General features: G+C 60.2%; 48 protein-coding genes and 1 tRNA gene (1 of these 49 running past the window's edge). 28 read left to right on the top strand and 21 right to left on the bottom strand.

Translation table 11 applies throughout. The features are described from left to right. The 19 genes from OKB77_RS06860 to hypA form a co-directional block, all read left to right on the top strand. On the top strand, positions 1-222 hold the 3' portion of the coding sequence (locus OKB77_RS06860; RefSeq protein ID WP_270817235.1) for a hypothetical protein. It extends 678 nt beyond the left edge of the window; the window shows 222 of its 900 coding nt (coding positions 679-900); its start codon lies off the left edge, out of view; its stop codon occupies positions 220-222. Positions 223-361: 139 nt separating this feature from the next. Next, positions 362-781, top strand: coding sequence for a GNAT family N-acetyltransferase (locus tag OKB77_RS06855; protein WP_270817234.1), 420 nt, complete (start codon positions 362-364; stop codon positions 779-781). Between the two features lie 537 nt (positions 782-1318). Then, the gene (kup, locus tag OKB77_RS06850; RefSeq protein WP_270817233.1) at positions 1319-3187 is read left to right on the top strand and encodes a low affinity potassium transporter Kup; all 1869 of its coding nucleotides are present in this window, start codon (positions 1319-1321) and stop codon (positions 3185-3187) included. Between the two features lie 489 nt (positions 3188-3676). Further along, positions 3677-4342: a 4Fe-4S dicluster domain-containing protein gene (locus OKB77_RS06845; protein WP_270817232.1), complete on the top strand. Its 666-nt coding sequence runs from the start codon at positions 3677-3679 to the stop codon at positions 4340-4342. Continuing rightward, positions 4342-6213 (top strand): hydrogenase 4 subunit B, encoded by a 1872-nt coding sequence (gene hyfB / locus OKB77_RS06840; RefSeq protein WP_270817231.1) that lies wholly within the window; start codon positions 4342-4344, stop codon positions 6211-6213. The genes OKB77_RS06845 and hyfB overlap by 1 nt, the downstream gene beginning before the upstream one ends. A gap of 1 nt (position 6214) precedes the next feature. Then, positions 6215-7168, top strand: coding sequence for a respiratory chain complex I subunit 1 family protein (locus OKB77_RS06835; RefSeq protein ID WP_270817230.1), 954 nt, complete (start codon positions 6215-6217; stop codon positions 7166-7168). An 80-nt stretch (positions 7169-7248) separates the two neighbouring features. Further along, on the top strand, positions 7249-8967 hold the full coding sequence (locus OKB77_RS06830) for a hydrogenase large subunit (protein WP_270817229.1): 1719 nt from the start codon (positions 7249-7251) through the stop codon (positions 8965-8967). 9 nt (positions 8968-8976) lie between these two features. Next, positions 8977-9522, top strand: coding sequence for a formate hydrogenlyase complex iron-sulfur subunit (locus OKB77_RS06825; protein WP_033115866.1), 546 nt, complete (start codon positions 8977-8979; stop codon positions 9520-9522). Then, positions 9522-10337 (top strand): NADH-quinone oxidoreductase subunit B family protein, encoded by an 816-nt coding sequence (locus OKB77_RS06820; protein ID WP_005333324.1) that lies wholly within the window; start codon positions 9522-9524, stop codon positions 10335-10337. Before OKB77_RS06825 ends, OKB77_RS06820 begins: the two co-directional genes overlap by 1 nt. Then, positions 10330-10743, top strand: coding sequence for a formate hydrogenlyase maturation HycH family protein (locus tag OKB77_RS06815; RefSeq protein ID WP_011706331.1), 414 nt, complete (start codon positions 10330-10332; stop codon positions 10741-10743). The genes OKB77_RS06820 and OKB77_RS06815 overlap by 8 nt, the downstream gene beginning before the upstream one ends. Next, on the top strand, positions 10743-11234 hold the full coding sequence (gene hycI, locus OKB77_RS06810) for a hydrogenase maturation peptidase HycI (protein ID WP_270817228.1): 492 nt from the start codon (positions 10743-10745) through the stop codon (positions 11232-11234). Before OKB77_RS06815 ends, hycI begins: the two co-directional genes overlap by 1 nt. A 213-nt stretch (positions 11235-11447) precedes the next feature. After that, positions 11448-11539, top strand: a tRNA-Sec gene (locus OKB77_RS06805). Positions 11540-11853: 314 nt separating this feature from the next. Further along, a complete protein-coding gene (gene selA / locus OKB77_RS06800) occupies positions 11854-13332 on the top strand; it encodes an L-seryl-tRNA(Sec) selenium transferase (protein WP_270817227.1) in 1479 nt (492 codons plus the stop codon). 4 nt (positions 13333-13336) lie between these two features. Continuing rightward, positions 13337-15232 (top strand): selenocysteine-specific translation elongation factor, encoded by a 1896-nt coding sequence (gene selB, locus OKB77_RS06795; RefSeq protein WP_270817226.1) that lies wholly within the window; start codon positions 13337-13339, stop codon positions 15230-15232. Beyond that, positions 15229-17667 (top strand): carbamoyltransferase HypF, encoded by a 2439-nt coding sequence (gene hypF / locus OKB77_RS06790; RefSeq protein WP_270817225.1) that lies wholly within the window; start codon positions 15229-15231, stop codon positions 17665-17667. The genes selB and hypF overlap by 4 nt, the downstream gene beginning before the upstream one ends. 5 nt (positions 17668-17672) lie before the next feature. After that, positions 17673-17924: a HypC/HybG/HupF family hydrogenase formation chaperone gene (locus OKB77_RS06785; protein ID WP_033115859.1), complete on the top strand. Its 252-nt coding sequence runs from the start codon at positions 17673-17675 to the stop codon at positions 17922-17924. Beyond that, positions 17918-19030: a hydrogenase formation protein HypD gene (hypD, locus tag OKB77_RS06780; RefSeq protein ID WP_270817224.1), complete on the top strand. Its 1113-nt coding sequence runs from the start codon at positions 17918-17920 to the stop codon at positions 19028-19030. Before OKB77_RS06785 ends, hypD begins: the two co-directional genes overlap by 7 nt. After that, positions 19027-20031, top strand: coding sequence for a hydrogenase expression/formation protein HypE (hypE, locus tag OKB77_RS06775; RefSeq protein WP_270817223.1), 1005 nt, complete (start codon positions 19027-19029; stop codon positions 20029-20031). Before hypD ends, hypE begins: the two co-directional genes overlap by 4 nt. 69 nt (positions 20032-20100) lie before the next feature. Continuing rightward, on the top strand, positions 20101-20442 hold the full coding sequence (hypA, locus tag OKB77_RS06770) for a hydrogenase maturation nickel metallochaperone HypA (RefSeq protein ID WP_024944968.1): 342 nt from the start codon (positions 20101-20103) through the stop codon (positions 20440-20442). Here the strand turns inward: hypA and OKB77_RS06765 are convergent. Beyond that, entirely contained in the window at positions 20420-20794 is a 375-nt protein-coding gene (locus OKB77_RS06765; protein WP_270817222.1) for a hypothetical protein, read from the bottom strand. The two genes, hypA and OKB77_RS06765, sit on opposite strands and share 23 nt — an antisense overlap. On the opposite strand from OKB77_RS06765, the gene hypB reads away from it, so the two are divergent. Beyond that, positions 20675-21505, top strand: a complete 831-nt coding sequence (gene hypB / locus OKB77_RS06760; RefSeq protein WP_270817356.1) for a hydrogenase nickel incorporation protein HypB — start codon at positions 20675-20677, stop codon at positions 21503-21505. The two genes, OKB77_RS06765 and hypB, sit on opposite strands and share 120 nt — an antisense overlap. Before the next feature lie 345 nt (positions 21506-21850). Here the strand turns inward: hypB and OKB77_RS06755 are convergent, their stop codons facing one another. The 13 genes from OKB77_RS06755 to OKB77_RS06695 form a co-directional block, all read right to left on the bottom strand. Continuing rightward, complete coding sequence (locus OKB77_RS06755; RefSeq protein WP_270817221.1) at positions 21851-22492, bottom strand: ATP-binding cassette domain-containing protein; 642 nt, start codon at positions 22490-22492, stop codon at positions 21851-21853. Positions 22493-22592: 100 nt separating this feature from the next. Then, on the bottom strand, positions 22593-23384 hold the full coding sequence (locus tag OKB77_RS06750) for an ATP-binding cassette domain-containing protein (RefSeq protein WP_270817220.1): 792 nt from the start codon (positions 23382-23384) through the stop codon (positions 22593-22595). Continuing rightward, positions 23378-24193, bottom strand: coding sequence for an ABC transporter permease (locus tag OKB77_RS06745; RefSeq protein ID WP_139396365.1), 816 nt, complete (start codon positions 24191-24193; stop codon positions 23378-23380). Before OKB77_RS06745 ends, OKB77_RS06750 begins: the two co-directional genes overlap by 7 nt. Next, positions 24183-25193: an ABC transporter permease gene (locus OKB77_RS06740; protein ID WP_270817219.1), complete on the bottom strand. Its 1011-nt coding sequence runs from the start codon at positions 25191-25193 to the stop codon at positions 24183-24185. Before OKB77_RS06740 ends, OKB77_RS06745 begins: the two co-directional genes overlap by 11 nt. Beyond that, complete coding sequence (locus OKB77_RS06735; protein ID WP_270817218.1) at positions 25178-26788, bottom strand: ABC transporter substrate-binding protein; 1611 nt, start codon at positions 26786-26788, stop codon at positions 25178-25180. The genes OKB77_RS06740 and OKB77_RS06735 overlap by 16 nt, the downstream gene beginning before the upstream one ends. A gap of 140 nt (positions 26789-26928) precedes the next feature. Next, on the bottom strand, positions 26929-27459 hold the full coding sequence (hybE, locus tag OKB77_RS06730) for a hydrogenase-2 assembly chaperone (protein WP_247822880.1): 531 nt from the start codon (positions 27457-27459) through the stop codon (positions 26929-26931). After that, entirely contained in the window at positions 27441-27971 is a 531-nt protein-coding gene (locus OKB77_RS06725) for a HyaD/HybD family hydrogenase maturation endopeptidase (protein ID WP_247822881.1), read from the bottom strand. Before OKB77_RS06725 ends, hybE begins: the two co-directional genes overlap by 19 nt. Further along, the gene (hybC, locus tag OKB77_RS06720) at positions 27971-29674 is read right to left on the bottom strand and encodes a hydrogenase 2 large subunit (protein WP_270817217.1); all 1704 of its coding nucleotides are present in this window, start codon (positions 29672-29674) and stop codon (positions 27971-27973) included. The genes OKB77_RS06725 and hybC overlap by 1 nt, the downstream gene beginning before the upstream one ends. Further along, entirely contained in the window at positions 29671-30858 is a 1188-nt protein-coding gene (hybB, locus tag OKB77_RS06715; RefSeq protein ID WP_005351459.1) for a Ni/Fe-hydrogenase cytochrome b subunit, read from the bottom strand. Before hybB ends, hybC begins: the two co-directional genes overlap by 4 nt. Continuing rightward, complete coding sequence (gene hybA / locus OKB77_RS06710; protein ID WP_118853773.1) at positions 30851-31897, bottom strand: hydrogenase 2 operon protein HybA; 1047 nt, start codon at positions 31895-31897, stop codon at positions 30851-30853. The genes hybB and hybA overlap by 8 nt, the downstream gene beginning before the upstream one ends. A gap of 2 nt (positions 31898-31899) precedes the next feature. Next, positions 31900-33033 (bottom strand): hydrogenase 2 small subunit, encoded by a 1134-nt coding sequence (gene hybO / locus OKB77_RS06705; protein ID WP_270817216.1) that lies wholly within the window; start codon positions 33031-33033, stop codon positions 31900-31902. 954 nt (positions 33034-33987) lie between these two features. Then, the gene (locus OKB77_RS06700) at positions 33988-38016 is read right to left on the bottom strand and encodes an ATP-binding protein (protein ID WP_247822883.1); all 4029 of its coding nucleotides are present in this window, start codon (positions 38014-38016) and stop codon (positions 33988-33990) included. After that, positions 38013-38189 (bottom strand): hypothetical protein, encoded by a 177-nt coding sequence (locus tag OKB77_RS06695; RefSeq protein WP_158113075.1) that lies wholly within the window; start codon positions 38187-38189, stop codon positions 38013-38015. Before OKB77_RS06695 ends, OKB77_RS06700 begins: the two co-directional genes overlap by 4 nt. Positions 38190-38563: 374 nt before the next feature. Here OKB77_RS06695 and OKB77_RS06690 point away from each other — a divergent pair, with 374 nt between their 5' ends. The 3 genes from OKB77_RS06690 to OKB77_RS06680 all read left to right on the top strand — a co-directional run bounded on the left by OKB77_RS06690 (position 38564) and on the right by OKB77_RS06680 (position 44680). After that, positions 38564-40180, top strand: coding sequence for a response regulator (locus tag OKB77_RS06690; RefSeq protein WP_270817215.1), 1617 nt, complete (start codon positions 38564-38566; stop codon positions 40178-40180). 238 nt (positions 40181-40418) lie between these two features. Further along, positions 40419-43331: an HD domain-containing phosphohydrolase gene (locus OKB77_RS06685; protein ID WP_270817214.1), complete on the top strand. Its 2913-nt coding sequence runs from the start codon at positions 40419-40421 to the stop codon at positions 43329-43331. Positions 43332-43633: 302 nt separating this feature from the next. Beyond that, positions 43634-44680, top strand: a complete 1047-nt coding sequence (locus OKB77_RS06680; protein ID WP_270817213.1) for a GGDEF domain-containing protein — start codon at positions 43634-43636, stop codon at positions 44678-44680. Between the two features lie 44 nt (positions 44681-44724). Here the strand turns inward: OKB77_RS06680 and OKB77_RS06675 are convergent, their stop codons facing one another. From OKB77_RS06675 to OKB77_RS06655, 5 genes are read right to left on the bottom strand one after another with little or no spacing between them, the layout of a single operon-like run. Then, complete coding sequence (locus OKB77_RS06675; protein ID WP_270817212.1) at positions 44725-45861, bottom strand: glycosyltransferase family 4 protein; 1137 nt, start codon at positions 45859-45861, stop codon at positions 44725-44727. A 12-nt stretch (positions 45862-45873) separates the two neighbouring features. Then, positions 45874-46563 carry a glycosyltransferase gene (locus tag OKB77_RS06670; protein WP_270817211.1) on the bottom strand — a complete coding sequence of 230 codons (690 nt, stop codon included), beginning with the start codon at positions 46561-46563 and terminating at the stop codon, positions 45874-45876. Beyond that, positions 46560-47144 carry a glycosyltransferase family 4 protein gene (locus OKB77_RS06665; RefSeq protein ID WP_270817210.1) on the bottom strand — a complete coding sequence of 195 codons (585 nt, stop codon included), beginning with the start codon at positions 47142-47144 and terminating at the stop codon, positions 46560-46562. Before OKB77_RS06665 ends, OKB77_RS06670 begins: the two co-directional genes overlap by 4 nt. Next, complete coding sequence (locus OKB77_RS06660; RefSeq protein ID WP_270817209.1) at positions 47141-48547, bottom strand: O-antigen ligase family protein; 1407 nt, start codon at positions 48545-48547, stop codon at positions 47141-47143. Before OKB77_RS06660 ends, OKB77_RS06665 begins: the two co-directional genes overlap by 4 nt. Beyond that, the gene (locus OKB77_RS06655) at positions 48535-49854 is read right to left on the bottom strand and encodes a lipopolysaccharide biosynthesis protein (protein WP_247822889.1); all 1320 of its coding nucleotides are present in this window, start codon (positions 49852-49854) and stop codon (positions 48535-48537) included. The genes OKB77_RS06660 and OKB77_RS06655 overlap by 13 nt, the downstream gene beginning before the upstream one ends. A gap of 299 nt (positions 49855-50153) precedes the next feature. Here OKB77_RS06655 and OKB77_RS06650 point away from each other — a divergent pair, with 299 nt between their 5' ends. From OKB77_RS06650 to OKB77_RS06635, 4 genes are read left to right on the top strand one after another with little or no spacing between them, the layout of a single operon-like run. Further along, a complete protein-coding gene (locus tag OKB77_RS06650) occupies positions 50154-50909 on the top strand; it encodes an acyltransferase (RefSeq protein ID WP_247822890.1) in 756 nt (251 codons plus the stop codon). Beyond that, positions 50906-52105 carry a glycosyltransferase gene (locus tag OKB77_RS06645; RefSeq protein ID WP_247822891.1) on the top strand — a complete coding sequence of 400 codons (1200 nt, stop codon included), beginning with the start codon at positions 50906-50908 and terminating at the stop codon, positions 52103-52105. The genes OKB77_RS06650 and OKB77_RS06645 overlap by 4 nt, the downstream gene beginning before the upstream one ends. Beyond that, positions 52102-54642 carry a hypothetical protein gene (locus OKB77_RS06640; RefSeq protein WP_270817208.1) on the top strand — a complete coding sequence of 847 codons (2541 nt, stop codon included), beginning with the start codon at positions 52102-52104 and terminating at the stop codon, positions 54640-54642. Before OKB77_RS06645 ends, OKB77_RS06640 begins: the two co-directional genes overlap by 4 nt. Positions 54643-54653: 11 nt before the next feature. Continuing rightward, the gene (locus tag OKB77_RS06635; RefSeq protein ID WP_270817207.1) at positions 54654-55130 is read left to right on the top strand and encodes a hypothetical protein; all 477 of its coding nucleotides are present in this window, start codon (positions 54654-54656) and stop codon (positions 55128-55130) included. Here OKB77_RS06635 and OKB77_RS06630 read toward each other — a convergent pair. Together OKB77_RS06630 and OKB77_RS06625 are read right to left on the bottom strand one after the other, a co-directional pair. Continuing rightward, positions 55108-55554 carry a hypothetical protein gene (locus OKB77_RS06630; RefSeq protein ID WP_270817206.1) on the bottom strand — a complete coding sequence of 149 codons (447 nt, stop codon included), beginning with the start codon at positions 55552-55554 and terminating at the stop codon, positions 55108-55110. The genes OKB77_RS06635 and OKB77_RS06630 overlap by 23 nt on opposite strands. Next, positions 55541-56308, bottom strand: a complete 768-nt coding sequence (locus OKB77_RS06625) for a hypothetical protein (RefSeq protein ID WP_270817205.1) — start codon at positions 56306-56308, stop codon at positions 55541-55543. Before OKB77_RS06625 ends, OKB77_RS06630 begins: the two co-directional genes overlap by 14 nt. 157 nt (positions 56309-56465) lie before the next feature. Between OKB77_RS06625 and OKB77_RS06620 the strand changes: the two genes are divergently transcribed. Further along, positions 56466-57311: a DUF1194 domain-containing protein gene (locus OKB77_RS06620; protein WP_005360138.1), complete on the top strand. Its 846-nt coding sequence runs from the start codon at positions 56466-56468 to the stop codon at positions 57309-57311. Positions 57312-57671 lie beyond the last annotated feature (360 nt).

Genomic DNA, 57671 nt, shown 5'->3' with positions numbered 1-57671 from the left:
AACAACTCTACTTTAATTAGTGGTTGTCATGCACACAATTGTTATGGGGGACTAATAATCGGTCACCATGAACAACATCTAGGTGGTTTTATGGCTTTGGGCAACCTACCAAGGTATCTAGGTGATCGCACCGAAGCTCTTAAGTTTGAGAGAGAATCAATGGCTAGAATTGAAGACAGGAAAGCAATTGAAGTAGTTGATACCAACACTACTGAAACTTGATCTCTTATTATCACATTTTAAATTAGTGCCGTAGGGTGCAATAAGCGCAGCGCATTGCACCTTTTGCTTCTTTCAATATTTGGTGCAATTCACTTCGTTCATTGCACCCTACGATTATATTTTAATGGAGTAAGATTTGATGAATATAAAAATCCATAATGAACATAAAGATGACATCTTCAATGTACTTGTTGATAACCTTAGACAATTTAACTTTGATAAAATGGGTGAGGAACGCTCCCAACCTTTAATTATTGCCATTCATGATGATAATGACGAAGTTGTCGGTGGCATTGCCGGACGAACTATTTATCATCAACTGTTGATCGAAGTGCTTTGGGTACACAATGACAAGAGAGGACAGGGGCTCGGCATTCAATTAATGGAGATTGCTGAACGTGAGGCACAAAAACGAGGCTGTATTGCAGCTCAAGTCGACACTCTCTCATTTCAGGCACCCAAATTTTATGAAAAAATGGGATTTAAAATAGTCGGTAAAGTGAGCGGCGTAAAAAATAGTCCTGACCGCTACTTTTTATTGAAGCACTATCATGGATAATAATAATTACCGTAGGGTGCAATAAGCGCAGCGCATTGCACCTCTTGCCTCTTTTAATACTTGGTGCAATTCACTTCGTTCATTGCACCCTACATTTTTCTCCTTTAGCAAATAAAGACTCCATTGCTACCCAACGCTCTCCCCTTTGCCATCCTGCCAGCATTTAATTAGTGATTACTTTGTCGTCTATTTATTATCCATTTTGGTAAAAGAGAGTAGCCAAACCACTTCGCTAGATAAAACAAACAGTTGCCTGCATTACCGCGTTATATTTCAATCACCGGATAATTAATTCTCTTACTCAAATTGAACTTTTGATTATTTATAACTGAGCATAGTCCTGCAGAGTGTGTGTCATTATAAGCTTAATGACAGATGAACAGACTGTGTTCCATGACAAGCAGATCACTATTCCGTTAGCGCCCTTTCCCATCGCAATCCATTAATTTTCTCCCGATTAAATATCACGACTCTCTTGGTAGGTCGGGCAGCTGTGCGTTGGCAAACGTGTAAACATCAAACTGACAAGATGAACTCATGAACTGTGATAAACAACAAGCCATGTCCGGCGTTATGCTGGCGGCGATTGGCGTAGTCTATGGCGATATCGGCACCAGCCCGCTCTATACCTTGCGCGAGTGCCTGTCAGGTCAATTCGGGTTCGGCGTCGAGCCGGCCTCCATTCTCGGCTTTCTCTCGCTGATCTTCTGGCTGCTGATCCTGGTGGTGTCGGTCAAGTACCTCTCCTTTGTGATGCGGGCCGACAACGCCGGTGAGGGTGGCATTCTCACCCTGATGTCGCTGGCAACCCGCAACGCCTCCACCCGCTGGACACCGCTGCTGATCATCCTCGGCCTGATTGGCGGCAGCTTCTTCTATGGCGAGGTGGTGATCACTCCGGCGATGTCGGTGATGTCGGCCATCGAGGGTCTGAGCATTCTCACCCCCGCCCTCGACCCCTATATCGTCACTCTCTCGGTGCTGGTGCTGACCCTGCTGTTTGCCATCCAGAAACATGGCACCGCCATGGTGGGCAAGCTGTTTGCCCCCATCATGCTGATCTGGTTTATGACGCTGGCGGTGCTGGGGCTGCGCGGCATCATCCACAACCCCGAGGTGCTGGGGGCGCTCAACCCCATCTGGGCGGTGCGCTTCTTTATCCAGTACCAGACCACCTCCTTCTTTGCCCTCGGCGCCGTGGTGCTGGCCATCACCGGGGTGGAGGCGCTCTACGCGGATATGGGCCACTTTGGCAAAAATCCAATTCGCCTCGCCTGGTTTATCGTGGTGCTGCCCTCGCTGGTGCTCAACTACTTCGGTCAGGGTGCGCTGCTGCTAAGCAACCCCGCCGCCATTGCCAACCCCTTCTTCCTGCTCGCGCCGAAATGGGCGTTGGTGCCGCTGCTGCTGCTGGCAACCATGGCGACGGTGATCGCCTCGCAGGCGGTGATCTCCGGGGTCTTTTCGCTGACCCGTCAGGCGGTGCGGCTCGGTTATCTCTCCCCCATTCGCATCGTTCATACCTCCGAGCAGGAGTCCGGCCAGATCTATATTCCGGTCATCAACTGGATGCTCTATATCTCGGTGGTGATCGTCATCATGAGCTTCGAGCACTCCAGCAATCTGGCGGCGGCCTACGGCATCGCCGTGACCGGCACCATGGTGCTCACCTCCATCCTCTCCTGCTCGGTGGCCAAGAACAGCTGGTACTGGAACAAGTATCTGGTGGCTATCCTGTTTGCCGCGCTGCTCTGTATCGACGTGCCGCTGTTTGCCGCCAACCTCGCCAAGATCTTCTCCGGCGGCTGGCTGCCGCTCACCCTGGGCGCGGTGATGTTCACCGTGATGACCAGCTGGAAGAGCGAGCGTTTCCAGCTTATTCGCCGCCTGAACGAGCACGGCAACTCCCTTGAGCCGATGATCGCCTCGCTGGAGAAATCCCCGCCGACCCGGGTGGCCGGCACTGCGGTCTATATGTCGCGGGTGGTCAATGTGATCCCTCATGCGCTGCTCCATAACCTCAAGCACAACAAGGTGCTGCACGAGCGGATCATCCTGCTCACCCTGCGGGTGGAGGATATGCCCTACGTCCACAATGTGCGCCGGGTCTGCATCGAGCAGCTCTCCCCTACCTTCTGGCGGGTGGTGGCAAGCTACGGTTGGCGCGAGACCCCGAACGTGGAGGAGATCTTCCACCGCTGCAACGCCGAGGGGCTGAGCTGCCGGATGATGGAGACCTCGTTCTTTATGGCCCACGAGTCGCTCATCATGAAAGACCGCCCCTGGTATCTCTATCTGCGCGGCAAGCTCTTTATGCTGCTGCAGCGCAACGCCCTGCGCGCCCCGGATCAGTTCGAGATCCCGCCCAACCGGGTCATCGAACTTGGATCCCAGGTGGATATCTGATGGCGGGTTGATGGCCTCTTGATGGCATAAAAAACGTCAGCAAATAGAGAGGGAGGCATTGGCCTCCCTCTCTTGTTTCCGTTAACCCCCATTACCGGCCCCTCATCCCCAGCCCTTCTCCCGCAAGGGGAGAAGGGAGCAAACCACGGCAAATCGAACCAGCTCATTTCCCCTCACACAACAGCCGTAGGGTGCAACAAGCGCAGCGCCGTGCACCACGAACATATTTTGATAGCGGTGCAATTCACTGCGTTCTTTGCACCCTACTTATGCTGCGTTTTCCAAGGTGACGAACCCTCCCGGCGGCTTCGTCACAAGTGACGAACGTCACAGTTCGACAGCCATACCAGCCCTTTCACTCAACCATGTAAATATTTTTATTTATTTAAAAACAGACACTTAAAATCAATTTTACTGCAAAAACCATTCTGGCCCGTATCTTGCCAACCTGCCCCTACTTTCTCCGTTCGCGACACGACAAGGTAGGCTATGAACCGCTTCGTTATCGCTGACCCCAAGCTTTGTATCGGCTGTGGCACCTGTATGGCGGCCTGCAGCGAGGTACACAAGGCGCAAGGTTTGCAGCAAGCCCCCCGTTTAACCGTTATGCGACACGAGCAGGCGACCATGCCGGTTCAGTGCCGTCACTGTGACGATGCCCCCTGCATCAAGGTGTGCCCGGTCGAGGCCATTCGCCAGACCGGCGATTGCGTGCAACTCAACGAGTCCCTCTGCATCGGCTGCAATCTCTGCGCCGTGGCCTGCCCCTTTGGCGCCATCCAGAGCGGCGGCAGCCGTCCGGTGGCCGTGTCCACCAGTTACGACACCTATATCCCCTGCTCCATCCGATCCAGCAACCCCTCCACCTCCGCCGGCCTGCGCTGCTTTGGCGAGGATCTGCTGAGCTGGGAACCGGGGGTGCGCAGCATCGCCGTCAAGTGCGACCTGTGCGAGTTTCGCACCGATGGCCCGGCCTGTGTCGGTGCCTGCCCCTCCCAGGCGCTGAAGCTGGTCAATGACGGCGACACCGAACGCGCCGCCCGTATCCGTCGCCAGCAAGCGGCCGATACCAACCCGCAAGGGGCCTCTGCCTTCTCGGCGCCAGCCACGGCGCTCCCTGCATCCGATTTATCCACCACTGAGGGAGTTCGCTGATGTTGTCCCCCTTTGTTATGGCCACGCTCCTGCTCTTTTTGCTGGGTGCTGCCGCCGGTTTGCTCCTGCAAAAGCTGCCCGCACTGGCCAACCGCCTCAATAGCGGCTTTGCCCTGTTGGGGTCACTCGCGGGTCTGGTCGCCGCCATCCAGATCTTTGCCCAAGGCGCCCCCATCGACGGCCAGCTCTGGCTGCTGGGCTCGGTGCACCTCGATATGCTCTCCGCGCTGATGCTGCTGGTGATTAGCACCGTCGGCGTCGCCGTCGCCCTCTACTCCTTTGCCTATATCCGCGAGTATCAGGGCAAGGGGGATGTGGCCATCGGCGCGCTGATGAACCTCTTCCTCTTTGCCATGGTGGGCATGGTACTGGCCGACAACGCGCTCGGTTTCTTGCTCTGCTACGAGCTGGTGACCCTCACCACCTACTGGCTGGTCAAGACCAACCCGGATGCTGCCAAACAGAGCCGTCTCTATCTGGTGATGAACCATATCGGCATGGCGCTGGTGCTGATCGCCTTCTGGCTGCTCTGCCGCGAAAGCGGCTCGCTGGAGTTCGCTGCACTGCGCGAGCACCATCTGGCGGGCGCTTTGGCCTCTCTGGTGTTCCTGCTCAGCTTCTGCGGCTTTGGCCTGCGCGCCGGTTTCGTGCCGCTGCACGGCTGGCTGCCGGTGGCCGAGCCCGTTGCGCCGTCCCATATCTCGGCGCTGATGTCCGGCGTGATGGTGAAGCTGGGCCTCTTTGGCATCTTGCGGGTCAGCATCGATTTTCTCGGCGCCAGCCAGCTCTGGTGGGGCTATGTGGTGCTGATCTTCGGCGCCTGCTCGGCAGTGCTCGGGGTACTGTTTGCGCTGGCCGAGCATGACCTCAAGCGGCTGCTCGCCTACCACACGGTGGAGAACATCGGCATCATCCTGATGGGGATGGGGATCGGCATGGTCGGCATCGCCAACCAGCAGCCGGCGCTGGTGTTGCTGGGGCTGCTCGGTGCCCTCTATCACCTGCTCAACCACGCCATCTTCAAGAGCCTGCTCTTTATGGGTACCGGCTCGGTGATGTTCCGTCTGCACACCCGCGATATGGACAAGATGGGGGGGCTCGCCAAGCTGATGCCCTGGACCGCGCTGGCGTTCCTCATCGGCGCCATGGCCATCTCGGCGCTGCCGCCGCTCAACGGCTTTGTCAGCGAGTGGTTTATCTATCAATCCCTGCTCTCCATGACCAAACTCGGCACCTCTGTCGTTGCGCCGCTCGCGGTAGTGATGCTGGCGGTGACCGGCGCCATGGCGGTGATGTGTTTCGTCAAGGTGTACGGCATCTGCTTCTGCGGCGCCCCGCGCAGCGAGAAAGCGAGTCACGCCCGCGAAGTGCCGGGCGCCATGGTGGCAGGCACCCTGCTGCTGGCCGCCGTCTGTCTGGTGCTGGGTCTGGGCGCCCCCTGGATTGCCCCCCATATCGCCAGCTATGGCCAAGCCTTGGTCAGCGGCCAAATGAACGTGGCCACTGGCGCCACCCTGCTGCCGCTGGATAGCAGCCAGGCGATCCTCTCCCCGCCCGTTATCGCCATCACCTTGCTGGGGCTGTTCCTCATTCCGCTGCTGGTACTGGCCATCTTCAAGGGGCCCAAGCTGGGTCGTCGTCACGCCGGCACCCCGTGGGCCTGTGGTTACGCCTACGAGGAGCGCATGAGCCTCACCTCGGGCGGTGTCACCCACACCTTGCGCCAACTCTGCGCGCCGCTCTATCGCAAGCAGCCGCAGCTCGATCTGGCCACCGCCCTGCACGGGGTGAGCGATACCAGCGGAATGACCGGCTGGCTGCTACACGCCATTGTGCTGGCGCTCTTTATCCTGATGGCTGTAGGAGTCTGATATGCCTGTTCTTGAAATGCCGAGCTGGGGCATGGTTGCCCTCGCCCTGACCCAGGCCATCGCCATGCTGGCGCTGGCGCCGCTCGCCACCGGTTTCAACCGGGTGCTGCGGGCCAAGATGCACTCCCGTCAGGGGCCGGGCCTGCTGCAGGATTACCGGGATATCGCCAAGCTCCTGCGCCGTCAGGAGGTGACCCCCGAGCCTGCCGGCATCATCTTCAACCTGATGCCTACGCTGCTCATCGCCGCCCTCTTGCTGGTGGGGATGGCGCTGCCGACCCTGACTCATGAGTCCCCCTTCCCCATCGCCGGGGATCTCATCACCGATATCTATCTGTTCGCCATCTTCCGCTTCTTCTTCTCCCTCTCGGGGCTCGACAGCGGCAGCATGTTTGCAGGTATTGGTGCCCGCCGCGAGCTGACTCTCGGCATTCTGGTGGAGCCCATTCTGGTGCTCGCCTGCTTCATCATGGCGATGATGGTGGGCAGCTCGGATCTGGGCAATATCAGCAACTATGTAGCGACCCAGCCACTGGCCGCTCCCATCGCTACCCTCTTGGCGGGTGCCGCCTGCGCCTTCGCGGTGTTTGTCGAGATGGGCAAGCTGCCCTTTGACTGCGCCGAAGCCGAGCAGGAGCTGCAGGAGGGGCCGCTCACCGAGTACTCCGGTGCGGGGCTGGCCTTGCTCAAGCTCTCCATCGGCCTCAAGCAGCTGGTGGTGGTGCAGCTCTTTCTGGTCATTTTCCTCCCCTTCGGCAAGGCGGCCAACTGGAGTCTGCCTGCGCTCATCGGCGCGGCGCTGATCCTCGCCTGCAAGCTGCTGGTGGCCTTTTTGCTGGCCGGCATCATCGAAAACGCCATGGCCCGTACCCAGTTCGTGCGCACCCACAAGCTCACCCGCTACGGGTTGGGGCTGGCCCTGCTGGCGCTGCTCGCCTATCTGGTCGGGATCTGAATCATGCCCGCCAGCACAGCAACTTTTTCCGATTTCATCATTTGTGAATGCTCATTCCCGAACATTAAAGTGAGAACTGCATGACCATCGCCATTTCGGATCGCATCGGCTGCGACTACATCCAGCAGGTGCGAGCACAACTGCCCCACGCCATCGTCGACGAGGAGTGGCAAACCGCCGATCAGGCCACCATCACCGTCAAGCCCACCAGTCTGGTCGAGACCGCCAGCCTGATCTTCCATCAGCTGGGGGGCTGGCTTCCGCTATCCTTTGCCAATGACGAGCGCAGCCTCAACGGCCACTTCGCCGTCTACCACGTCTTCTCCATGGAGGGCGACACCAAGTGCTGGATCACCGTCAAGGTGCTGGTGGATGCCGATACCCAGGAGTACCCCTCCATCACCCCGACCATTCCGGCGGCGGTGTGGGGCGAGCGGGAGATCCGCGACATGTACGGCCTGCGCGCCATCGGTCTGCCGGACGAACGCCGTCTGGTACTGCCGGATGACTGGCCGGAGGATATCCACCCCCTGCGCAAAGACGCCATGGATTACCGTCAGCGCCCGATGCCCACCACCGACACCGAGACCTACCCCTTCGTCAACGAGCTCGGCAGTGATGCCAACCGCATCGTGCCGGTCGGTCCGCTGCACATCACCTCCGACGAACCGGGCCACTTCCGTCTGTTCGTCGATGGTGAAGACATCATCGATGCCGACTACCGCCTCTTCTATGTCCATCGCGGCATGGAGAAGCTGGCCGAAACCCGCATGGGCTACAACGAAGTGGCCTTCCTGACCGACCGGGTCTGCGGCATCTGCGGTTTTACCCACAGCGTCGCCTACACCACCTCGGTGGAGAACGCCATGGGTATTCCGGTACCCGAGCGGGCCAAGATGATCCGCGCCGTGCTGCTGGAGGTGGAGCGCCTGCACAGCCATATCCTCAACATCGGCCTGTCGAGCCACTTCACCGGTTTCGACACCGGCTTCATGCAGTTCTTCCGGGTGCGGGAGAAATCCATGACCCTGGCCGAGCTGCTGACCGGCGCGCGCAAGACCTACGGCCTCAACCTGATTGGCGGGGTACGCCGCGACATCTTCAAGGAAGATCGCATCAAGGGTGCCCAACTGGTGCGGGAACTGCGTGATGAGCTCAAACCCCTGGTGGCCATGCTGCTGGATACCGCCAACATCTCCTCCCGCCTCATCGGTATCGGCAAGCTCGACCCGCAAATTGCCCGCGATTTCAGCTGCGTCGGCCCCATGGTGCGGGCGAGCGGCTTCAAGCGTGACGTGCGCCGGGTTCACGACTTTGCCGGTTACCGCGAGCTGCCGATGGAGATCCAGACCAAGGCGGGTTGCGATGTGCAATCCCGGGTGCTGGTGCGCATCCACGAGCTCTACGACTCCCTCGACATGATTGAGTTCGGCCTGGAGCACCTGCCGGAAGGGCCACTGCTCACCGAAGGCTTCACCTACCAGCCGGGCAAGTTTGCGCTGGGCTTTACCGAAGCGCCCCGCGGCGAGAACGTCCACTGGAGCATGACCGGGGACAACCAGAAGCTGTTCCGCTGGCGCTGCCGCGCCGCCACCTACGCCAACTGGCCTGCTCTGCGCTACATGCTGCGCGGCAATACCGTGGCGGATGCGCCGCTGATCATCGGCAGTCTGGATCCCTGCTACTCCTGTACCGACCGGGTCACCCTGGTCGACCCCAAGAAGGGCAAATCCACCGTGGTCTCCTACAAGGAGATCGAGCGCTACGGCATCGATCGCAGAAACTCTCCGCTGAAATAAGGGGTCATCATGATCAAGCTGTTCAAGACCATCCTCAAGGCTGGCACCCCGACCGCCAAGTACCCCTTCGCCCCATACGAGGTGAACCGGGATTTTCGCGGCAAACCCAAATATCAGGCGGATCAGTGCATCGCCTGCGCCGCCTGCACCAAGGCCTGCCCGGCCAATGCGCTGGTGATGGAAGTGGATATGGAGACCGGCGAACGGCGCTGGGAGATCTCCATGGCGCGCTGCATCTTCTGCGGCCGCTGCGAGGAGGTCTGCCCGACCCGCGCCATCGCCCTCTCCCCCGAGTTCGAACTGGCGGTGACCAACAAGGCGGACCTTTATGAGGAGGCCCGCTTCGCGCTGGCCCCCTGCACCCTGTGCGGCACCTACTTTGCCCCGAGCAAGCTGGTGGCACTGGTGGAGGACACCCTCAAGCAGGCAGGCACACCGCTCGCGACCCCTGAGCGACTTCACCACTGCCCCGACTGCAAACGAAAACAGAGCATGCTGAGCCAGCCTGACTCGGCCCTGATCACACCGATAGCCACACAACAGGAGTGGATGTGATGAGCAAGATCAAAGGCATAGAACCGGTTGTCGGCCATGCCCATACCCGCGCCGTGCCGCTGGCACAGGATCCCGAGATCACCAAACTCAAGAAGACCCTGCTCAAGGACATTCGCCGCTCGGCCTATGTCTACCGGGTCGATTGCGGCGGCTGCAACGCCTGCGAGATCGAGATCTTCGCCACCATCACCCCGCTGTTCGATGCCGAGCGTTTCGGCATCAAGGTGGTCGCCTCCCCCCGCCACGCCGACATCCTGCTCTTTACCGGCGCGGTGACCCGGGCGATGCGGGTGCCGGCCCTGCGCGCCTACGAGGCGGCGCCCGATCCCAAGATCTGCATCGCCTACGGCGCCTGCGGCTGTGACGGCGGCATCTTCCACGACCTCTACTGCGTTTGGGGCGGCACCGACAAGATCGTGCCGGTAGATGTCTATATCCCCGGCTGCCCTCCGACACCGGCGGCTACCATCTACGGCTTTGCCGTGGCGCTCGGTCTGCTGGAGCAGAAACTCAAAGCCACCAGCCACGAGGTGCAACCGGGTGAGCGGGTCGAACTGCGCCACACCGGCATCCCCAATGAAATCCGGGTGATGATCGAGCGCGAAGCGCGCCGCATGGCCGGTTATCGGCAGGGGCGGATCATCGCCGACGAGTTTATGGCCCTGCTTGAAGGGGCGACCCAGCAGGATGTGGATCTGCGCATCCAGAGCTACCTCGATCAGCACGACGATCCGCGCCTCTCGGAGATCGTCAACAACCTCGCAAACGCCTGCCTCAACCGGGCGGCCGGCAAGGGAGAGGCGGTACATGGCTGACGAGGTTTTTTTCTACCGCCTCTCGCGCAAGTTCGTCGACGAGCAGTTCGACGTCCCCGAGGAAGCCAAAGAGGTGATGTACTACAGCCTCGCCATCGGCCACCATCTCGGCATCGTCGATTGCCTGCGAGCAGACCTGGTCTGCTCGCTGACCGGTTATCGCGACTGGGTAGCCAAGCTGCCAGAGGGGAGTGAAGCGCGCCGCAAGATGGAGGGATTTCTCACCTTTGGCGAGATCACCATCTATCGCGAGCACTGCCATATGCTGGCCTGCGCCTTCGACCGACTGCGCAAAGCCGACAATCTGCTCGATGAGCAGGAGCTGGGCTGGACCAATACCTTTATGGATCAGCTCACTGCCCTCTTTAACGACCCCCATATGTACCTGATGGTAAGGAGCCGCTGATGGGCTGCAATCTCGTGTTGACCGTGGGCAATGCCATGATGGGGGACGACGGTGCCGGCCCCTATCTCGCCGACAAGCTGCAGGCCGCACCCCTGCCCGGATGGATCCATATCGACGGCGGCATCGCGCCGGAAAATGTGGTCTACAAGGTGCGGGAGCTACAACCGGAGCGGGTGGTGCTGGTGGATGCCGCCGAGATCGGCGAGAAGGCGGGAACCCTGCAGGTGATCCCCCCCGAGACCATCGCCGAGATGTTTATCTTCTCGATCCACAATATGCCACTCAATTTCCTGATCGACGAGCTCAAGACCTTTGTCCCCGAGGTGATCTTTGTCGGGGTACAACCGGCCATCGTGGCGTTCTCCTTCCCGATGACCGAGATGGTGAGCGAGGCGATGGATTATCTTTATCAGCATCTTGATGCCGCCAGTGACACCAGTCTGTTAATAGATAAACTGGATCAGTGGAATATTGCCAACGCCAACCGGTGATTATTTATCGAGTTGTTAACGACCGTTATTGACCAACGGTTACGGCAATGTGATCGAGGCCCGATGTTAAATTAAAAACATCGGGCTAATTGTGCTGAACTTGATATAAAACAAGGTTCTTTGATTTTTTCAAAAAATCGCTAACTCTCGCTTTTTTATGACAAAAAAAGCGTTGCCAGTCACAGAATTTTGCCACAAAATGGCGACCGTTACGGAAGTTGATGGGGTCTGGTGGCCTCCTCGGTCTTCAAAACCGATGTGAGCCGAGAAGGCTTTGGCAGGTTCGATTCCTGCCTCTTCCGCCAAATTTATCTATTGAACAAATACTCTCTCGCTGAATTTTTCGGCCTGGATGTTATTTCCATTGTTTGTTCAATATGTTTGAAGTAATACCTTAAAAAAGGTGCTTGCCGCTTGCCAATATAATCCGAACTCAGGTTATCTCGCTGGCCAAAAATTAATTTATCAGCATCGATGCAGCATTAATTTATACCCGCTCATTGATGCACCCAGTTTGCACTCATCCGCAAATCGCCAGCAGTGCCATAACCCGTCAGCTCGGCCTCTCTATCGGCAAACCGGTGCGCATCCCGAACCCACGCACTGCACTGGTAATCCCATGCCGAACTCGTCTCACGCGCCAGCCATCCCCCATCGCCAGCCCGCATCAGGTACGGCTGCCGACGATTCACTGCCAGATTCACAGCAACAGCCCAGCCAGCAACAAACGCGCCGTCTGCCCCAAGTGGAACAGCTGCTGCAGCAACCCTTTCTCGCCGGGTTTATCGAGGCGCTGAGCCGCCCGCTGGTGACTCAGGCGGTGCGCGACACCCTGAGCGAGCTGCGCCAGAGCGAAGATTTTCGCCAGCACGGCGTCGCCCCCGGGCAGATCGAGGCGCTGATTGCCAAACGCTGCCGACAGCAGTTGCGCCAGCGTCAGACCCGGGTGATCAACGCCACCGGCACCCTGGTGCATACCAATCTGGGGCGCTCGCCATTAAGTCACGAGCTGTGGGACGAGGTGCGTGACCTCAACACCGGCTACAACAATCTGGAGCTGGATCTCGCCACCGGCAAACGCGGCGGACGCAAGGGGCTGATCGCCCCCCTGCTCCGTTGCCTCACCCAGGCCGAGGATTCGCTGGTGGTCAACAACAACGCCGCCTCGCTCTTTTTGCTGCTGCAGGAGGTGGCCAAAGGGCGCGAGGTGATCGTCTCGCGCGGCGAGCAGATCCAGATTGGCGGTGGCTTTCGCATTCCCGACATTCTGGCCCTCTCCGGCGCCAAACTGGTGGAGGTGGGCACCACCAATATCACCACCGCCAAAGATTACCTCGATGCCATCACCGATCAGACCGCGCTGGTGCTGATGGTGCACAGATCCAATTTCGCCATTCGCGGCTTTACCGAATCCCCCGATATTGGCGAGGTGGCCCGCGCCCTGCCCGAACATGTAGTGCTGGCGGTGGATCAGGGCTCGGGCTTGACCAGCGAAGAGTTTGCGCCGGACGAAACCTCGGTACGCCAGTACATCAAGGCGGGAGCGGATCTGGTCTGCTATTCCGGCGACAAGCTCTTGGGCGGCCCGCAATCGGGCATCATCAGCGGCCGCAGCGACCTTATCAAGCGGCTGGAAAAACACCCCATGATGCGTACCTTCCGCCCGAGCCGCATCGTCTACTCCCTGCTCGAACGCCTGCTCATCCACAAGCTCAACAAATCTCCCATCGGCGAGGGTATCGCCCAGCGCACCCTGAGCAACCCGGCTGCCATGCAGGCGAGAGCCTCCCGGCTGATGGCCGCCCTGCCCGGCTGCTTTGTGCCGGTTCCCGCCCAGCTGGTGGTAGGTGGCGGCACATTGCCGGACGAGTTCTATCCGGCGCCCGCGCTCGAGTGCACCGACCCGCGTCCGGCCCAGCAGCTGCTCGATGATTTGCGCGACCTGCCGGTGCCGGTCATCGCCACCGTGCGCCAGCAGAAGGTGCTGCTCAATATGGCCACCCTGCTGCCGACCGAGATGGAATTGCTGATCGCCCAACTCAGGGAGTTGCTGCTGCCCGCCCCGTTCAATACAACAAATGCGAGCGAGGAGCTTTGATCCCATGACCCCCTATCGCGCCGTTATCGGCCTTGCCGGCCACGTGGATCATGGCAAAACCCTGCTGATCAAGACCCTCACCGGCATCACCACCGCCCGCGCCCACGAGCAGGCTATCGGCATGACCCAGGATCTCGGCTTTGCCCACTTCGACGACGGTCAGGGCAACACCATAGGCGTCATCGACGTGCCCGGCCACGAGCGCTATATCCGCAATATGGTGGCGGGGCTCTGGAGTCTGGATCTGGTGCTGCTGGTGATTGCCGCCGACGAGGGGTGGATGCCGATGACCGGCGATCACCTGCGCCTGCTCAAGGCGATGGGGGTACCGCGCCTGCTGGTCTGCATCAACAAGTGCGATCTGGTCTCCCCAGACGAGCTTTTGCTGTTGGAGGAGAGCCTGCTGGAGCGGGTGATGGACGAGAGCGGCATGGTGCCCGATATCGTCAGCGTCAGCGCCAAAACCGGCGCCAATATGGCCGCCCTGCACACCGCCATCGTGCGCCAGCTTGCCGAACTGCCAGCCTCACAAGCGGCTCGCGAACAGAGCGCCCCGCGCCTCTATGTAGACAGGGTCTTTACCGCCAACGGCACCGGTACCGTGCTCACCGGCACCCTGCAGCAGGGCCGCCTCAAGGTGGGGGACAAGCTGCGCCTCTACCCTGCCGATCGGGAGGTGCAGGTGCGCTCCCTGCAGGCCTATCACCAGAGCGTCGACGAGATCGGCGCCGTCTGCCGGGTAGCGGTGGGCCTGAAAAAAGTACCTCACAAGGAGGTGGCCCGCGGCCACTGCCTGACCAGCGCTGTCGGCCAGTGCGAGGCGGCAACCCACCTTATCGTGCGACTAAACGCCGAGAGCCTGAGCGGCAAGGCGCTACGCCCCTCTCTGCACAACAAGGAGGTCGAAGTCGCCCTTGGCAGCTGGCATGGCCGAGCCCGTTTTGTTCCCATCAAGGATACCCGGCTGGCGCGGCTGATCTTTACCAGCCCCATCCCCTGCTTCTTTGGCCAGCCGCTTGCCATCATTCGCCACGGCAGCAGCGAACTGCTGCACGGCGCCCGCATCGTCTGGTGCGGCGACATCCATCCTGCCAGGCGCAAGGCGCTGCACGCCCTGCTGGGCGAGCTGCCTGATGACTTGGAGCGCTACAACCCGGCCACCTTGCAGCTGGGGCTCAATGGCTATGTGCTGGCCAGCCGCTTTGACCAGCGGCCAGAGCAGGTCACCCCCCTCGGTGAGTGGCTTCTGGATAACTGCTGGCTGGCCCAAAGCCGCGACCAGCTGCTCGCTACGCTGGCCAGCGAACCGCTGAGTGCCGCCGAGCTGGCAACCCGCTTTGGCATCGCCCTGCCGGTCATTCAGGCCCTGCTCCAGCAGCTCAAGAGCGAGCAGCTTGTTCGCCTGCACCATGACAAGTGGCAGCAGGGCAGCGGCGAGTCGGAAGATGATCTGGGGGAAGAGGCGCAGCTGGTGCTCAAGGTGGTGCGAGATCAAGGCAAGGAGGGGTACGAGCCCGGTAAACTGGGCCCCGGCGGCGTGGAGCTGGATCCCTTTATCACCCGCCAGCTGCCCGCGGCCCTGCAGCAGGGCCTGCTACAAAAAGGCGCGTTGCAAAAGCAGCTGCGCAATCTGGCGCGACTCAAGTATCTGGTGCAGCTCGATGGCCCCATCTACTACGACGCCGAGCTTTACAACCAGATGGTCGCCGCCGTGCTGGCGGGCCAGCAGGTGGGAGATCTGATCGACATGGCATCCCTCAAGGAGATCACCGGCTTGTCGCGTAAATACGCCATTCCGTTCTGCCTGCGCATGGAGATGGATGGCTGGGTGCGGCGCGAGGAGAACGAGCGCCGGGTGCTGCGTTTACCGCAGACTCAAGATGAGATGGAGCCGGCATGAGCGCCACCATCGCCCCCTCTGTCTCTGCCAATCCTGTGGCCAACCGGCTGCGCCGCGAATTTCATATCGACGGCATAGTTCAGGGGGTCGGCTTTCGCCCCTTCGTCTATGGGCTGGCGCTGCGCCACAGCCTTGCCGGTTATGTACTGAACGATGCCAACGGCGTCACCATCGGCGCCGAAGGATCGCCCGAGCAGCTGGCCAGCTTTGCCCGCGAACTGCGGGAACTGGCGCCGCCCTTAAGCCGTATCGATCATTTCAGCGAGCGGGAACTGCCCCTCGCTCATGATCCCGACTTCGATGGCCAATTTCATGGCCAGTTTCGAATTAAAGCCAGCCAGCAGCAGAGCGCGGCCACGGTCGCCATCTCGCCGGATCAGGGGATGTGCGAGGCATGCGCCAACGATGTGGCCAATCCCAACGATCGCCACCACCACTACCCCTTTACCAACTGCACCCACTGCGGCCCGCGCTACACCATCATCCGCCGCCTCCCCTACGACAGACCCCATACCGCCATGGCGGGCTTTGCCATGTGCCCGCGCTGTGCGGCGGCCTATGAAAACCCGCTGGACAGACGCTACCACGCCCAGCCGGTGAGCTGCCCCGAGTGCGGACCTCATCTCAGCTGGCGAAATGGCCACGGCGATGCGCTGGCCGAGCGCGAGGATGCCCTGCAAGCAGCTGCAAACGCCCTGCAAGCAGGCAAGCTTATCGCGGTCAAGGGGATGGGGGGTTATCACCTGATGTGTGATGCCCGCAATGAACAGAGTGTTGCCAGATTGCGAACGCTCAAACGGCGCGCGCGCAAACCGCTGGCGGTGATGATGGGCTCCCTTGCCGAGGCCAAACTGCATGTCACCGGCTGCGAAGCAGAGTGGAAGCTGCTCGCCTCTCAGGCCAGACCCATCGCCTTGCTGCGCAAGCGCGAAAACGATGATCGGCCGTCAGAATCCCAACTGACAACCGCGCCGCTGGCCGAGAGGATCGCCCCCGGCATCCCCTACCTTGGCATCATGCTCCCCTATACCCCGCTCCATCAGCTACTGCTGGATGCCTGCGCCATGCCGCTGGTGGCCACCAGCGCCAATGGTCGCGGCAGCCCGATCCTTATCGAATGCGAGGCGGTGGTCAGGGAACTCGGCAGCGAGATTGACGGCATCCTGGATCACAACCGCCCAATCCTGCACCCCTGCGACGACAGTCTGGTGCAGTGGGCGGGCGGGCGACGCCAGACGTTGCGCCTCGCCCGAGGCTATGCCCCCTGCACCCCCAGCCTGAAAGAGGCGGTCAGGGTGCCGCTCTTGGCGGTCGGGGCGCAGCAGAAGAACCAGCTGGCGCTCGCCTTCGGCCGCCAGCGCATCTACAGCCCCTATATCGGCGATCTGCACAGCCTGCCGATGCAGGAGCACTTCGAGCAGACCCTGGCCACCTTTCGCGAACTCTACGACCTCAAGCCAGAACTGCTGGTCTCGGATCGCCACCCCGGCTACCTCAGCCATCAGTGGGCCAAGGGCTATTGCCAGGATCAGGGTGCCACCCACCTCGAGGTGCAGCACCATCACGCCCACCTGCTGGGGGTGATGGCCGAGCACGACATCACGGGCCCGGTGCTGGGTGTTGTCTTCGATGGCACCGGCCTTGGCGATGACGGCACCCTCTGGGGCGGCGAGCTGCTGATCGCAGACGTTCAGGGCTTCGATCGTGTTGCACACCTCGCGCCTTTCAAGCTGATCGGCGGCGAGGCGGCCATTCGCGAGCCGGTGCGTCAGCTGCTGGGGCTGCTGTTTGAATCGCACAGCCCTGAGGAGATCAGTGCCCTCGATATTCCGTTGATCAAGCAACTGCCCCTTAAGCGGATCAGCAACCTGCACCAGCTCTGGCATCTCGGTCGCAACGCCCCCTACACCAGTTCCATCGGTCGACTGTTCGATGCGGTGGCTGCGATCTTGGGAGTGATCGACACCCCCGATTACGAGGGCGAAGCGGGGCTCTTGCTGGAGGCGGCTGCCTTGCAGCTGGCCCCTGATGAACAGCCCTTACCCCTTGCCTTTGATCTCAGCCAATCAGCGGAAGGGCCGCTGCAGATCGAGTGGGCCGAGCTCATCAATACCCTTGTCAGCGAGCGGCGCCAAGGCACCTCCACCGCCAGCCTGGCCGCCGGTTTTATCCGCGCCATCAGCAATCTGGTGGTTGCCCTGGCCGAACGCTTCCCCGGCTATCCGGTGGCGCTCGGGGGCGGCGTCTTTCAAAACCGGGTGCTGATGGATCAGCTGGTTCCCGCGCTCGAAGCGGCTGGCCGGCAGGTATTGACCAGCGAAACCCTGCCGCTCAATGACGGTGGCATCGCCGCCGGTCAGCTCTGGTTTGCCATCCACCATCTTGCCACGCATCAGCCTGTAACAACCGGTTGTGCCACCTTGTCGGAGTCCTGAAATTCATGTGTCTATCCATCCCCTCTCAGGTGGTGCAACTGCACCCCGAAGATAACTGCGTCACCGTCGACACCCTGGGGGTGCAGCGGCGCGTCAGCTGCATGCTGCTCGAGGAGCCCCTCCAGGTGGGCGACTATGTGCTGCTCCATATCGGCTTTGTGATGAGCAAGATTGACGAAGCGGAGGCGCAGGCCAGCCTCGAGAGCTTCCGCCAGATGGTGGCCCTGATGCCCAAACAGGATATCTTGCCATGCTGACCTTGAATGACCTGTTCCAGGGCTTTCGCCAGCCCGAAGTGATCCGCGCCCTCGCCGCCCAAATTTCAGAACTGGCTAAGGATCTGCCCGAACCACTGCGGGTGATGGAGGTGTGCGGCGGCCATACCCACACCATCATGAAGTACGGCCTGCACCAGCTGCTGCCGGCCAGCATCGAGTTTGTCCACGGCCCCGGCTGCCCGGTTTGCATCATGCCAAAAGAGCGCATCGATCAGGCCATCGAGCTGGCGAGCCAGCCCAACGTCATTCTGGTGACGTTGGGGGACATGATCCGGGTGCCGGGATCCAAGGGCACGCTGGCCCAGCAGCGGGCCAAAGGGAGCGATATCCGCCCGGTCTATGACCCCCTCGATGCCCTGCGTATCGCCAAAGAAAACCCGGAAAAAACCGTGGTCTTCTTCGCCATCGGTTTCGAGACCTCTACCCCTATGACGGCCGCCTTGCTGGCTGCGGCTGAAGCTGAGGGGATTGAGAACCTGCTGTTTCATATCAACCATGTGCTGGTGCCCCCCGCCATTCATGCGGTGATGGCCGACGGGGTGGCCAAGGTGAACGCTTTTATCGGCCCCTCTCACGTCAGCGTCATCACAGGCGCCGATATCTACCTGCCCATCGTCGATCGTTATCAGGTGCCCGTGGTGGTGAGCGGCTTCGAGCCGGTGGATGTGATGGAGGCGCTCTTGATGATGGTGCGCCAGAAGGTGGAGGGTCGCTACGCCCTGGAGGTGCAGTACAGCCGCGCCGTTACCGCCAGTGGCAATAAAGCCGCCCAGCGGCTGGTCGAGCGCTTTTTCGAGACCCGCGAGCACTTTCGCTGGCGAGGCCTCGGCGATATCAACGCCTCCGCCCTGCGCCTGCGCGATGCGTTTGCCAAGCGCGATGCGGAGCGCTACTTCCAGCTTGATCAGACCCCCATCGATGACCACAAGGCGTGCCAGTGCGCCGATATCCTGCGCGGCCTGGCCAAGCCAAACCAGTGCAAAGTCTTTGGCCGGGGCTGCACCCCGACCCAGCCCATGGGCAGCTGCATGGTCAGCTCCGAAGGGGCCTGCAATGCCTACTACCGATATATGGGGATCCAATGAGAGAAATTCAGTTAAGCCACGGCGGCGGCGGTGTGGAGATGAACCAGCTGATCAATCAGCTCTTCTTTCGCCACTTTGGCAACGAGATCCTGCTGCGCGGTGAAGATGCCGCCCTGCTGCCGGTAAACGGCCCCGTTGCCTTCACCACCGACAGCTTTACCGTCTCGCCGCTCTTCTTCGAGGGGGGCGATATCGGCAAGCTGGCTATCGCCGGCACGGTCAACGATCTCGCCATGATGGGGGCCAAGCCCGAGTATCTGAGCTGCAGCTTTATCATCGAGGAGGGCTTCCCCTACGCCGATCTCGCCCGCATCGTCGAGTCGATGGCGGCGGAGCTTGCCAAGAGCGGCGCCCGTATCGTCTGCGGCGACACCAAGGTGGTGCCCAAGGGAGCCGCCGACAAGATCTTTATCAACACCAGCGGGGTCGGCACCTTCCCTCTGCCTGAACAGAGCCGGGGCATTTCGGTGCGGAGCCTCAAGGCCGGTGACGCCATTCTGGTGTCGCGGGATATCGGCAGCCACGGCGCCTGCATCCTGATGGCCCGTGACGCCCTGCAACTGGGATCTGATCTCAAGAGCGACTGCACCACCCTCTGGCCCCAGGTAGAAGCGCTGCTAAAAGCTGGCATTACCCCTCACGCCCTGCGCGACGCTACCCGCGGTGGCCTTGCCGCCGTGCTCAACGAGTGGAGCAGCGCCTCCGGTGTTGCCATCGAGCTGGAGGAGTCCGCCATTCCGGTGTGCGATCCGGTGCGCGGCCTGTGCGAGCTCTACGGTTTCGAGCCCCATGATCTCGCCAACGAGGGAACCATGGTGCTGGCCCTGCCTGCCGAACAGGCACAGGACGCACTGGGCATCTTGCGGCAATTCAACCCCGCGGCAAGCCAGATCGGCGTGGTGCAGGCGAGCGATCGCCACAAGGTGATCCTCAACAACCCCTGGGGCAGCCGCCGCTATCTGGAGCTACCGCAAGGGGAGCTGCTGCCGCGGATCTGTTGAGCGGCCATGCCATTCCGTCAATTACAGGGAGGAGTCACTGCTCCTCCCCATATCGGTTAAGGAGCCACCATGCACGAAATGTCTCTGGCCATGGCCGCCATCGATCTGGCGGCCGAACAGGCCACCCAGCGGGGCTTTACCAAGGTGACCGCCCTCTGGCTCGAGGTCGGCAGCTTCTCCTGCGTCGACCCGGACACCATTGCCTTCTGTTTCGAGGCGGCCGCCAAGGGCACCGCCGTCGAAGGGGCCCAGCTGCACTTTCAGCACCAGGCGGCAGAGGCCTGGTGTTACGACTGCAACCAGACGGTCACCCTCACCGAGCGCGGGCAGGCCTGTCCCGAGTGTGGCGGATACAAATTACGAGTCGCGCAGGGTGATAGCCTGCGCATCACCGACATCGAGGTAAGTTGATATGTGTAGCGTATGCGGATGCGGCCAGGCGCGGATCGCCGGCCATGAGCACGATCATGAGCATCATCACGAACATGGGCATGAACATGAGCATGAGCATGGCCATCATCATGCTCATGACGCCCATCACCATCATGACCACGAGCAGAGTGCGCCGCGAACCCTGATCATTCACCACCACTATCACCATCAGGGAGATGTCCATCACCACTACCACGGGGTGCGGGCTCCCATAAGCCATGAGGGGCATGATCACCCCCACGACCATCATCATGATCATGCCCACTCTCATGACCACGGCCATTCCCACGCGCATCCCCATGACCATGACCATGACCATGACCATGACCATGACCATCAGCAGGGTGATCTGCACTATGGCAAAGGGGAAGCGGGATTGTCGGTCCCGGGCATGGGTCAGCGCCAGCTGATCGCCATCGAGATGGATGTGCTGGCCAAGAATAACGCGCTGGCGGCCCACAACCGCGAACACTTCGACGAGGCGGCCCAGCTGGTGCTCAACTTGGTATCTAGCCCAGGTTCAGGCAAAACCACTTTGCTGTGCGAAACCCTGCGCCTGCTGGCCGAAAAACGCCCCTGCGCGGTGATTGAAGGGGATCAGCAGACCAGCGCCGATGCAGACCGTATCCGCGCCACCGGCGTCCCTGCCGTGCAGATCAACACCGGCAAGGGCTGCCATCTGGATGCCAAAATGGTCCACGACGCCTGCCACCAACTGCCCGCCAATAAAGGGGGCATCCTCTTTATCGAGAACGTGGGCAATCTGGTCTGCCCCGCCAGCTTCGATCTCGGCGAGAAATACAAGGTGGCGATCCTCTCGGTCACCGAGGGGGAAGAGAAGCCGCTGAAATACCCGGATATGTTCGCCGCTGCCCAGCTGATGGTGATCAACAAGATCGATCTGCTGCCCTATGTCAGCTTTGACGTGGCCCGCTGCATCGAAAACGCCAAACGGGTCAACCCCTATATTCAGGTGATCCAGCTCAGCGCCACCACAGGCGAAGGGATGGATGCCTGGCTTAACTGGCTGGCCAGTGCCTGAACCGGTTAAACGCCGCTGATAAGGGTAGAAAACAAGAGAGGGAGGCTGATGCCTCCCTCTCTTTATCTGCGCACTTTGCCAACGGTTCTCTCTGTACAGAATGGCCAGCGTTTCATACTCGCGCCCCCTCACCCTGGCCCTCTCCCCAGGGAGAGGGAACCGGTTTGTGGATGCCGCGGCTATACAACGCCCTCAAGCCCCTCAGGGGGCTTCGAGCATAACAACCAGCCATATTTTCACACCTCGAGGTTCTCCAAACCCTAAACCCCGAGCCTGGCGAAATGGCACCTTATGCCCCCTTCTCCCCTTGCGGGAGAAGGGCTGGGGATGAGGGGGAACTAACCCTCAGGCCGCATTTTCAGCCAATACACCAGTCACGGGCTGCACCTCACCAAAGCGCAGCACCCGATGACAGATCTGACGTAATAATGCCTGCTGGTGACTGAAGATCACCATACCAAGCCCGCGCTGCTCGCACTCAATCATCAACTCCCGCCAGAGCTGGCGCTGGATTTGCGGATCCAGCTGAGCGGTCACCTCATCGGCAATCAGCAACCGGGTGCGGGGATCGAGGGCGCGCAGCAACGCGATGCGGGCCAGCTCGCCACCGGAGAGCTGACCGGGTTTACGGCCAAGCCATTCGGGCTTGACCATAAAGCGGGCCAGTATGGCGTCATCGGGGCGCCATACATCCCACAACGCCTGCCCGGTGGTGCGATAGGGATTGAAGGTGAGTTCCGGGTGCTGGGGCACCAGCTGGATGGGGTTATAACCTTTTACCTGTTCAGGTACTGGCTGCCCATCCAGCAGGATCTGCCCGCCGGCCCCAACCGGTTGCCAACCCGCCAATACCCGCCCCAGCGTGGTCTTGCCATAACCGCTCGGGGCGGAGATACCGAGCCGTTCGCCCGCTTTCACCGTCAGCGACAATCCCTGCCAAAGGGGGCGTTCCCCCTGGGCGATAGTGAGATTTCGTACTTCCAACATCAGGAAACCTCCGGCACAGAGAAGATCGCGTTGAATTCCGGCAGTGCCTGCCACTGAACACCCGCAACCAGACAGACGATCCATTCCTGCAACTCAATCATCAGGAGATCTCCGACGTAGCAGCAAAGAGCGCATTGAACTCCGGCAGCGCCTGCCAGTGGGCACGGAGCATCTCGCTCCCCAGCCCCTGGCGCAGATGGTGGCAGCTCAAGGTATCGCTCACCTGCCCCTGATGCAGCGCCACAATGCGATCGGCAAAGCGAGCCGCCAGCGCCAGATCGTGGGTCACCCAGAGGATACCGCTGCCCTGATTGGCCAATTCACGCAACTGGCCGAGCAGCAGACAGGCCAGCCCCTCGTCGAGCCAGGCGGTGATCTCGTCCGCCAGAATGTAGCGAGCACCGCCGAGCGCCGCAGTGCAGGCCAGAATGCGCTTGGCCATGCCACCGGAGAGCTGGCGCGGATAGCGGTCCAGAGTGGCAGCGGGCAGCTGGTAGCGCAGCAGCTGCTCACCGAGCCGCTCGCGAGAACAATTCTGCCCACACAGACGCGCCGCACGCCCCAGCTGGCGCTCCACCGTCAGCAGCGGATTGAGGGCGCTTACCCCCTGTGGCACATAGCAGAGGGTGTGGCCGCGCAGACGGGCGCGGCTGGCATCGCACAGGGGCGTGCCATCGAGGGAGATGGCGCCGCGCATGCGCAGGTTTTCCGGCAGCAATGTCAGAGCGCTTTGCAGCAGCAGGCTCTTGCCCTCGCCGCTCCCCCCCACCAGCGCCACTATCTCCCCCGACGCCAGTTGCAGGCTGATATCGGTCAACAATGGCTGCCAGCTGCGTCGCCCCAGCCAGGAGTAGTGGGCCGCCTCTATGGTCACATGGTCAAAACTCAGCATGGTTCACTCCTGTGCCACAGCAGCTGTTGCAAAGCGCGGGTAGCCTGATCAAACAGCAGAACCAGCAGCAGCAACATCAGCCCCGGGAAGAGCGCCAGCCACCAACCGCCACCGGCCAGATAACGCAGGGCATCGGCCAGCAGCAGGCCCAGCGAGGCCTCGTGGGCCGCCAGCCCAAAACCGAGAAAGCTCAAGGCCGCGCTGTGCAGCACCGCATGGGGAAACATCAGCAAGGTGCCGATAAACCACTGGGGCAACAGCCCCGGCAGCAGGTGGATGCGCCAGCGACGCAGCGCCCCCATCCCCTGACAGCGGGCCAGCACCACATAGTCGCTGCAGGCGATCCGCCGCGCTTCTGCGCAGAGAATGAGCGCCAACTTGGGCCAGTGGGTGAGCGCCACCGCCAGGATCACCCCGCGCATGCCGCCCCCCACGGTGAAGCAGATAAGGATCAAGAGCAGCATATGGGGCAGCGCCAGCATGGCGTCGATCACCATTCGCACCGCAGCATCGCATCTGGGATGGATGAGCGACACGCTTGCCGCCACCATGGCCAGCAGGCCACTGCAGAGAGCCGTGCTGATGCCCAGCTCCAGACTGGTGAGGGTGCCCTGAAAGGCGCGCAACCAGAGATCCCGCCCCATCTGATCGGTGCCGAACCAGTGGGTCAGCGAGGGAGGTTGCTGGCGCGCCAGCAGATCCATTGGCACATCCTGATGAGAGAGGCTCCAGCCGTAAGTGGCCAGCAGCGCCAATCCGAGCAGGGCAAAAACCAGCCGCAGTATGGAGGGAAACGGGTTAAACAGCATGCTCCCCCTCCCAACCCCGATTGATACGGGCCAGCAGCAAACTGGCCACCGTGTTGCCAATAAAGACCAGCAGGGTGCAGAAGAGTACGATTCCCATCAGCAAGGGGATATCGCCCCTGAGCCCCGCATCCACGGTGGCCTGGCCGAGCCCCGGATAGGAGAAAACCTTCTCCGCCAGCAGGGATCCGCCAATCAGCTCACCAAGGGAGGCAAACTGCAGGCAGAGCGCCGGGGTCAGGGCATGGCGCAGCACATGAAAACGCAGCATGGGCCAACCGCCATCCCCCTGGGCGCGGGCGTAGCGGATAAAGTCGCTCTCCAGCACCTCGGCCACCCGCGCCCGGGTATGCAGGGCAATATTGCCCACCCCGAGCAGCGCCAGGGTCGTCACCGGCAACAATAGATGACGCAGCCGCATGGCCCAGTCCACCTCATCGGCAGCAAGCCCCGGCGTCCATGCGCAGCAGACCGGCAACAGCGGCCAGTGCACCGCAAACAGGGCGAGCAGCAACAGGCCGACCCAGAAGGTGGGCAGGGAGGCGAGCAGATAGGCAAACCGGCAAATCAGGTGATCGGGCCAGCGATTGAGATAGCGACCGGCGCAGAGGCCCAGCACAATGCCGAAAAAGCCGGAGAGCAGCCAGGCACCCGCCAGCAGCAGGAAGGAGGCAGCAAAGCGCTGGCCTATTACCTCACCCACCGGTGCGTTGTAGAGCATGGAGTAACCGAGATCTCCTTGCAGCACCTGACTAAACCAGTGCCAGTAGCGCAGCCAGAGCGGCTGATCCAGCCCCCAGCGGGCGGCGATACGGGCGTACTGTTCCGGCGGCACATGGAGCAGATCGTTGCCGATATAGGCCTTGATGGGGTCGATAGGGGAGTAGCTCAGCAGCACAAAAGTGGCGACCGAGACCAGACATAACAGCCCTGCCAGACGCAGCAGGGCTTTTAGCAACAGATAACCGGAGTGACTCAAGGGCGAACTTAACGGCACGTCCACCGCCAATCCTGCAGGTTGTTGAGGAGTGACCAGCTACCGTGGATTTCCGGCGCCCCCTTGCCAAGATCGATGCAACGGTTGGCGAGATAGGTGTGCTGCACATTCAGCAGCCAGGCCCAGGCGGCATCTCCCTGCACTCCGGCGCCGGTCTTGCCATCCCACTCCACCTGCTGCCAGAACGGCACGGCCGCCTGCCAGTTGGGGGCATCCAGCGCCTGCTTGAGGTGGCTATCCACCACAGGGTTGCTGTAGTAGCCCGGGTTGTAGAACTCCACGCCACCGGAGCCGCTCTGGTAGTGGTGATAGAGCTCCATGGGATCCAGACTCCCCCACCCCATCAGCACCGGGTTGGTGTGCATCTCCCGCTCCACCTGCTCCCAGCTGCCGGACTTGAGGCTCACCTCAAGACCGATGGGCTTGAGCATGGCGCGCACCGCTTCCGCCAAATCCCGGCGGGTGCTGTCGCCACTGGTGTACCAGAGGGTAAAGGCTGCGCGCAGATTGCCCTTGTGGCGGATGCCGTCACTGCCCATCTTCCAGCCCGCTTCGTCGAGCAGGGCGTTGGCATGGGCCGCATCCCCATCCTTGAAGGCAGTTGCTTTGTTTAGCCAGGGCAACCCTTCCACCGAGCTGTAGGCGGGGATGGCGTGTCCTTCCAGCAGCTGGTCGGCCAGCAGCTTGCGGTCGATGGCGTAGTTGATGGCGCGGCGCACCGCTACATCCGAGGTCACGTCGTTGCCGATGGGATAACCCTTGGCATCCTTGCCACCCGCAGGCGGAATAGGGAAGACGATGCCACGGTTCTCCACGCTCGGCCGCACCCACAGCTTGAGGGAGGCAGGCACGGTGGGCGCCAGTGACGGGGCAATGCGCACCACATCGAGCTGGCTGCTCTGGGCGGCGGCATAGGCGCTCTCTTCATCGATAAAGACAAAGACCAGCCGTTTGAAGTCATTGTTGCCGCCGGCGTAATAGGGGTTCGCCTCCACCACCAGTTGCTGGCCGGGCAGGAAGCTTACCAGCCGGTAGGGGCCGGCGCCGACCGGCTTTTGGGCATATGCTTTTGCGTCGTAATCCTGCTTCGACACTATCCCCAAAGATCCCAGCACGTTGACAAAGGTGCTCTGGGGGGCACTCAAGGTGATGGCAACCTCGGTGGGTGAGAGCACCTTGGCCGAGACAAAGTTGCCCATGTCGATCTTACCGCCGCCCTTGGCTGCGCTGTTGTAGGTAAAGGCCACATCTTCGGCGGTGAGCGGCGCACCGTTGGAGAATTTCAGGTCAGGCTTGAGGGTAATGAGCCACCCCTTGCCATCCTTGCTCGGGGTCACCGCTTGGGTGAGCACATTCTGCCAACTGAGATCTGCGTTCTGCTTGAGCAGCGGACTGTGCAGCAGCAGGTAGCTGCCGTGACTCCAGCCAAGCAGAGGGTCAAACCCTTCGGTGGGTTCGGCTCCGATGGCGAGCTTGAGCTCGGCAGGCACAGGTTGGACAGCGGCCAGCGCCGCGTGAGAGGCAGTGCCCAGCAGCAGAGTCAACAGGGCGGTAGCGCTGGATCTAGCGTAATGGCGAAGGGAATTGCGTGGAACAGTCATGGGGATCCTTCTTGTTTTGTACCACTCACGGATCATCACTCAAAAAAGAGGCGGAATGCGTGATTTAACATGGGAGTGAGGGGCCAAAATGGCCCCCTATTCTAAACTTGATTTCGCGTGAAACCTAGCGACTATGCCGGTTAACCGCGCCGGGCACCGAATAGCCGTCTGCGGCCCAGATCCACGCTGCCAGCCCCTTGCTGCACCGGCAAGGAGAGCAGCATCTTGAGGGAGCTGCTCACCAGCGCCCGCCCCTCCCCGGCCCCGAGATGGGGATCGAGCGGCGACATCAGGGAGCAAGCCAGCAGCTGTCCCGTCTCGGGCAATTCACCCACCATAAAGGTCATATTGCCGCAGGGGAGCTGCAGGGCGAGTCGATCGCTGCTGCTTCGCACCGGCCAAAGCTGATCCGGCCCCGGCAGCACCACCACGCTCAGCATCCAGGGGGTGAGCACGCAGCCAAGCCACTGGTCTTCAAACAACACGCACTCCGCAACGATTGGCATGGTGGCGTGATAGAAGGGCAGCGCCTGCATCTCTTCGCGAGCGATCCGCTCGTACTGGGCTACCAGCAAGGGTGCTGGATTGGTGGCAAAACCGGCAAACTCCTGCGCTGTCTCCGGTACTCTCTCCAGCACTCTCTCAGCCTCGCTTAAATGGGACTGCGCCATAGGCCCTCCCGCGCTTGTTCAGCTTTCTCCTGCTCAGAGAGCGCAATGGCGGGCGCACCAACGGCAGCGAGCAGGGTCAAAATCCGATCCGTCGCCTCCCCCATGGCGGCTGCCACCACTGGGGTGAGGCCGATGCGGGGTTCGAGGGATTCAGGCTCGACCCCGATCAGGGTGAGCCGCTTGGGCGACTCCCCCGTCATGTGCAGCGCCGAGAGCACATCCGCCAGTCCCAGCTGATGGGGGGATATCTTGCGGCCAAACAGGGTCGGGATCTCCTCATCCTTCAGAGTCACCACTGTGCCCGGCAGATTACCGCTGCGCACCGCATCCACCAGAATGATGTGATCGCGACTGGCCATCGCTTCGAGCAGCTCCATACCGGCGGTACCGCCATCGAGCAGCTCGATGCCGGGGGCGAAACAGTAGTTGCGCCCCAACCCCTCAACGATGCGCACGCCGACGGCCTCGTCGCTCAACAGCAGGTTGCCCACGCCCAAGATCAGGATGTTCATCACAACACCTTCACCTGGGTCGTTTCGCCATTCTGGGTATCCACCACATGCACCGCACAGGACATGCAGGGGTCGAACGAGTGGATGGTGCGCACCACTTCCAGCGGCTTGGCGGGATCGGCTACCGGGGTGCCCACTAGCGCCTGCTCGTAGGGGCCGGGCTCATCATTGAAGTTGCGCGGGCCCGAGTTCCAGGTCGACGGCACCACCGCCTGATAGTTCTCGATCTTGCCGCCCTTGATGACGATCCAGTGGGAAAGCATGCCGCGCGGCGCCTCTTCAAAGCCCACCCCGCGAAACTCCTTGTCCGCCGGGATCTCGGCCTTGATATAGGCGGTGGTATCCCCCTTGCCGATGTTGTCCACCAGCGCCTTCCACTGGTGCAACAGGGTATCTTTGAGCACACAGCAGCGCACCGCGCGACCGATGATGCGACCCATGGTGGAGTGCAGCAGTTCGGTCTTGATGGCCGAGCCGGTGAGCGCCTTGTAGATGCCGTTCAGCTGCTCGAAATGCGCTACCGTCTCCGGGTGCTTGGCGGCCAGTTTCACCAGCAAGTCTGCGAGCGGTCCCACCTCCACCACCTTGCCGTAGAAGGTGGGGGATTTGACCCAGGAGTATTTGCCGTCATCCTGCCAGCCGGTGTAATCGGGCTCGGTCTTGCCCTCCCAGGGTTTGAGCGGCTCGTCATCCTTGTACCAGGCGTGCTTGTTGCTCTCGGCGATGCCCTCCATCAGCCAGGCATCCTGATGACTCTCGATGGGGCGATAACCCGCCAGATTGCCATTCTCGATATAGCCGCCCGGCATCAGGAAGCTGCCGCCGTTACCGTCGGTGGGGAGCTCCGGCACGCTCAGGTAGTGCTTGGCACCCTGCCCCAGGTTCAGCCACTCGGGGTAGTGTGCGGCGATGATGGCGGCATCCACCTTGTAGACCTGCTCGATAAACTCGCCAAGCCGGTCGATAAAGCTCTTCACATAGAGCAGCCGCTCCAGGTTGAGCACGCTCGGTGCATCCAGATTGATGGGATTGGCCACGCCGCCCACCGCCAGATTCTGGATGTGCGGGCTCTTGCCACCGAGGATGGCGACAATACGGTTGGCATCGCGCTGACACTCCAGTGCCTGCAGGTAGTGGGCCACGGCGATGAGGTTTACCTCCGGGCTCAGCTTCATCTCCTTGTGACCCCAGTAACCGTTGGCAAAGATGCCAAGCTGGCCGCTCGCCACCAGCACGCGGATCTTGTCCTGCACCTTGGTCAACTCGTCGGCACTGTTGAGAGACCAGGTCGATACCCCCTTGAGCATGTCCGCCGCTTTTTGCGGATTGGCTTCAAGGGCCGCGGTGATATCCACCCAGTCCAGCGCGGAGAGCTGATAGAAGTGGACGATGTGATCGTGGATGTTGTGGGCCGCGATGATGAGGTTGCGGATAAACTGGGCGTTGACCGGCACCTTGGCGCCAATGGCGTTCTCCACCGCCCGCACCGAGGCGATGGCGTGAATGGAGGTACATACCCCGCAGATGCGCTGCACAATCATCCAGGCATCGCGCGGGTCGTTGCCCTTGACGATCTCCTCCATCCCGCGCCACATGGTGCCGGACGACCAGGCTTTGGTCACTTTACCGCCTTCGATTTCGCAGTCGATACGCAGGTGCCCCTCAATGCGGGTGATGGGGTCTATGGTGATACGTTGGCTCATACGTTGGCTTTCCCTCGGGCCTGATAATCTTGGTGAACACGTTCAAGTGATGGCAGTACCGGCAAGAGCCGGATCAACAGCAAATAGGCACACACCTCGATGGCAACAAAGCCCAGGGAGATCAGCACCTCCTCCGCGGAGGGGAAGTAGTGGTAGCCATTGCCGGGGTTGAAGGCGAGCAGGGAGTAATCCAGTCGCCAGAGGGCTGCGCCCAGCAGCATGCTGAGGGCCCCCAGGAACAACATGCGCGAATCCCGGCGGCTCTTGTCCCAGTGGAACACCAGCAGCGGGAAGATCATCAGCGCAATCTCGCTCCAGAACATGATGGAGAAGCGATTGAACTCGGAGAGATACTCCGACTTGTCGTGGATGACGATCTCGGCAAAGCGCAGCGCCACAAACAGGATCAGGAAGATATCGATCACCTGGGTCAGTTTGTAGAAGAGCGACTTCTCGTTGGGGCCCCGCCCCGCCAGTCCCGCCTGCACCAGAGAGCCCTCAAATACCACGATGGAAAAACCCATGATGAAGGCGGTCAGCAGCGAAAAGACCGGCAGCAACTCGTAGCTTTGCCAGAGCGGATGGATCTTCTCCCCCGCGACGATCATCAACGAGCCCATGGAGGATTGGTGCATGGTGGGCAACAGAGCCCCCAGTGCCAGCACGAAGAACATGATCTTGTTGAGGCGAATGAGCGACGCCTTCCAGCCGAACTTCTCCAGCAGCACGGGCGCAAACTCCAGCGCCATCACCCCGATATAGATGGTCATGCAGACCGCCGTCTCGAACAGCACCGAGGAGGTGTTGAAGTGACCGGGCAGGTAGAAGTACGGCAGGTTCCAGTAACGCCCCACGTCGATGGTGATGGAGAGACCTCCGAGCGAGTAGCCAAACAGGCTCGCCAACAGGGCCGGTCGCACCAGCGGGTGATACTCGCCCCGGTTGAACACATAGACAGCCCAGGCCAGCGCCCAGCCGCCACAGGCGAAACCGGTACCGATCAAGAGATCGAACGAGATCCAGAGCCCCCAGGGGTAGCCGCCATTCAGATCGGTGACCGAACCCAGCCCGAAGACGAGGCGTTTTAAAATCAACATGCCGCACAACACGGCAAAGGGGGCCAGCACCAGCACAGGCCAGCTGACCAGCTTGCCGCCGAGGGGATGTGCCTTGTGATTACTCATGATCCTTGCCTCCCTTTGTGGTGCCCTGATCCTTGATCTGCGTACTCCCCTGATCATGGCCATCATCGTGATGGTGATCGTGACCATTCTTGGTGTTGCGGCGAATGAGCACCGAAAGGCCGGTCAGCACCACCATGGGCAGCACCATCCCCTTGTAGAGGGTGTGCTGGATATGCTCGGAGCGGGCACCGGAGGAGAGCTCCGGCAGATCGGGCATGTCGAGCTTGGTATAGGGCACCCCGGCCAGCACCAGCACCTGGGTGCCGCCCCCCTCCTTCTCGCCATAGACGTAAGGCTGGTAGTTGGGCACTTCGTGCAGGTAAGGGTCGTTGGCAGAGAGGGTCTGGCGCGGATAGGCATATTCGCTGCCCGGAGTCGCCAGCAGACGACGCTTGGCTTCAGCCATCAGCTCCTCGCGGGTGCCGAAGATCACGGCGCCGGTGGGGCACACCTCGACACACCCAGGCAACTTGCCCTGATCGATCCGCTCAAGCCCCTTCTGGTTGCAGAGCTCGCACTTGTGGATCGCCCCCAGCGGGTTGTCATAGTCATATTTGGGCACATCGAACGGGCAACCCACCATGCAGTAGCGACAGCCGGTGCAGACGCTCGGGTCGTAGTGAACGATGCCGGTCTTGGGATCTTTTTTAAGAGCCTGCACCGGACAGACAGAGACGCAGTTGGGATCGACACAGTGCATGCACTGCTTCTTGATGTAGGCGTAGCCATCCACCAGCTGATCCTTGTGCTCGCCAGTGCCGCTCTTCCACACCTGAATGATGTTGTTGGTGTAGGGGGTCAGCTTGTCGTTGTTGGACCAGGTTTGCGCCCCGGCTGGATTGGCCGGATTGCCGTTGAGGCGCTGACACTCCGCCACACAGGCCTGACAGCCGACGCAGAGGGTGGAGTCATACAACATGCCGAGCGCGCCGGGAATGGGCGGCTTGTTCTTGGCCGCCGCCAGTGCGGTGCCGGGTACGGCTGTGCCCGCCGCCAGCGCGCCGACGGAGGCAAATTTGAGGAAGTTGCGTCTGTTCACGGTTACTCCTCCCGTGATGGGGACTGCCCGGCTTCGTGGCGTTTCTGCTGGCGACCGAGTTCACGCACCGTCATCAGACTCACCCCTACCAGCACCCCGAGGGCGCCACCGATAAGGCCGGTCGCGGTGGGCGAGGTATAGCCCCCCTCCTGGATCTTCACATCCGGTTTATCCACCCTCGGAGTCGGGTTCTCGACCTTGGCAAGCTGGAAGATCCCCTTGCTAAAACCGACCCCCTGCTCGTTGCAGCCATAACAGGGGTGACCGATGCCTACCGGCCAGATGCCGCCGCCCACATCGCAGAACTCCAGAGTTGAACAGTTGCCATAGGTCTCCGGTCCTTTGCAGCCCAGATGGTAGAGACACCAACCCTGACGGTGACCCTCATCACCAAACTCCTTGGCAAAACGCCCTGCGTCAAAGTGCGGACGGCGCTCGCAGTTCTCGTGGATCAGCCGCTCATAGGCAAACAGCGGACGCTTCTTGCTATCCAGCGCCGGCAGCTTGCCGTAGGTGATGTAGTAGGCAACCGTGGTGAGGAAGTTGTGGGGATTGGGCGGGCATCCCGGGATATTGATGATCGGGGTGTCGATATTGCCGAGGGCCTCTTCCAGGCTGACCGCACCGGTCGGGTTGCCGCCGCTGGCAGGCACACCGCCCCAGGCAGCACAGGAGCCGATGGCGATCACCGCAGCCGCGTCGGCGGCAGCACGGCGAATATGGTCGACGATAGGCTCACTGGCCACCATGCAGTAGACGCCACCATCTTTGAGCGGAATGGAGCCATCCACTACCAGCACATACTTGCCTTTATAGCGCTTGATGGCGTTGTGCTTGTTCTCTTCCGCCTGATGACCAAAGGCCGCCGAGAGTACCTCGTGGTACTCCAGCGAAATGGTGTTGAGGATCAGGTTCTCGATGGTGAGGTGGGTGGCGCGCAGCAGCGATTCGGTACAACCGGTGCACTCCTGCGCCCCAATCCAGATCACCGGCGGCCGTTCGGGGCTGGTGAGCGCAGTGGCCATCTTGGCGACGGCATGCTGACTTAATCCCAGGGTTGCGGCCATCCCGGCACACAATTTCATAAAATCACGGCGATTAATCCCATGAGCCGATAAAAAATTATCCTCGACCATTCTACTTATTCCCGTAGTGAGCACTTGTTTGATAAATGCTTAATAGCGGAAATGCTAAGGACTCACCCACACTGCAGTATTGATCTCTATCAATTTCGACCGACTCCCCCCTATTTTCATAGCGAGCCACATCACAAATGAAATTAATTACCCCCAAAGAGATATTTAGCAGCCCCGTAAATTTTATGAACTTAATTGGATAGTAAATAATTAATCACCGCATATCCTCTCTTTCTCTGTGAGCCAAATTAACATGATTGAAATCTTGGCTATACCGCTCATTTAACAATACTGATGCCCACCCATAAATGATCCATTGAATGTATCTTTACTCATCTCATTGCATATTCCATACAGTCTCCACGGGACAACCTCCTGACTTGCCTCCCCATACCAGAACTGTCTCACGGCCAGCTACCACCGGTAGCAAGCACGGCCTGCACGGCACGATTTACCTGCTGTCGCTTGATATCTGCTTGCATCTTGCCTGCGCTGAAGGGCGATGATTGCTCCTGCTAGCCCACGCAGTACAACCCTGCTTGGCCTCCCTGCCGTTTAACACCGCTTAATGAAAAGGTGCCGCAGAGGTATGCATATCAATACGCTCCCCCCCACTCTTTATTGTCTTGGATGCTGGTGAGTAAAATATCGCACTCACGGATATGTTTACGCATCATCGTGAATCTGCATTCAAATTAATGGAGAGAGAAAAGGCAAGGTGGAAAGCTGCCTTCAACATAGTGATCATATTTAACTCGCGATACATTCGCTCATCCGGTTACAGATGTTACTGCACGTATTCACACTATTTACCTTCACGTCACCCTGCGTAATTAACCATAGCGTAAATATCCATATCTATCGATATAGATGATAATTGTTCTTGTTCAATGGCAACCCTAAAAAATGAGTTGAGATGACGATGAACATGACAAGCGATAAGGGTGTTAACCATCACCCAAGCAGTGGTGCCAGCAACTGCAGCGCCTTATCGAACTCGAACTCGTTGACCGCCCGGCTCACCTCTTGAAATGCAGCACGCAGCGGCAATGCACTGCCAGCCAGATCAGCCTCAATCTGCTGACAAAGCGCCAACGCCTGGGCATCGCTCTGTGCCAGCAAGGCCCCCAACTGCTGCAGTTGCGCCGCCAGCATCCCGGCATCGATGCCTCGGGAAGCGCCCATCGTCACAGGGGACGCTGCCAGCGCGGCTTCCAGCCCAGACAGCAGGGGCTTCAGCTCGGCCATCAGGGATGGCAAGCGGGTTGCGACCCCTGCATCATCCCCCTCTTCACAGGCTTGCTCGAGCAGCGCCGCCTGATCCGCCACACCGGTAGCCCCTATGGTGCTGGCACTGCCCTTGAGGGTGTGAGCCAGACGCCGAGCCGTGACTTTGTCATCCGATACCCACACCGAGTGGAAACTGGCTTCAAACCCCTGCTGCCCGCTACAGAAGCGCTGCAACATATTGCGGTAGAGCGCACTGTCGCCCCCCATCACGGCCATGCCCCGCTGCACGTCAAGGCCGGGCACGCCTTGCCAAGGGGTCGCATCGTCAGTCACCTGCAACTTGCTGGCGGCAGCCAGAGGTCTGGCGGGTGTGATCCAGTGCGAGAGGGTCGCCAGCAACAGCGGCATATTCAAGGGTTTGGCGATGTGGTCATTCATGCCTGCCGCCAGCGCCTTCTCTTTATCCCCGACCATGGTGCTGGCTGTCATGGCGATAATGGGGATCCGGGCCAGCGCCGGATCGGCGCGGATCAACCGGGTCGCGGTGTACCCGTCCATCACCGGCATCTGGCAATCCATCAGGATGCCGTCAAACCCGCGATCTTGCGCCAACAGGGCGAGCGCCTGTGCCCCATCGCAAGCACAGACCAGGGAAATCTGCTCCTTGCCCAGCAGGGCCAGCGCCACCTCCCGGTTCATGTCGTTATCATCCACCAACAGCAGACGAGCCCCCGCCAGCCAATGAGCGGGCAGCGCAACCTGATGATGGGGGCTTGCATCCGATAACGCCTCTCGTCCCACGGCATAGCCCCCCTGCGCCTTACACAATGCCTGACACAGTGCCTGCGGGGTAAACGGATGGGCCAGCACATCACACGGCGCCAACCCCAGCGCAGCAACATTGCTGGCAAGCGGTGCGGGATCGCCCGAGGTGATCAGCAAGATCGCGGGCGGCGCTGCCAGCGTGCCAACCTCCTGCAGCACCTCTGACAACCAGCTCTCCCCCTCCAGCCAGCCCAGCACAACTCGATCACAGGGTTTGCCCGCCGCGATGCCTTGATGCAGCAGCGCCAGCACTGCGGCGGGCTCGTCCGCGCAGACAAGCTCAACAGGCAGCGCCGCCAACTGGTGGAGAATGGCCGCTCGCGAAGCAGGACACGACTCCAGCAACAGCAGACGCTGCGGCGCCAGCGGCATGGCCACACGTAGCTCTTTCTCCTTCCCCTGATCCGCCAGGGTGGCGAGACAGATACGGAAGTGGAACTCGCTGCCCTGCCCCGGGGCGCTCTCCACCCGGATCTCACCGTCCATCAGTTGCACCAGATTGTGCGTGATGGCCAAACCAAGACCGGTGCCACCATATTTGCGGGTGGTCGAGCTGTCAGCCTGTTCAAAGGAGTGGAAGAGACGCTGGCACTGCTCGGCTGTCATGCCGATACCGCTATCCTGCACACTGCCCTGCAGCCAGATCTTGCCATCTCGCTCGTTACTGCGTGCCAGCCGGACAATCACCTCTCCCTGCTCGGTGAACTTGATGGCATTGCTGGTCAGGTTGAGCAGGATCTGGCCAAGCCGCAGGGGATCGCCGCACAAACGGTCAGGCAGATCAGCGGCCAGATCGAACAGCAGCGCCAGCCCCTTTTCCCGCGCCCGAAACGCCGTAAGATCCGCCAGCCACTCGAACACCTCGTTGAGCTGGAAATCCACCTTCTCCAGTTGCAACTTGCCCGCCTCCATCTTGGAGAAGTCAAGGATGTCGTTGAGGATCCCGAGCAGGTTGTTCGCCGCTCTGTCTATCTTGCTCACATAGTTGTGCTGCTCGGGGGAGAGGTTGGTTTGCAGCACCAGATGGGCCATACCGATGATGGCATTCATTGGCGTGCGGATCTCATGGCTCATGTTGGCCAAAAATTCGCTCTTGGTTCGGGTGGCATCTTCGGCGATCTGCCTAGCTTCTAGCATGGCGGCCTCAGCCTGCTTGCGGTCGCTGAAATCGAAGATGATCCCGTCCAGATAGATGGCCTTACCCTCGGCATCATAGGTGGCGAGTCCGATGGAGTAGACCCAGCGGAGCTGACCCCAGCGATCGAAGATGCGGTACTCGTTGATGTATTGCCGATGTTCGGCAATGGCATCGATGGTGTTGCGGTTGCTCAGTTCGAGGTCATCAGGATGGATCAAGTCACCAAAATCGCGGCTGTTATCGACAAAATCGCTGGCGGGATAGCCGGTTAATTTTTCCGCCTCGTCGCTGACGAACAACATGGTCCAGGGATGATGAGGCAAGCAGCGATAGACCATACCCGGTACGTTGCGCACCATGGACTGGATCCGCTGCTCGCTCTCGTGCAGCCGCTGGCGATCTGCCGCTATCCGGTCATGAGCCTCCCGCATGGCCTGCTCGGCGGCACGGATCGGGGTGATGTCGACCAAGCTGCCGACCGCACCGCTTCGCTCGCTCTCGGCAAGCTCGATCCCCGAGAGAAAATAGAGCATGTCCAGAGGACGGCCATCCGGCGAAAACAGGCGCACCTCATGCTGCGTTCTGGCCTGGCTGCCAGCCACCCTCAACAAGGTGTTGTCCTCATCCGCCGAGTCCAACCCGGCAAGTTGGGGCAACTCCGCCAACCGCTTGCCCTCGAGCGGGCGGGCACCACCAAATGAGCTGGTAAAGGCGCGATTTACCCCCAGCAGGCGACCCTGATTATCGGTATAGAAGAGAGGATGTGGCAGGGTATCGATCAATGCCTGCTGGAAGGCAAACTGCTCGTTGCGCTCGCGGATACTGCGGCGACGCAACATCCGCCCCTGCCAGAGCAGGGCCGAGCTCAGACATATCAACAGGGCGGTGCCGAACAAGCCCACTCGCCGCCATCCTGACACGGCCTGTTCCACATTGCCCAACAGCAGCAGCGTCCACTGCCCTTTGGCATCGTGCCACTCGATAGGCATGCGGCTCACCAGATAGCTATCTTTCCCTATCCGAACTTCACTGCCATCGAGTGCAGGCAGGATCACCGGTTTGCGATCCGGGGCAAAGTAGTGTCCATATAGGCGAGAGGCAAAGAGCTGCTGTTGCCTGGCGGCAGAGTTCGGTCCCACCACCGCCATTTGCCAGTCGCTCTTGTTGCTGGCCATCACCACTCCATCTGGCGAGACCAGCAAACCGATGGTATCGCCCCACCCGGCCAGAAAGGTATCGAGCAGCGCCATCTCGTAGCGCGCTACCACCACCCCGGTAATGTCGCTTCCTTGCGCCCGATCGTGAGAGACTGGCGCCGCCACATAGATCATCCGCTTGCCGGTATTGAGGCTAACCCCGGCATCTACTGTTTCCAGCCCCTTGAGCCCTTGCCTGAAGTAGGAGCGAAACGACACATCCTGCCCGACGACATGGCGGCCAAGCGCATCCCAATCACGGACAATCACCCCTGCTTTATTGGTAACAAAGGCATGATTGGCCTTCACCCCCTGCGCCAACACCTGCAGAGCTTCGCTCGGGCTCAGCTCCCCCCGCTCGAGCAGTGACGCTTGCTGGATCTCGCGGTTGAGGCGGCCAGCCAGTTGCACCGCCCCCATCCCCTTGCTTGAGAGGGTCAGTTGCTGCAGATTGTCGCCCTCGCGCTGAATGCGGGTATCCAGCGACTGGCGATACTCCTGCCGCTCCAGCTCCAGATAGAAGGCGTCGACCAGCGTGGCCAACATCAGGGAGAGCAACAGCACGGCAGCAATGTGCCAGAGACGCGATTTCATGGTTGACAGCATGCTCCATCGTTCTGCCTGGCCATCATCAGCACCGCCTCACAGGAGAAGACGTGCAATAAAAGGCACTCACCGAGCAGCGCATTCATCAACTTGTGGCAGCCACTCTTATCATCAACCAGCAGCACCATAGGATGGGCCGCGCTCGGGGCAAGATGTTCCATATCTCGTGATTCTCCCTGCCAAGATGGAGGATGGCGACCCCTGCCAACCTTTCTCACACCATAACGGATCCCCCGACAGGCAGCCATGACAACCCGGTTGAAATGTGCGCACAACCCGACAGGAGCCAGAAACTCACAAGGGATAAATCGGATACAAGAAAAAAGTGGATATGGGGTAATGGCGGTTGTACACCATCAGAAGATGGGTCAGCACCAACGGTATGATGATATCGGATTGCTCTCTTTATCACGTTGGGTGATGAGCCAGCTTGCAGATTTATATTTCCAGCGCAAGGTAGCAGAGGTATCGGTTGACCAGGGTCATGCACCCTATATTATCATGCTCAAAATGAGCTGGCAGGATACAGCGACAGATGGGCACATCAGATAGCCATATGGACATAGCAAAAATAATTTCCGGGCCCACGCTGGTACTGGAAAAAGATAATGTGCACAGCGATGCTCTATGCAATCAGTTACGAGCCATTGGCATAAGCCAGATTACGGTGGTGGAGAGTGTCGAGGCGCTGGAACGTTGCGTGGCTGATGGCCCTGCCGCCATGATCATCTGCAATATCGATCTCGATTCGGCAAACTTGCTCACGCTGCTGAAAAATATTCGCAGTAGGGCACCTCATCACACACTGCCATTTTTGACCCTGACCTCAGGGACAGATCGCCCATTGATCGAACAATTTGTCCAGGCGAAAGTCTCTGACATTATCTTGACCCCGCTCAAGCCCGATACCCTTAAAACCAGGATCACTCGGCTGCTGTTGGCAACCAGCCAGTCGCAGCCCCCACTTTCACAATTTGAATTCGGTCGTTTGCACCGTTTTTCCAACAGCGATCTGGTCGCCAGCAATCAGGATAGTCCAACCATTCTGGTGGTTGACGATGTTCCAGATAATTTGATGCTGATCACCTCGGTATTTCGCAAAGAGTTTCATCTCAAGTTGGTCAAGGGTGGCGAAAAAGCGATCAGGATCTGCCAATCGGATAATCCACCCGATCTGGTGCTGCTCGATATCATGATGCCCAACCTGAACGGATTCGATGTCGCCAGAATTTTGCGTGAACATCCCCACTCTGAGCACATCCCCATCGTCTTTATGACGGCACTGGATGATATCTATTCCCGTAAACGGGCGATGAAACTGGGGGCCGTCGATTTTATCACCAAGCCGATCGACATCGAGATGCTGCGTTTTCGCATTGCCAATCTGATGCGGCTGGTGCATGCCAGAAGAGATCTGCAAAAAGAGTTCGATCAGATGCTTGAGCTCAATGCGCTCAAAGAGAGCCTCGAGTTCAATATCCGCTATGAAATTCGGGAGCCCCTGCTCAACGCGCTACACCTGCTGGAAGAGCTAGCGGCCGACTCATCGCTCAACATGCTCCAAAAAACCCAGCTATCCATCACCAGAAAATCTGTAGGCGATGCACTGGCATTGACCCGGCTGGCCAGCGAGATTTACCAGATTGAAACCGGCACCTTTGTTTTGAAAGCGGGTAAAGTCCAGCTCTTTAATATTTTCAACCGGCTTTCGGTGCAATTCAAAAATCTCTATGCCGGGAAAAAGCTCGATATCAAGCTGACCAAACCCAAAAATTACCTCTATGACGAGCTATTCATCGCAGGTGACGAATTTCTCTGTTATTCCGCGTTTCAAATATTGACACGGCTCGCTTGTGAGCATGCGGCGCCCTCCTCCTGCGTGGAAATTGTCTGTCTGAAATATCCCGACAGCATTATTTTAAATATTGATAGCTCGACCTTGCTGGATATCAACAATGTCCTCTCTCTGTTCGACAGATTCCCATCATCTAATAACAACAAAGAAGCACACAGTCACAATGGCTATCATGGCAAAATCATGCTGGAAGCTCATGGCGCCACCGTTACTGTGTCGCTGGATGAAGAAACCAGGCTGCTGAATATCTCGGCGTCCTTCCCGCAAAAAGAGGGTTTCAATCCATCTCCAGAGTGAAAAGAATCACGTTCACAGAACTCTGCGGTAACATCGCCGTGGATCATTTTTGGCTACTGCGATGGGTGAATAAACAAAAGGATTTATCACCCCTTTCCATTTATCGTCATCTGGTGGTTTACGCAACGGGGTCTCTTTAATGCAAGCAGCAAGGGCGAACACCATGAAGCTACCCATTATCCTGTTGGGTTATCTCATTTATACCCCACTCAACAAACCCATCCATTAAGGAGATAACATGAGTCTCATTCGCCGCGTTATCCCCTTGTATGTTCATATTGCCCATCTTTTTCTGGGTTTATTGCTGGTGTTTGCCTTGATCACTCTTGGTCACCAATATCGGCAAACCAAAACCATGCTGATGAAAGAGGCAGAAGACAGATTCACCCTGATTGGCCAAATCACCACTCAGGCTTTAGAAGGGCTGTTCAGCACCTCAGCTTTAAGCGTCAATCTGCTCGCCCAACAGCGCCTGACCGAAGCCAAGACCCTGTCAGAGCGAATGGCCAGCCTTCCCTACATGACAACCCTGCTCAAAGGACAACCTTCTGCCAACGCGGTGTATGCCGGTTACAACAACGGCGATCTATTCTGGCTCATGCGCTGGCCTGCCGACACCGAGGTACAACACCTAACGCCGCCCGCCAATACCCGCTGGATCGTGAAGAGCATCCGGCATCAAGAGGCAACCACTCTTACGGAGACCTTCGCGCTGGCCGACAATCTCACCATCATTGAACGGCAAGAGGAATCAGGACAATTTTTTGATCCAATAGAGCATCCATGGTTTATTCAGGCCAAGCAGAGTGGACAGTTGGTGCAATCCCCTCTCTATATCTCGCACGATACTCAGGAGATGTACCTGAGTTTTGCCGAACCAATGCAAAATGGGGCTGGCGTCATAGGGATGAGCCTGAACCTCCGAGCTATCGAGCGCCTGCTCAAATCCGCCAAGATAACCCCCAATATGCGTCTAGCCATCGTCAATGAGCAGGGCGAGCTAATGACAAGTCATAAAGGTGGGATGGTGATTCATGAACATGGCGCTTATCGACTTGCAAGAGTGACCGAAGCCGACCTGCCTATGATCCAACACTTGATGAATGCCAGTCAGAATCAGAAGGCAGATAGTCTTTCCTTTAAATCAGAGGGCAATGATTGGCAAGGAATGCGTATCACTTTACCGGAAGCCGATGGGTCAAAATTAACCCTCTGGATTGCAGCACCTGTCGATGAGTTGCTGGTCACCGCCTTCACCATTCGCAATCAGACCTTCCTTCTGTCGGGCATCTTCCTGATCTTTGCCCTGTTCGCGGCCATCAAGCTGGCCAGAACCGCCGCCAGGCCCCTTGATGACCTGACTCAAGAAGCAGGAAAAATCGCCCACTTCGACTTCAACGACCCGGTCAGGGTCAACTCCTATATTGCTGAAATCATCGATCTCTCCCAGGCCATGGGCGACATGAAATCGACCATCCAGCGCTTTTTGCAGCTTTCCACCTCCCTCTCCAGCGAGACCAGTTTCCCCCGCTTGCTGGTGCGGCTGCTCACCGAAATGCAGCAACTGACCGGTGCAACAGGCTGCATGCTCTACCTCTCCGATAGCGGCAACAAGACACTGGATCTGGCAGGGTTATGCTGGAATGGCGAGGTGCAGGAGCAAACGCCGATCCACAGTATCGGAACCCTCAATCAGCCAAAACATCCACTGTTCCAGAGCTTGCAAGGGGTAGAACTGGAACCCGTTGCATTGGTCACCAGCGAATTGCAGATCCTGTTTCCCTACATCGAGGAGAGCGACACACCACTGACCTTCTGGCCGATTGCCCTGAAAAACCGTGATGGCCAACTGCTCGGCACCCTGGTGTTTCTGATCGATGAACGGAAGAAGTCACTGACCCCGCAGCGGATGGCATTTGTCAACGCGCTCTCTTCCACCGCCGCTGTGGCACTCACCACCCAGCGACTGCTGGAGGAGCAGCGCAATCTGCTGGAAGCCTTTATCCAGCTCATCGCAGGGGCCATCGATGCCAAGAGCCCCTATACCGGTGGCCACTGTCAACGAGTCCCCGAACTGACCAAGATGCTGGCAGAAGCGGCATGTGAGGCCAAGGAGGGCCCCTTCCAACACTTCTCGCTCGATGAAAAACAGTGGGAAGCAATACATATCGCGGCTTGGCTGCACGACTGCGGCAAAGTCACCACACCGGAGTTTGTGGTCGACAAGGCCACCAAGCTGGAAACCCTGTGCGATCGCATTCACGAGGTCAGGATGCGTTTTGAAGTGCTGAAACGGGATGCCGAGATTGCCTACTGGCAGGCACGTCTCCATGGGGGTGATGAGGCCACGTTACAGGCCACGCTGCAACAGCAGTGGCAACAGCTGGATGAGGAGTTTGCCTTTATCGCCCGTTGCAACGAAGGGGGCGAATTTATGGCCACAGAGGATATTGCAAGGCTGCAGCAGATCGCGGGCCGCACCTGGCAGCGCACGCTCTCCGATCGGATTGGGATCTCTCAGGATGAACTGGCGCGCAAACAGCGGGCCGCGGAGTCACCGCTGCCGGTCACCGAACCCTTGTTGGCCGATCGCCCGGATCACCTCTTCACCCGCAGCAACCGCGACCGCCTTGCCCCTGACAACCCTTGGGGATTTCAGGTCAACACCCCTGAATACCTCTATAACCGCGGCGAGCTCTACAACCTCACCATCCGCCGGGGCACCCTCACAGATGAGGAGCGCTACAAGATCAACGAGCACATGATCCAGACCATCATCATGCTCGAAAAACTCCCCTTCCCCGCCAACCTGAAACAGGTGCCGGAAATCGCAGGGGGACACCATGAGAAGATGGATGGCACTGGTTATCCCAAGCGGCTGAAACGGGACGAGATGAGCATCCCTGCCCGGATGATGGCCATCGCCGATATCTTCGAGGCGCTGACCGCCGGCGATCGCCCCTACAAGAAAGCCAAATCTCTTTCGGAGGCCATCCGCATCATGGGATTCATGCAACAGGATCACCATATCGACCCCGAGCTGTTTGCGCTCTTTCTCCACTCTGGCGTCTACCTGCGCTATGCCAAGCGTTACATGAGCCCGGAGCTCATTGACGAGGTGGATATCAGCCCCTATCTCGCCAGCCATTGATCGCCGCGAGGCACTCTGGGTTACCTGATGCCTGCAGTCTGGGGATCTGCATGCAGACCCGCCGTCTTGTCACCGGTGGTCACCCCGATGCGTAATAGAGATGGGGAGGATATGCACCGGACAGCCATGCTAATCCTCTCCATGGCACCTTGTTCTGACTGACCTTACGGACACTTGCCAATAACGGTAATCGAACAAAAAAACGAGAAAAATCAAGATAGATAGCCAATTAAAATGACATAATTGACTATAGTTCAATCGAACGTTTGAAAAACGTGACCACTTCACATGGGCCCAGTGCAATGACCACTGAACGGGAACTGTTGATCCGCTCACTGTTTGATGAGTACATCGAGATGTATTCATCACGGGATGATCGGCTCACCACGCGATTTAGCGACAATTTCAGCGGCTTTGCCGGCAGCAGTGATGTTCTGGTTACCGATAGGGATGAGTGGATCCGGATAACCCGCCGCGATTTTGCCCAGATCCCGGGCAGGATCCGCCTGGAAATACTCGATGTGACCCTGCAAGATCTGGCCGCGGATGTGGTGGCTGTCACCGCCTTCTTTCATATCCATCTACCGAAATCAGAACCTATCCTCTCCCGCAGAACCGCCAGACTGGTATTGATTTTTCGACACGAAGCCATGGCGTGGAAAATTGCTCACAGCAGTATCTCAATCCCTTACAGTGCGGCTCGGGAAAGCGAAATTTACCCAATGACCAGTCTGGAGGAGCGCCAACATGAGCTGGAGCTCATTATCGAGCTCAGAACCAAGGAGCTGGCGGAAGCGAACCGGAAACTGGAAGCGCTCAGCAATACCGACGGGCTCACCAACATCGGCAACCGTCGTCTGTTCGACAACTCATTGAACCAGGCCTGGGAGCGCTGTATTCAGACAGAGATGCCGATTGCGCTCATCATGCTCGACATCGATCATTTCAAGCAGTTCAACGACCTCTATGGCCACGTTGCCGGTGACGAGTGCCTTCGATTGCTGGCCCATACCCTGGCGCAATCCGGGCGCCGCTCGGGGGAGTTGGTGGCCCGCTACGGCGGAGAGGAATTTGTCATCCTGCTGCCACATGTCGAGCGTCAATCCGCCTATGAAATTGCCCAACATATCCAGCGGCTGATTTTTGCACTCGCGCAGCCACACGCACAAAATACCACCGGTCTGGTGACAGTTAGCATGGGTGTTGCCTGCCTCAGACCATCGAGTCACTGGCAGCCGTCTGAGCTGGTAAAACTGGCTGATGCTGCGCTCTACACCGCCAAATCATCCGGCCGTAACTGCATCAGAGTGGCGGAGTCACCCAGCCTTCCACAACCAGTCTGCCCATAAGTCCCTCATGCGTGACCATCCTCCCCGTGGGGAACCACTGCGCGCTAACCATGCACGGCAAGGCTCAACGCATCCCATCGCAACATACCTTCCCACAGATCCAGTGTACTTTGATAGGTATCTGCCGCGTTGTAATGGACCATGGCATGCAGGCGGGCATGATGGCCAAGTCGCTTGACCACGTCGGGCATGGCATTGATGCTGGCCAGCACCCGCGCCAGATCGCCGGGATCGTTTGGCTGATATTTACGGCAATTCACGTCATCGGTGAGGTGTCGATCCCACCAGGCGCCATCGGCCGGGATCACTACGCATAATCCTGCCGCCATGGCCTCCAGAATGGAGAGACCAAACGGCTCCTGGTGACTGGTGGAGACAAAAATGCCGCATTGAGATCGGATCTCGTCAAGATTGGCGGGGTTGGCATACCAGTGCGTGTCTGGCAGCTGTGGCTGAGGCTGGCTGCAGGGCTGCAGCGTGCCCTTGGGTTGCAGATAGCACACCATTAGCTCGGGGCGAGCATCAGGGATCATCTGATGGGCGGCCAGCATGGTCTCCAGTCCCTTCCAGCGCAGCAACGAGGCCGCCCACAAAATACGAGGCCCCCCCAGGGTCGCTTTGGGCCAATCAATCTCGCTCAAGCCGTTGGTAAATGGCTGCCAGTATGACGGGAACTCGGTCTCGCCAAGCCGGGCCAGCAATGCAGCCAGGGAGCTGCGTGTCGATTCCAGATAAAAGACAAAATTCGCCCGTTGCAAGGCTCTGGCAGAGAGCCCCGAGCATCCCACAGGGCCATGGATCAGCTGAACCACCCGGCACCGTAACCAGCGGGCCGCCCAGTAACAGCAGAGATCCACCCCCGGCCCGGACGCAGCTACCAGACACTTCACCTGCCCCAAGCGCAGCACCAGCCAGAGGATCAGCAGGGTCTGCCACCCCTGTTTGAGCAGATAGCCGATGCCGGACTCCCGCCCCTTCAATATGTGGGGCAGCCAAAGAGGATGATGCTGACAACGGGACCAGGAGTCGGGATCCTGGGTCAACACATGGCATGTGAGCCCGGGCATCCGCTTGGCCAACTCATCGAGCAGCACTTCGGTCGCAACCTTGGAGCCACCGCGAAACGGGATGGGATCCACGACGATGATCTTTCCAAACACCGGCTCAGTTTGCATGCTCATCTTGCTGCTCCCTTACTCTGGCACCTTGCGGCGGCCAAACCCCAGTTGCACTTTTTGCGCCACTTTTGCCATCCCACTCGCCAGCATATTGCGACCTCTGGCAAGGAGTCGTTGCCCCGCCCAATGAATGAGTGGTCGGAAGGGTGTGGGGGCCGTTGCGTGCCAACGACCAGCCAGCGCGGCGTCCCAAACCGCCGTGACCTCGTCAACGTAGCGCGCCACCGTGAACAACTGTGCGGCACGCAACTTAGCGGCCCGCCCCATTTCACATCGGCGCTGCGGATTGCTCAATTGCCGCCAGTGATCAGCCATCTCGGCCCAATCCCCCGGGGTTGCCAGCAAGCCGGTCACCCCCTCCTCCACCACTTCGGGGATGCCGCCCACCCGATAGGCACTGACCGGAAGCCCCAACATGCCCGCCTCCGCCAACGTCAGACCAAACACCTCCTCACGGGCTCCGGAGACCAGCAGATCCACCCCGCCCCGCAAGATAGCCGCGCTGTCCGGCCGCTCGCCGAGAAAGTGGACCCGCTCGGCCACCCCGAGCTCGACAGCCAACGCCATCAATGCTTCCCGCTCCGGACCGCTGCCAATAATCAGCAACTGAGCCTCCTCCCCCGATGCCATCAGGGCAGCCAGCGAGCGGATCAGCAGATCAATCCCCTTGCGTTTGATCAATGAGCCGACGGTTGCGATGATCATATCCCCCGGGGCAAGCCCAGCATGCCGACGACCGGCCAGTGAGCACCGCCATTCAGGCGAGCGGCATCCACCCCGTTGGGTATCCGGATCAACCGATCGGCCGCGCAGCCATCCTGGCGCCAACCGGTCAATACCGGCTCGCTCACCCCAATCATTACGCTTGCCTGATGGACCCGCAGGCTGAATCTGTCTCTGGGCTGATAACGGGCATGGAGGTGACACACTAGCGGCACCTGCAACGCCCGACAAACACCCGCCAGCCACTGACAAGGGGCCGCGCTGTTGGCATGTACCAGCCCAATCTGCCGTTCGGTGATGAGCTCTCTGGCTTGCCGGGAGAGGCGCCGATGGGCAGCAAGATCAAAGCGGGGCGCCTGCCATCCCAGCAGCAGGCTGAACGGCTCAACCATGGTTTCTACCCCGAGGGTGGCCGCCTCTGCCGCCAGCGTCGGGCTATTGCACCAGAGCAGGGGCGTAAACCGGCTGCGATCGAGGTGGGCCAGCAAATCCAGCAGGCAGCGTTCGCTGCCGCGGATCCAGTCCTCTCCGTAGTGAACCAGCAAAACAGGGGTTGCGTTCATCCTCTTGCTCCCTTTGGTGGCACTGGCGGCAACCGGGTTGCCTCCTGATGATCCTCAGCGGTGGCCTTCACCTCTGTGGCCGCCTGCTGCACGTACTTGATGGCGGCGACGGCCAGCGCCAACTCCAGATAGATGGGCCAGGTAAACCCCTGGGTCAGGAAGGATCCCGAAATCACAAACCCCACCATGCTGGCCATCACCCCCTGCATCGCCGTGATCACTGCAGGAGGCATGCCAGCAAGCTGGCAACGCCAGCAACTGCGCAGGGTCACCGTCACCATGCCGATAAACAGCGCCAGCCCGACAAAGCCGGTTTCAGCCAGCACCCCGAACCAGGTGGAGTGCACCGCATGATTGAGTCCATCCCAATGGGGGCTGTAGAAGAAGTAGTTGTAATAGAAATTGGACAAGCCCACCCCTACCAGCGGATGGCCCAGCGCCATCCCCCAGGCTGCTTGCCAGGCGTAGATCCGCCCCATGGCCGAGGCATCGACCCCACTCTCGGCGGCGCCGCCAGATGCCCGGTCGATGATCCCGGCGGCGGCAAACAGCACCACCAGCGCGACCATACCCAGCGAGATCAACAGGGTTTTCGACTTCACCCGCTGCCAGGCAAACAGGCCACCAACGGCGCAGATACCCAGCAAACCACCCCGGCTCTGGGTGGCGATAATGGCGGCGGCGGTCAGCGCAAAGCCAAGCCCCCCCAGCAAACGCCCCCCCACCCCATTGCCCTGATTGAGCAGCAAGCTCAATGAAAAGCCGGCAGGAAAGAGCAGCACCAGAGCCAGATCGTTGGGATCCCCCAGCACAGAGCCCAGCTCGCGCCCTATGGTCACCCGGGTGCCCTCCACCAGCCCGATCCCGCTCGCCTTGTTGTAGAGGGCCACCAGCGCCACCAGACAGCCCGCTACCACGAAGGTACGCACCGCCAGCGCAAAATCCCCCGGAGTGCGCACCAGCCAGGCGGTGGCCAGGGTCATCAGATAGATCTTGCTGTAGCTGCCGGTCCAGGTGGCGATCGCCTCGCCCCGGTTGCTGGCAAACAGCACACCGATGGAGACCATCACAAAGAAGGCCGTCAGCCAGCTCAGGGCTGGACTCCAGTAGGGCTTGATCCGGCCGGTCAGCAAAATGTGCCAGACCAGCGCGCCGATGGCGGCCAGCGAGAAGAGCAGCGGGATCTTGAGGGGATAGAGCTGGGGGAACACCTCATGCAGCCGAAAAAAGGAGAAGGTGACAAACCCCAGCACCATCAAGAAGGGCCAGCGCAGGGCAAACCAGATGGCGGGAATGGCAAGGCCGAGCACCGGCAGCAGCAAAGGATGGGGCAGCCGCCACCAGAGCAGAGCCAGCACCAGACAGATGGCGCTTGCCCAGATGGCCGGCGTTAGACGAGCCATGATCCTGCCCACCATTGGCCGAGCCAGACCATCGCCAGCGCCCCGAGCGAACTGGCCCAGAGGGTCGAGAGGCGATACGGCAGCGGCAGCAACCGCTGGCTAACCAGATAAAAGGCCAGCGCCCGTACCAGATAGACCAAAAGCAGAGTCCAGCTCACCCCGGCAACCCCGAAGGGGGGGATGGCGAGCAGAAAGCCTGCGACCCCAAGAGCGCTGCAGCCCAGATTGATCACCATCTGGGCATTGCTCTTCTCGCCGCTAAAGCAGCCGACATTGAGCAAGTCCGAAACATTGCGCACCGCCATGCCCAGCACCAGCAGCGGAATATAGGCGATCGCCCCGTGATAGCTCTCCGGGGTCAGCCAGCGAATAAGCAAGGGGGCGGTAAGCCCGACAATCCCCGCGGTAACAAACCCCAGCACCGACCCCATCACGCTGTAGTGGGCATTGAGTCGCAGTCCATCCGGCTCGCGCAGCAGCATGAAACGGCGGGGATACCACCAGAGGGCAAAGGGTTGCAGCAACAACCCCACCGCCAGCGCCAGCTTGCCCGCTACGGCGTAGTAAGCGAGCAGCGCCTCCCCCACCACATCGGCCAGCAGCCAGCGATCCAGTCCGCTCAGGGCAAAACCTGCCAGCCCGCTCACCACCAGGGGCAATCCATAGCGCAGCAGCGGCCGATAGTGCTGCCAGTCAAAGCGGATCCCGCTATCTCGCCACTGCCAGAGGCTCAGCAGCAACGCCAGTGCAACGCAGGTCAGGGTGCCGGAGGCCAGCACCCCGCTCACGCCCCAGCCGAGCCAGAGCCACCAGCCGGTCAGAATCGACTGGATCACCGCCTTTCCTGCGGTCGCCACGAAAAAGAGCCGGGCCTGATTGCGCATCCGCAGCCATGCCAGCGGCACGCCGATCACCCCTTCAAACGGCAGGGCGCAAAGCACCCAGCGCACATCCGCAAGGCGGGTTTCCACCGGCAGCCCGGCTTGCACCAGAGGTGCCAGCAGCCAGAGCAGCACCAGACTGGCCAGGGCGATCAGCCAGACCAGACCAAACATGCGGGCCACCACCTGCTGGCGCTCCTGCTCATCTTTCGCCAATCCGGCAAAGCGGTAGAGGGCATCCACCAGCCCGAAGCCCAAAATAAGGGAACCCAGATTGATGAGGGTCAGCAGCACCTCCAGCTGGCCGTATTCACGAGGCAGCAGCTGATGGGTCAACACCGGCAGCATCAGCAGGGAGATCCCCTTCATCAGGAGCAAGCCGCCGGCGTAATAGAGCATGGCAATCTGGTTCACACCAAGTTTCATAGGGCCTCCCAGCCACCCGAAGCATCCTGCTCCGGGTCAGCTACCGCTAATGCAAAGCCCACGCCACTCACTCCCGCCCTGAAGCGATAGCCCCTCTGTGCAGCTTAACCGGCCTGAACAAGCCCAGAATGAGACTGGCATTTGCGTTTTGCACAACGCTGGCTGCAAATTGCACCGACCGGCGCAATCTGCCCCTCCTCTTAGCCCCATTTAGCTCGCTCCCACCGGGGTCGTCCTGTTGGCCCGATCCCTGCTTTCTGCATAGCGAGCAACGGACTGCACTAGAGGGAGAAGTCGCCATGAACACCATCAACCTGCACCGGATGAAAAGCTGGGCCAAACAGGGGGAAACGCCACTGGCCCGCCGGGTATGGCGCCTGGCCAAAAGTGCCCGCCACTGGTCATTCCCCGTGATCCCTCCCCTGCATCGGCTGCTTTATCGGCTCTATCTGCTGATCAGCAACGCGCTGGCGACCCTGACCCGCACCCTTTGGTGGACCCCCTTGTTTCAATCTCGCCTCACGGCCCCCGCCCCGCGCCTCTATCTCTATGGTGGCATCCCCTATATCAGCGGTCCGGTCACCATCGAGATTGGTGCCGACTGCCGCCTCAGCGCCGCCATGACCATCAGCGGCCGCGCATCGAGCCAGACACCAAGGCTGGTCATTGGCCGCAATGTCGGGATTGGCTGGCAAACCACCCTGGCGGTGGGCAGCAAGATAGTGCTGGGGGATAACGTCCGGATTGCAGGGCGTGCCTTTCTGGCAGGCTACCCGGGGCACCCGGTCAACGCCCGCGATCGCGCCCGGGGCCTGCCGGATCGCGATGAACAGGTGGGGGCCATTGTGCTGGAGCAGGATGTCTGGCTTGGCACCGGGGTGATGGTGATGGCCGGTGTCACCATAGGCACCGGCACCATTGTCGCCGCTGGCAGCGTCGTCACCCGGGATCTGCCCGCTGGCGTGCTGGCAGCGGGTGTACCGGCCACCGTACTGCGCCCCTTGCAGCCACAAGATCACAGCGACCTCGCACACGCCTCGGAGACCTTTGCATGAAACCACACTCACTGCCGCAGCTGGTGGTATTGGGAGAGGATTGGGGCCAGCACCCCTCCAGCACCCAGCACTTGATCAAGCGTCTGTTGCCTGATTATCAAGTGCTCTGGGTCAACTCCATCGGCATGCGCTGTCCCCGCTTTACCCTTCATGATCTCACCCGTATCGTCCGCAAACTGGGGGCGGTGCTGCGCGGCGCGCGCCATGCTGGCGGCCAGTCGGTTGCGCCAGTCGACGCCAGCAGCCCCCAGGTACTGCCGCCGCTCGCCTTGCCGCTGCCGGGCAGTCGTCTGGCGGGCAAGATCAATGGCCACTGGCTGGCGGCGCAGATCCGGCGTCAGCTGCCCGAGCTGGATCGCCCCCTGCTCTGGATCTCCCTGCCCAGCGCCGTCGATCTGATTGGCAAGCTCGAAGAGCGGGCGGTGATCTACTACTGCGGCGATGACTTCTCGGCGCTGGCGGGGGTGGATCATCAGGCCATTGCCCACTGCGAAGCCCGACTGGTGGAAAAAGCCGATCTCATTCTGGCCGCCAGCCCCGCGCTGGCCAGCCGCTTTCCCCCCCATAAAACCCGGCTCCTCAGCCACGGGGTGGATCTCGAGCTGTTTATGCCCCCCAGAGAACGCCCGGCGGATCTCCCTTCCGGCCGTCCCATTGCCGGATTTTACGGCAGCCTGAGCGACTGGATTGATATCCCCCTGCTGGCAGAGACGGCGGCCGCCCTGCCCCACTGGGATCTGGTGCTGATTGGCCCGGTCCAGACCGATATCTCCCCCCTCAAGGGGCTCCCCAATATCCATCTGCTGGGGCCCCGTCCCCACCACACGCTGGCGGCCTATGCCCAGCACTGGCAGGTGAGTCTGCTGCCCTTTGTCGACAACGCCCAGATCCGTGCCTGCAATCCATTGAAATTGCGCGAGTATCTGGCCGCAGGGCGCCCTATCGTCAGCACCGATTTTCCGGCTCTCGATGGCTATCGGGATCAGATCCAGCTCCCCCACGATGGGGAGAGCCTGGCCCAGGCCATCAATCGGGCCGCCTTTGATCAATCCAATCCGGGCTGGTTTCAGGAGAGTGGCTGGGAGGGGCTCACCCGCAGCGAAGGGCGCCACACGCGCCAACAGCAGGTGGCCCTGCAAAGCTGGGATCACAAGGCTGCCGAGCTGAACAACTGGTTGAAGGGGCTGCCCGGATGAGCAGAGGGCTCTGGCTGGTTATCCTGCTCTGCGCCAATGCAGCAATGGCCACTACCCGGCTGGAGGGGCAGACCCCGCTGCCCCTAACCAGTAACCAGACACCCCAGCGGCTCGATCTGAGCACCCACAACTGGCCAATAGGCAGCGATGATGAACTGGTGATCGAGGGCCATAACCCCAGCGCCCACCCGCAAACCCTGATCCTGCGTATCGACGACGAGGCCTCGGTCAACTACCGCAGCCGGGTCAATCTGGAGCGGATTGTCGCACCCGGCCCCTTCACCCAGCGCTTTGCCTTGAGCGAGTGGCGCACCAGCCAACCCAGAGCGCTGGCGTTGGACAAACTCACCAAGCTCTATCTCTTTATGGCCGATAACGCCCCCTCCATGACCATTCACCGCTGGTACTGGGTGCCCGGTCTGACTCTGCCTGATGGCACCATTGCGCTGGATCTGGGGGCCTCCACCGCCCCCCGCTTTACCGGCTTTGAGCCCCTGAGCCCGGGGGATCCCCGGCTGATTGGCCATCCCACCCCCATCTTGCGCCCCTCCGGCGATGCCCTTGTGCGCGATGGGCTGCGCAATCTGGATGGCGTACGGCTGGAGGTCGCCAAGGGGCGCTACCAGCTCACCCTCTGGCTGGATGACCCAGGTGAATGGGAGTACCTGCCCCACCCCTTCGAGCGCAGCGTGCTGGTCAATGGCGAGCCCATCTGGGCCGAGCAGTGGCAACCGCAGGAGTGGCTAACGCAGCGCTATCTGGCGGGGCAATCTCGCGAGGCACTGCCAAATCCGGATCCCTGGCAGCTGTTCGGGGCACGACAGGGCGGCCCGGTTCATGTCACCCTGAACCACCCCGGCGGCCCGCTCACTATCACATTGGTGGGTCACTCACCGGATGCCAAATACCTGGCGGGGCTGCTGCTTGCCCCCTATCCGGCCAGCACCCGCAAAGAGGCTCTCCCGAATAGTGGAAAAGATCTCGCCGTATTGGCCGACGCTACCGCAAGCGTGCTGACCAAGCAGCGCCAGCTGTTTTTGGAAAAGTGGACTCTGGCCCCCTATTCCCCAACCCCAGCCCCAGCTTCGCAGCAGCTCAGCCTCACGCCGATTACGGATGCCGCCCCAACCCTGCAGATCGCCCCGGCATCTGCGGCCGATGCATTGCAGCAGGCTGCACAACCGGTGCTGGCCGCCCGTGGCAGCAAGCTGCTGCTGGAATTTGCCATCCACGCCGCCACCGACGATCCGACCCCCTTGCTGGTGATCCAGCCCCCCGAGCAGGCAGGATCGCCGCTGGCGCTGACCCCCTATTACGGCAAGTGGCATCTGGTTCGCCCGCAGGCGAGCGGCACCCTGCTGGCTCCCTCGGATCAGGAGCTGGTCGAGGGGATCGCCGGGCTCACCCTGCTGGCAGACGCACCTCGGCGTCTGGTGCTGCAAATGACCGTCCCCAGAGACGCCCCGGCGGGGCGCTATCTGGGCAATATTCAGCTGCTCAGCCAACAGCAACTGGTGCAGCTGCCACTGACTATCGAGGTGCTGCCGCTGACCCTGCCCGCGGCCAGCAAGCCGGTCGGCATCTATGTCGAAGCGCCCCCCTATCTCAACTGGCTGAGCCCCAACCCCGAGGCGTTAAAAGAGCAGATCGCCGCGGCCAGTCGCTGCGACCTGCAGCGGCTCGCCAAGCTCGGGATCAGCGGCCTCTCGCCCGCCCTGCCACAGGATGAAGCGGGGATGAAGGAGATCATGGGAGAGGCGGCCGGGCTCGGCTTTGTGCCGCCCCTGCTGGCCTATACCCCGCTCAAACGCTGGGGGGGAGACCCTGCCAACCAGCTTGATCAGTGGCTGGCGCGGCAACAGGGGCTGACCGCCAGCGGCTTGCCCCCGCTTGCATGGAGCCTGTTTGATGAGCCGGATCTTGCAACCCTGCCCGCCATCACCACCCTGGCGCGGGAGATGAAACGGCGAGATCCGGCGGTGATCCGCGCAGGCCACTTCAATCATCCGGGTCAGGCTAGTCTGCTGGTAGAGGTGGAGATTGCCCTGATCAACGCAGGTTTTGGCGCCGACAAGGCCGATGTGGCGCGGGTGCGCCAACACAAGGTCACCCCCTGGTTTTACAATCTGGGCACCCCGAGAGCCGCCGGGTTCTATCTGTGGCAAAGCGGCGCCGAGGGCTATTTGCAGTGGCATGGCCGCATGCCCACCGCCCTGCCCTATGACCCCACCGATGGGCGGGAGAGCGACTTTATGCTGCTCGGCCCGCAAGCCTGCGAGGCGCACCGCCTCTCTCACGATCTGCTGCTGTTGCAGCAAGCCATCGAGGATCTGCGCTGGCTCGCCTGGCTGGAGCAGGAGGCCCGCTATCAGGTGGAAGCCGCCCTGCTGCTGGAGCGCCTGCGGGATCAGCTGCCGACCCGCTGGCAGGTGGCAGAGCAACTGCCCTCAGCCGCCTGGATCCAGTGGCGCCGCGAGATTGAACAACTGGCCAAGGGATTGAAAACATTGCAAACTGGTGCCAACTCATCCTCCTGAAGTGACTGCGTATGGCCAACCAGACTCCCCGCTCCACAGCCAAAGACAGCGCCCAGCGCCGCCTGTTGCCCCTTATGTTGCCGCTGCTGATCCTCACCGGTTGCGCCCGTCAGGAGCCGGTCAATGAGACCCTGCCAATCCTCAACCAGTTGCGGGAACAGCAGCTGGCCGAACAGCCCCAGCTGCAACTGCAGTACCAGCAAGCGGAGACACAACTGCCAGCGGATCAGGAGCAGCAGCTGCATCAGTTTTTGGGACGCAAGGATCCGGCCCGGATTGCGCTGGTAAGCGGCCCCGGGCTGCAAACCGACATGCTGGAGAGTGCGCGGATAGCGAGCGTGCGACTGACCGCCCTCACCCGCTTGCTTGGAGCTCGCGCCATTGAACTGGAGCCCCGCTATGACCCCATGCTGGCCCCCAATACCTTGCTGATCCGCATTCTGCCAAACGGTGAACCGGGGTCGGTCACCCCAGCGGCGGCGCAATAAGGCCGAGGCAAGAGGTTGGCAAAGCCACCCGATAGAGGGGATAAGGGGTCAGCCCCCACAACTTGCGCCAACCCTGGGTCAGACGGTAAGAGAGCAACGGTGGACTCTGGTGCAGCTCGCCTAAAAACATCACCCCTTGGCTCATCCCTTCACCCGCCAGCGTCACTGACATCGCCTCGCTATCCGGCGCCACCAGCATGGCCTGCAGCAGGCCGTCACAGCGGGGATGGGCAAGCTGATAGCTGACATAGGTGCCGCCCAATACCGGCGTAGCCACCCGCAAGCGCCATCCCAGCTGGACCAGCTCCAGCAGCATGGGCTTGGCCCCCTCGTTAACTGCCCGGTTCTGATAACGCCAGCCCATGGCGGCAGCACTGAGCAGCGCCACCAGCAACAGCAGCAGATACCCCCTAGATAGATGCATCACGGCGCCCCCGGATAAAGAGGATGGTCATCACCAGCAACATGATGGCCCACTGGTAGAGCTGGGCCAGCGAGCCGGTATGCAGCCAGCCGTACCAGCGCAGATCCAGACTCATCAGCACCAACCGCAGCTGATTGGCCCCGATATAGAGCAGGCAAACCAGCAGCAACATGGGCCACTGCCGGTAGAGGGGCCGATCCGGCGCCAGCCAGCAGCAGGAGACCAACCAGGAGAGCACCACCAGATAGAGTTGAGAAAACGAGGAGCACCCCTTGAGCACAATCAGCGCATGGCCTCCCAGCCGCTCGATGCGATTGCCATCAAGGCGAGTCTCCCAGCCCAGCAGCTGCAACCACTGGCCCACCCCCCAGGCGTCGAGGGCCAGCACAGGGCCGGAGAGCAGGGCAAACACCTGCTGCCCCCACAACACCGCCACGGTAAAGGCGAGCACAATCTGCAACACCGCCCGCTCATCGCCACTCTGATGACGGCGCCACAGCGAGGCCACCAACAGCAGACAGGCCAGCGCCTTGCAACTGGCGCTGGGGATCAGGAGCAGCAGGATAAAGAGGGCGAGCGCCAGTGGATGCGGGCGCCAGCTCGGTGCAACCCGCGATGCAATTTGCCACCAGATAGCAATCAGCAACACCACCAGCAGGTTGAAGTGGCCCATATTGAGCCACACCATGCCCCACTGATTGGCCAAACCAAGTAGCAGCCAGTTGGGTGCCCACTGCCAGGGACGGATCTCCATCGCAACTCCTGCCGGTTATCAGCGCTTTTGACCGCTGTCGCAAGTTCCATGCCTGCCCTGCCTCACCCGGACCAAGCCAAGTCAGAGGATGCAACAAAGCTGGCACGCTTTATTCATTCCCCCTGCTGGCACTAGCGCCAAGGAGAAGGAGTGGGCAATGAAACTCAAACCGTTGGCAGGGCTGCTGGGGATGTTGTTGGTGACCTCCCCCGCATACGCCTTGACCGAAGTCGATACCGAACTGCAACTGCTGATGGATGTGTCGGGCAGCGTCAGTTCATCGGAATTCAATCTGCAATTACAGGGCTATGTGGACGCCTTTTACAGTCAGGATGTACAGAGCGCCATCCTCGACACCAGTGGCGACAAGCTGGGGTCCATTGCGGTACAGATGGTGATGTGGAGCGGCTCGACCCAGCAGAGCGTGATGACCGACTGGTTCCACCTCTACGACATGACCTCCATCAACAACTTCGCCGCCACCCTGGATGCCCTGGTCCGCCCCTATGCGGGGATGACGGCCCCCGGTTCGGCCATGGCCTTTGGTGCCCAGCAGTTTGATACCAACAACTACACCGCCGCCCGCCAGGTGATGGATGTGTCAGGTGACGGTATCCAGAACAACGGGCTGGATACCTCTACCGTGCGGGATCAACTGCTCGCCTCCGGCATCGATACCATCAACGGCATCACCATAGGTCAGGACTATGCCGATGGGGTGCTGCAAGAGTGGTATGTGGAGAACGTGGCGGGCGGTCAGGATGCGTTTGTGATCAATGCCACCACCTTCGCCGACTTTGGCAATGCGCTGGAGCTCAAACTGGCGGCCGAAATTGAAGGGGGCATTATTCCGGAAGGTGCACTGGCTGCCCCCATCGAGGAGATCCCGCTGGCCGCCCAGCTGCTGCTCGGTATGCCACTACTACTGGCCTGGCGCTATCAGCGCCGTAACCAAGGACGCCTGCAGCCCGCCAACGGGCAACTGGCACCCGCCATCGGCTGATTTATCACCCCGTGTGTCGCGATTAGGGAGCTATGGCTCCCTGATTTTTTTGGCGTATTCATGGCATCGCCTTTTCCAGAAATTCAATTAAATTTGTAAACTATCGTTCGCCCATAATGACACTTAACGCCATATTAAAATATAAGCAATGCTACCACTTACCTCAATTTTTACGCTGTGAATACTAAAGTTAAGCCAAAATGCCGAGCGTTGTGAATCACAATTAAAGGGTTTGCTATACTTTCTCACCCAAATTCACTAGCCCACATCCCCAGTCACCGTCATCTAGGGAAGGTGCGAACAAGTGGATCGCACCTTCACCACGAACTCTTTGTCCGCATTTGAAATGCCCATCACTCC

This window comes from Aeromonas sp. Y318-3 (assembly GCF_027706185.1).
Taxonomy (GTDB): domain Bacteria; phylum Pseudomonadota; class Gammaproteobacteria; order Enterobacterales; family Aeromonadaceae; genus Aeromonas; species Aeromonas veronii.
The sequence above is the reverse complement of the archived record's forward strand: the minus strand, read 5'-3'. Positions and strand labels throughout refer to the sequence as shown.

What these genes read in the sequence shown, in the direction of transcription:
- OKB77_RS06855 (WP_270817234.1), top strand. Translation starts at nt 362, where the DNA reads ATGAATATAAAAATCCATAATGAACATAAAGATGACATCTTCAATGTA.
- kup (WP_270817233.1), top strand. Translation starts at nt 1,319, where the DNA reads ATGAACTGTGATAAACAACAAGCCATGTCCGGCGTTATGCTGGCGGCG.
- OKB77_RS06845 (WP_270817232.1), top strand. Translation starts at nt 3,677, where the DNA reads ATGAACCGCTTCGTTATCGCTGACCCCAAGCTTTGTATCGGCTGTGGC.
- hyfB (WP_270817231.1), top strand. Translation starts at nt 4,342, where the DNA reads ATGTTGTCCCCCTTTGTTATGGCCACGCTCCTGCTCTTTTTGCTGGGT.
- OKB77_RS06835 (WP_270817230.1), top strand. Translation starts at nt 6,215, where the DNA reads ATGCCTGTTCTTGAAATGCCGAGCTGGGGCATGGTTGCCCTCGCCCTG.
- OKB77_RS06830 (WP_270817229.1), top strand. Translation starts at nt 7,249, where the DNA reads ATGACCATCGCCATTTCGGATCGCATCGGCTGCGACTACATCCAGCAG.
- OKB77_RS06825 (WP_033115866.1), top strand. Translation starts at nt 8,977, where the DNA reads ATGATCAAGCTGTTCAAGACCATCCTCAAGGCTGGCACCCCGACCGCC.
- OKB77_RS06820 (WP_005333324.1), top strand. Translation starts at nt 9,522, where the DNA reads ATGAGCAAGATCAAAGGCATAGAACCGGTTGTCGGCCATGCCCATACC.
- OKB77_RS06815 (WP_011706331.1), top strand. Translation starts at nt 10,330, where the DNA reads ATGGCTGACGAGGTTTTTTTCTACCGCCTCTCGCGCAAGTTCGTCGAC.
- hycI (WP_270817228.1), top strand. Translation starts at nt 10,743, where the DNA reads ATGGGCTGCAATCTCGTGTTGACCGTGGGCAATGCCATGATGGGGGAC.
- selA (WP_270817227.1), top strand. Translation starts at nt 11,854, where the DNA reads ATGCCGAACTCGTCTCACGCGCCAGCCATCCCCCATCGCCAGCCCGCA.
- selB (WP_270817226.1), top strand. Translation starts at nt 13,337, where the DNA reads ATGACCCCCTATCGCGCCGTTATCGGCCTTGCCGGCCACGTGGATCAT.
- hypF (WP_270817225.1), top strand. Translation starts at nt 15,229, where the DNA reads ATGAGCGCCACCATCGCCCCCTCTGTCTCTGCCAATCCTGTGGCCAAC.
- OKB77_RS06785 (WP_033115859.1), top strand. Translation starts at nt 17,673, where the DNA reads ATGTGTCTATCCATCCCCTCTCAGGTGGTGCAACTGCACCCCGAAGAT.
- hypD (WP_270817224.1), top strand. Translation starts at nt 17,918, where the DNA reads ATGCTGACCTTGAATGACCTGTTCCAGGGCTTTCGCCAGCCCGAAGTG.
- hypE (WP_270817223.1), top strand. Translation starts at nt 19,027, where the DNA reads ATGAGAGAAATTCAGTTAAGCCACGGCGGCGGCGGTGTGGAGATGAAC.
- hypA (WP_024944968.1), top strand. Translation starts at nt 20,101, where the DNA reads ATGCACGAAATGTCTCTGGCCATGGCCGCCATCGATCTGGCGGCCGAA.
- OKB77_RS06765 (WP_270817222.1), bottom strand. Translation starts at nt 20,794, where the DNA reads ATGGTCATGGTCATGGTCATGGTCATGGTCATGGGGATGCGCGTGGGA.
- OKB77_RS06755 (WP_270817221.1), bottom strand. Translation starts at nt 22,492, where the DNA reads ATGTTGGAAGTACGAAATCTCACTATCGCCCAGGGGGAACGCCCCCTT.
- OKB77_RS06750 (WP_270817220.1), bottom strand. Translation starts at nt 23,384, where the DNA reads ATGCTGAGTTTTGACCATGTGACCATAGAGGCGGCCCACTACTCCTGG.
- OKB77_RS06745 (WP_139396365.1), bottom strand. Translation starts at nt 24,193, where the DNA reads ATGCTGTTTAACCCGTTTCCCTCCATACTGCGGCTGGTTTTTGCCCTG.
- OKB77_RS06735 (WP_270817218.1), bottom strand. Translation starts at nt 26,788, where the DNA reads ATGACTGTTCCACGCAATTCCCTTCGCCATTACGCTAGATCCAGCGCT.
- hybE (WP_247822880.1), bottom strand. Translation starts at nt 27,459, where the DNA reads ATGGCGCAGTCCCATTTAAGCGAGGCTGAGAGAGTGCTGGAGAGAGTA.
- OKB77_RS06725 (WP_247822881.1), bottom strand. Translation starts at nt 27,971, where the DNA reads ATGAACATCCTGATCTTGGGCGTGGGCAACCTGCTGTTGAGCGACGAG.
- hybC (WP_270817217.1), bottom strand. Translation starts at nt 29,674, where the DNA reads ATGAGCCAACGTATCACCATAGACCCCATCACCCGCATTGAGGGGCAC.
- hybB (WP_005351459.1), bottom strand. Translation starts at nt 30,858, where the DNA reads ATGAGTAATCACAAGGCACATCCCCTCGGCGGCAAGCTGGTCAGCTGG.
- hybO (WP_270817216.1), bottom strand. Translation starts at nt 33,033, where the DNA reads ATGGTCGAGGATAATTTTTTATCGGCTCATGGGATTAATCGCCGTGAT.
- OKB77_RS06700 (WP_247822883.1), bottom strand. Translation starts at nt 38,016, where the DNA reads ATGAAATCGCGTCTCTGGCACATTGCTGCCGTGCTGTTGCTCTCCCTG.
- OKB77_RS06695 (WP_158113075.1), bottom strand. Translation starts at nt 38,189, where the DNA reads ATGGAACATCTTGCCCCGAGCGCGGCCCATCCTATGGTGCTGCTGGTT.
- OKB77_RS06690 (WP_270817215.1), top strand. Translation starts at nt 38,564, where the DNA reads ATGGGCACATCAGATAGCCATATGGACATAGCAAAAATAATTTCCGGG.
- OKB77_RS06685 (WP_270817214.1), top strand. Translation starts at nt 40,419, where the DNA reads ATGAGTCTCATTCGCCGCGTTATCCCCTTGTATGTTCATATTGCCCAT.
- OKB77_RS06680 (WP_270817213.1), top strand. Translation starts at nt 43,634, where the DNA reads ATGACCACTGAACGGGAACTGTTGATCCGCTCACTGTTTGATGAGTAC.
- OKB77_RS06675 (WP_270817212.1), bottom strand. Translation starts at nt 45,861, where the DNA reads ATGAGCATGCAAACTGAGCCGGTGTTTGGAAAGATCATCGTCGTGGAT.
- OKB77_RS06670 (WP_270817211.1), bottom strand. Translation starts at nt 46,563, where the DNA reads ATGATCATCGCAACCGTCGGCTCATTGATCAAACGCAAGGGGATTGAT.
- OKB77_RS06665 (WP_270817210.1), bottom strand. Translation starts at nt 47,144, where the DNA reads ATGAACGCAACCCCTGTTTTGCTGGTTCACTACGGAGAGGACTGGATC.
- OKB77_RS06660 (WP_270817209.1), bottom strand. Translation starts at nt 48,547, where the DNA reads ATGGCTCGTCTAACGCCGGCCATCTGGGCAAGCGCCATCTGTCTGGTG.
- OKB77_RS06655 (WP_247822889.1), bottom strand. Translation starts at nt 49,854, where the DNA reads ATGAAACTTGGTGTGAACCAGATTGCCATGCTCTATTACGCCGGCGGC.
- OKB77_RS06650 (WP_247822890.1), top strand. Translation starts at nt 50,154, where the DNA reads ATGAACACCATCAACCTGCACCGGATGAAAAGCTGGGCCAAACAGGGG.
- OKB77_RS06645 (WP_247822891.1), top strand. Translation starts at nt 50,906, where the DNA reads ATGAAACCACACTCACTGCCGCAGCTGGTGGTATTGGGAGAGGATTGG.
- OKB77_RS06640 (WP_270817208.1), top strand. Translation starts at nt 52,102, where the DNA reads ATGAGCAGAGGGCTCTGGCTGGTTATCCTGCTCTGCGCCAATGCAGCA.
- OKB77_RS06635 (WP_270817207.1), top strand. Translation starts at nt 54,654, where the DNA reads ATGGCCAACCAGACTCCCCGCTCCACAGCCAAAGACAGCGCCCAGCGC.
- OKB77_RS06630 (WP_270817206.1), bottom strand. Translation starts at nt 55,554, where the DNA reads ATGCATCTATCTAGGGGGTATCTGCTGCTGTTGCTGGTGGCGCTGCTC.
- OKB77_RS06625 (WP_270817205.1), bottom strand. Translation starts at nt 56,308, where the DNA reads ATGGAGATCCGTCCCTGGCAGTGGGCACCCAACTGGCTGCTACTTGGT.
- OKB77_RS06620 (WP_005360138.1), top strand. Translation starts at nt 56,466, where the DNA reads ATGAAACTCAAACCGTTGGCAGGGCTGCTGGGGATGTTGTTGGTGACC.